Source organism: Telluria sp. ZT3P26, from assembly GCF_059686035.1.
In genome coordinates this window covers 283256-338543 of sequence record NZ_JCASII010000002.1, presented here as the reverse complement: position 1 = coordinate 338543, position 55288 = coordinate 283256, and the positions used below count along the sequence as shown (strand labels likewise).

62 protein-coding genes and 1 tRNA gene (2 of these 63 cut by a window edge) are annotated in these 55288 nt (G+C 63.3%); 22 read left to right on the top strand and 41 right to left on the bottom strand.

Going from position 1 to position 55288, the window contains the following annotated elements; genetic code table 11:
• From AC56LN_RS09385 to AC56LN_RS09355, 7 genes are all read right to left on the bottom strand, one after another.
• A protein-coding gene (locus AC56LN_RS09385) for an oxidoreductase (protein ID WP_499571180.1) crosses the window boundary here: on the bottom strand, window positions 1-790 show its beginning. It extends 1250 nt beyond the left edge of the window; only the first 790 of its 2040 coding nucleotides appear in the window; its start codon is at window positions 788-790; the stop codon falls past the left edge of the window.
• A gap of 56 nt (window positions 791-846) precedes the next feature.
• Entirely contained in the window at window positions 847-1302 is a 456-nt protein-coding gene (locus AC56LN_RS09380) for a hypothetical protein (protein WP_482896787.1), read from the bottom strand.
• 25 nt (window positions 1303-1327) lie between these two features.
• Window positions 1328-1789 carry a DUF2721 domain-containing protein gene (locus tag AC56LN_RS09375; protein ID WP_367611086.1) on the bottom strand — a complete coding sequence of 154 codons (462 nt, stop codon included), beginning with the start codon at window positions 1787-1789 and terminating at the stop codon, window positions 1328-1330.
• Window positions 1790-1844: 55 nt separating this feature from the next.
• Entirely contained in the window at window positions 1845-2801 is a 957-nt protein-coding gene (pip, locus tag AC56LN_RS09370) for a prolyl aminopeptidase (RefSeq protein WP_499571177.1), read from the bottom strand.
• A 75-nt stretch (window positions 2802-2876) separates the two neighbouring features.
• Window positions 2877-3809, bottom strand: a complete 933-nt coding sequence (locus AC56LN_RS09365; protein ID WP_499571175.1) for a hypothetical protein — start codon at window positions 3807-3809, stop codon at window positions 2877-2879.
• A 70-nt stretch (window positions 3810-3879) separates the two neighbouring features.
• Window positions 3880-4620 carry an acetoacetyl-CoA reductase gene (gene phbB, locus AC56LN_RS09360; RefSeq protein ID WP_258836962.1) on the bottom strand — a complete coding sequence of 247 codons (741 nt, stop codon included), beginning with the start codon at window positions 4618-4620 and terminating at the stop codon, window positions 3880-3882.
• A gap of 101 nt (window positions 4621-4721) precedes the next feature.
• Window positions 4722-5900 carry an acetyl-CoA C-acetyltransferase gene (locus AC56LN_RS09355; RefSeq protein WP_499571173.1) on the bottom strand — a complete coding sequence of 393 codons (1179 nt, stop codon included), beginning with the start codon at window positions 5898-5900 and terminating at the stop codon, window positions 4722-4724.
• A gap of 363 nt (window positions 5901-6263) precedes the next feature.
• Between AC56LN_RS09355 and minC the strand changes: the two genes are divergently transcribed.
• Genes minC through minE form a run of 3 tightly spaced genes read left to right on the top strand, consistent with a single transcriptional unit; the run spans window position 6264 to window position 8182 of the window.
• Window positions 6264-7076, top strand: a complete 813-nt coding sequence (gene minC / locus AC56LN_RS09350) for a septum site-determining protein MinC (protein ID WP_499571171.1) — start codon at window positions 6264-6266, stop codon at window positions 7074-7076.
• A 37-nt stretch (window positions 7077-7113) separates the two neighbouring features.
• Window positions 7114-7929, top strand: a complete 816-nt coding sequence (minD, locus tag AC56LN_RS09345; protein ID WP_343025743.1) for a septum site-determining protein MinD — start codon at window positions 7114-7116, stop codon at window positions 7927-7929.
• A gap of 1 nt (window position 7930) precedes the next feature.
• On the top strand, window positions 7931-8182 hold the full coding sequence (gene minE / locus AC56LN_RS09340; RefSeq protein WP_183554769.1) for a cell division topological specificity factor MinE: 252 nt from the start codon (window positions 7931-7933) through the stop codon (window positions 8180-8182).
• Window positions 8183-8259: 77 nt separating this feature from the next.
• On the opposite strand, the gene AC56LN_RS09335 is transcribed toward minE, so the two are convergent.
• Entirely contained in the window at window positions 8260-8844 is a 585-nt protein-coding gene (locus tag AC56LN_RS09335) for a hypothetical protein (RefSeq protein ID WP_499571169.1), read from the bottom strand.
• A gap of 209 nt (window positions 8845-9053) precedes the next feature.
• Between AC56LN_RS09335 and AC56LN_RS09330 the strand changes: the two genes are divergently transcribed.
• From AC56LN_RS09330 to AC56LN_RS09290, 9 genes are all read left to right on the top strand, one after another.
• Window positions 9054-9743 (top strand): response regulator transcription factor, encoded by a 690-nt coding sequence (locus AC56LN_RS09330; RefSeq protein ID WP_499571168.1) that lies wholly within the window; start codon window positions 9054-9056, stop codon window positions 9741-9743.
• A gap of 70 nt (window positions 9744-9813) precedes the next feature.
• Entirely contained in the window at window positions 9814-11088 is a 1275-nt protein-coding gene (hemA, locus tag AC56LN_RS09325) for a glutamyl-tRNA reductase (RefSeq protein ID WP_499500282.1), read from the top strand.
• A 110-nt stretch (window positions 11089-11198) separates the two neighbouring features.
• The gene (prfA, locus tag AC56LN_RS09320; RefSeq protein ID WP_482896780.1) at window positions 11199-12275 is read left to right on the top strand and encodes a peptide chain release factor 1; all 1077 of its coding nucleotides are present in this window, start codon (window positions 11199-11201) and stop codon (window positions 12273-12275) included.
• A gap of 269 nt (window positions 12276-12544) precedes the next feature.
• Entirely contained in the window at window positions 12545-13030 is a 486-nt protein-coding gene (locus tag AC56LN_RS09315) for a disulfide bond formation protein B (RefSeq protein WP_332531806.1), read from the top strand.
• Window positions 13027-13848 (top strand): peptide chain release factor N(5)-glutamine methyltransferase, encoded by an 822-nt coding sequence (prmC, locus tag AC56LN_RS09310; protein WP_499571165.1) that lies wholly within the window; start codon window positions 13027-13029, stop codon window positions 13846-13848. The genes AC56LN_RS09315 and prmC overlap by 4 nt, the downstream gene beginning before the upstream one ends.
• 58 nt (window positions 13849-13906) lie before the next feature.
• Window positions 13907-15925: a DUF885 domain-containing protein gene (locus AC56LN_RS09305; RefSeq protein WP_499571163.1), complete on the top strand. Its 2019-nt coding sequence runs from the start codon at window positions 13907-13909 to the stop codon at window positions 15923-15925.
• 78 nt (window positions 15926-16003) lie between these two features.
• On the top strand, window positions 16004-17599 hold the full coding sequence (gene gshA, locus AC56LN_RS09300) for a glutamate--cysteine ligase (RefSeq protein WP_499571162.1): 1596 nt from the start codon (window positions 16004-16006) through the stop codon (window positions 17597-17599).
• Window positions 17600-17642: 43 nt separating this feature from the next.
• Window positions 17643-18689 carry a histone deacetylase family protein gene (locus tag AC56LN_RS09295; RefSeq protein WP_499571160.1) on the top strand — a complete coding sequence of 349 codons (1047 nt, stop codon included), beginning with the start codon at window positions 17643-17645 and terminating at the stop codon, window positions 18687-18689.
• Window positions 18690-18729: 40 nt separating this feature from the next.
• Window positions 18730-19197 (top strand): GNAT family N-acetyltransferase, encoded by a 468-nt coding sequence (locus AC56LN_RS09290; protein WP_499571158.1) that lies wholly within the window; start codon window positions 18730-18732, stop codon window positions 19195-19197.
• Between the two features lie 13 nt (window positions 19198-19210).
• On the opposite strand, the gene AC56LN_RS09285 is transcribed toward AC56LN_RS09290, so the two are convergent.
• The 3 genes from AC56LN_RS09285 to AC56LN_RS09275 form a co-directional block, all read right to left on the bottom strand.
• Window positions 19211-19414 (bottom strand): hypothetical protein, encoded by a 204-nt coding sequence (locus tag AC56LN_RS09285; RefSeq protein WP_499571156.1) that lies wholly within the window; start codon window positions 19412-19414, stop codon window positions 19211-19213.
• 157 nt (window positions 19415-19571) lie between these two features.
• On the bottom strand, window positions 19572-20003 hold the full coding sequence (locus AC56LN_RS09280) for an FKBP-type peptidyl-prolyl cis-trans isomerase (RefSeq protein WP_499571154.1): 432 nt from the start codon (window positions 20001-20003) through the stop codon (window positions 19572-19574).
• 138 nt (window positions 20004-20141) lie between these two features.
• Window positions 20142-22019, bottom strand: coding sequence for a potassium transporter Kup (locus AC56LN_RS09275; protein ID WP_499571153.1), 1878 nt, complete (start codon window positions 22017-22019; stop codon window positions 20142-20144).
• A gap of 167 nt (window positions 22020-22186) precedes the next feature.
• On the opposite strand from AC56LN_RS09275, the gene rarD reads away from it, so the two are divergent.
• Together rarD and ettA are read left to right on the top strand one after the other, a co-directional pair.
• Window positions 22187-23068 carry an EamA family transporter RarD gene (gene rarD, locus AC56LN_RS09270; protein ID WP_499571151.1) on the top strand — a complete coding sequence of 294 codons (882 nt, stop codon included), beginning with the start codon at window positions 22187-22189 and terminating at the stop codon, window positions 23066-23068.
• Window positions 23069-23151: 83 nt separating this feature from the next.
• The gene (gene ettA / locus AC56LN_RS09265) at window positions 23152-24819 is read left to right on the top strand and encodes an energy-dependent translational throttle protein EttA (protein ID WP_499571149.1); all 1668 of its coding nucleotides are present in this window, start codon (window positions 23152-23154) and stop codon (window positions 24817-24819) included.
• 146 nt (window positions 24820-24965) lie between these two features.
• On the opposite strand, the gene AC56LN_RS09260 is transcribed toward ettA, so the two are convergent.
• The 9 genes from AC56LN_RS09260 to AC56LN_RS09220 form a co-directional block, all read right to left on the bottom strand.
• Window positions 24966-25538 (bottom strand): porin family protein, encoded by a 573-nt coding sequence (locus AC56LN_RS09260; RefSeq protein WP_499571147.1) that lies wholly within the window; start codon window positions 25536-25538, stop codon window positions 24966-24968.
• Between the two features lie 177 nt (window positions 25539-25715).
• Complete coding sequence (locus AC56LN_RS09255; protein WP_499571145.1) at window positions 25716-26246, bottom strand: alpha-ketoglutarate-dependent dioxygenase AlkB family protein; 531 nt, start codon at window positions 26244-26246, stop codon at window positions 25716-25718.
• A gap of 123 nt (window positions 26247-26369) precedes the next feature.
• Window positions 26370-26732: a hypothetical protein gene (locus tag AC56LN_RS09250; protein WP_499571143.1), complete on the bottom strand. Its 363-nt coding sequence runs from the start codon at window positions 26730-26732 to the stop codon at window positions 26370-26372.
• 122 nt (window positions 26733-26854) lie between these two features.
• Window positions 26855-27232: an MAPEG family protein gene (locus AC56LN_RS09245; protein ID WP_482896765.1), complete on the bottom strand. Its 378-nt coding sequence runs from the start codon at window positions 27230-27232 to the stop codon at window positions 26855-26857.
• A 41-nt stretch (window positions 27233-27273) separates the two neighbouring features.
• Window positions 27274-28104, bottom strand: coding sequence for a Rossmann-like and DUF2520 domain-containing protein (locus AC56LN_RS09240; protein ID WP_499571141.1), 831 nt, complete (start codon window positions 28102-28104; stop codon window positions 27274-27276).
• A 1-nt stretch (window position 28105) separates the two neighbouring features.
• Window positions 28106-28684, bottom strand: a complete 579-nt coding sequence (locus AC56LN_RS09235; RefSeq protein ID WP_499571140.1) for a DUF924 family protein — start codon at window positions 28682-28684, stop codon at window positions 28106-28108.
• Between the two features lie 45 nt (window positions 28685-28729).
• Window positions 28730-29470, bottom strand: a complete 741-nt coding sequence (locus tag AC56LN_RS09230) for an MgtC/SapB family protein (protein ID WP_499571138.1) — start codon at window positions 29468-29470, stop codon at window positions 28730-28732.
• A gap of 32 nt (window positions 29471-29502) precedes the next feature.
• The gene (locus tag AC56LN_RS09225) at window positions 29503-29769 is read right to left on the bottom strand and encodes a hypothetical protein (RefSeq protein ID WP_183554813.1); all 267 of its coding nucleotides are present in this window, start codon (window positions 29767-29769) and stop codon (window positions 29503-29505) included.
• A 1-nt stretch (window position 29770) separates the two neighbouring features.
• Entirely contained in the window at window positions 29771-31624 is a 1854-nt protein-coding gene (locus AC56LN_RS09220; RefSeq protein ID WP_499571136.1) for an aminopeptidase P family protein, read from the bottom strand.
• 144 nt (window positions 31625-31768) lie between these two features.
• Here AC56LN_RS09220 and AC56LN_RS09215 point away from each other — a divergent pair, with 144 nt between their 5' ends.
• Window positions 31769-32365: a hypoxanthine-guanine phosphoribosyltransferase gene (locus AC56LN_RS09215; RefSeq protein WP_499571134.1), complete on the top strand. Its 597-nt coding sequence runs from the start codon at window positions 31769-31771 to the stop codon at window positions 32363-32365.
• A gap of 167 nt (window positions 32366-32532) precedes the next feature.
• On the opposite strand, the gene AC56LN_RS09210 is transcribed toward AC56LN_RS09215, so the two are convergent.
• The gene (locus AC56LN_RS09210; RefSeq protein WP_499571132.1) at window positions 32533-33486 is read right to left on the bottom strand and encodes an NAD(P)H-dependent flavin oxidoreductase; all 954 of its coding nucleotides are present in this window, start codon (window positions 33484-33486) and stop codon (window positions 32533-32535) included.
• Window positions 33487-33574: 88 nt separating this feature from the next.
• On the bottom strand, window positions 33575-33769 hold the full coding sequence (locus tag AC56LN_RS09205; protein WP_499571130.1) for a DUF1289 domain-containing protein: 195 nt from the start codon (window positions 33767-33769) through the stop codon (window positions 33575-33577).
• A gap of 110 nt (window positions 33770-33879) precedes the next feature.
• Here AC56LN_RS09205 and AC56LN_RS09200 point away from each other — a divergent pair, with 110 nt between their 5' ends.
• Both AC56LN_RS09200 and AC56LN_RS09195 read left to right on the top strand, forming a co-directional pair.
• A complete protein-coding gene (locus AC56LN_RS09200; protein WP_499571128.1) occupies window positions 33880-34359 on the top strand; it encodes a hypothetical protein in 480 nt (159 codons plus the stop codon).
• A gap of 145 nt (window positions 34360-34504) precedes the next feature.
• Window positions 34505-35584 (top strand): extracellular catalytic domain type 1 short-chain-length polyhydroxyalkanoate depolymerase, encoded by a 1080-nt coding sequence (locus AC56LN_RS09195; RefSeq protein ID WP_499571126.1) that lies wholly within the window; start codon window positions 34505-34507, stop codon window positions 35582-35584.
• Between the two features lie 4 nt (window positions 35585-35588).
• Here AC56LN_RS09195 and AC56LN_RS09190 read toward each other — a convergent pair whose 3' ends face one another.
• Window positions 35589-35780, bottom strand: a complete 192-nt coding sequence (locus tag AC56LN_RS09190; protein ID WP_499571124.1) for a cysteine-rich CWC family protein — start codon at window positions 35778-35780, stop codon at window positions 35589-35591.
• Between the two features lie 170 nt (window positions 35781-35950).
• On the opposite strand from AC56LN_RS09190, the gene argB reads away from it, so the two are divergent.
• The 5 genes from argB (at window position 35951) to AC56LN_RS09165 (ending at window position 40203) form a co-directional block, all read left to right on the top strand.
• Window positions 35951-36880, top strand: a complete 930-nt coding sequence (argB, locus tag AC56LN_RS09185; RefSeq protein ID WP_183554827.1) for an acetylglutamate kinase — start codon at window positions 35951-35953, stop codon at window positions 36878-36880.
• Between the two features lie 42 nt (window positions 36881-36922).
• Window positions 36923-36997: transfer RNA gene (locus AC56LN_RS09180), tRNA-Thr, on the top strand.
• Between the two features lie 39 nt (window positions 36998-37036).
• The gene (locus tag AC56LN_RS09175) at window positions 37037-37765 is read left to right on the top strand and encodes a pyrimidine 5'-nucleotidase (RefSeq protein ID WP_482896759.1); all 729 of its coding nucleotides are present in this window, start codon (window positions 37037-37039) and stop codon (window positions 37763-37765) included.
• Window positions 37766-37788: 23 nt separating this feature from the next.
• Complete coding sequence (slmA, locus tag AC56LN_RS09170; RefSeq protein WP_499571122.1) at window positions 37789-38367, top strand: nucleoid occlusion factor SlmA; 579 nt, start codon at window positions 37789-37791, stop codon at window positions 38365-38367.
• Between the two features lie 9 nt (window positions 38368-38376).
• Window positions 38377-40203, top strand: coding sequence for a chorismate-binding protein (locus AC56LN_RS09165; protein ID WP_499571120.1), 1827 nt, complete (start codon window positions 38377-38379; stop codon window positions 40201-40203).
• Here AC56LN_RS09165 and AC56LN_RS09160 read toward each other — a convergent pair.
• The 18 genes from AC56LN_RS09160 to AC56LN_RS09075 form a co-directional block, all read right to left on the bottom strand.
• Window positions 40191-40802 (bottom strand): OmpW/AlkL family protein, encoded by a 612-nt coding sequence (locus tag AC56LN_RS09160; protein ID WP_499571118.1) that lies wholly within the window; start codon window positions 40800-40802, stop codon window positions 40191-40193. The two genes, AC56LN_RS09165 and AC56LN_RS09160, sit on opposite strands and share 13 nt — an antisense overlap.
• Before the next feature lie 105 nt (window positions 40803-40907).
• Window positions 40908-41501: a glutathione peroxidase gene (locus AC56LN_RS09155; protein WP_499571116.1), complete on the bottom strand. Its 594-nt coding sequence runs from the start codon at window positions 41499-41501 to the stop codon at window positions 40908-40910.
• 67 nt (window positions 41502-41568) lie between these two features.
• On the bottom strand, window positions 41569-41997 hold the full coding sequence (locus AC56LN_RS09150) for a CoA-binding protein (protein ID WP_499571114.1): 429 nt from the start codon (window positions 41995-41997) through the stop codon (window positions 41569-41571).
• 244 nt (window positions 41998-42241) lie between these two features.
• A complete protein-coding gene (locus AC56LN_RS09145; protein ID WP_183554845.1) occupies window positions 42242-42664 on the bottom strand; it encodes a F0F1 ATP synthase subunit epsilon in 423 nt (140 codons plus the stop codon).
• Between the two features lie 27 nt (window positions 42665-42691).
• Window positions 42692-44098: a F0F1 ATP synthase subunit beta gene (gene atpD / locus AC56LN_RS09140; protein WP_183554847.1), complete on the bottom strand. Its 1407-nt coding sequence runs from the start codon at window positions 44096-44098 to the stop codon at window positions 42692-42694.
• Window positions 44099-44201: 103 nt separating this feature from the next.
• Complete coding sequence (atpG, locus tag AC56LN_RS09135) at window positions 44202-45077, bottom strand: F0F1 ATP synthase subunit gamma (protein ID WP_183554849.1); 876 nt, start codon at window positions 45075-45077, stop codon at window positions 44202-44204.
• A gap of 56 nt (window positions 45078-45133) precedes the next feature.
• On the bottom strand, window positions 45134-46675 hold the full coding sequence (atpA, locus tag AC56LN_RS09130) for a F0F1 ATP synthase subunit alpha (RefSeq protein ID WP_183554851.1): 1542 nt from the start codon (window positions 46673-46675) through the stop codon (window positions 45134-45136).
• A gap of 68 nt (window positions 46676-46743) precedes the next feature.
• A complete protein-coding gene (locus AC56LN_RS09125; protein ID WP_343025778.1) occupies window positions 46744-47277 on the bottom strand; it encodes a F0F1 ATP synthase subunit delta in 534 nt (177 codons plus the stop codon).
• 2 nt (window positions 47278-47279) lie between these two features.
• Window positions 47280-47750 (bottom strand): F0F1 ATP synthase subunit B, encoded by a 471-nt coding sequence (locus tag AC56LN_RS09120; RefSeq protein ID WP_482896753.1) that lies wholly within the window; start codon window positions 47748-47750, stop codon window positions 47280-47282.
• Between the two features lie 76 nt (window positions 47751-47826).
• Entirely contained in the window at window positions 47827-48072 is a 246-nt protein-coding gene (atpE, locus tag AC56LN_RS09115; protein WP_183554857.1) for a F0F1 ATP synthase subunit C, read from the bottom strand.
• Between the two features lie 87 nt (window positions 48073-48159).
• Window positions 48160-48996, bottom strand: coding sequence for a F0F1 ATP synthase subunit A (atpB, locus tag AC56LN_RS09110; RefSeq protein ID WP_499571111.1), 837 nt, complete (start codon window positions 48994-48996; stop codon window positions 48160-48162).
• Between the two features lies 1 nt (window position 48997).
• Window positions 48998-49333 (bottom strand): ATP synthase subunit I, encoded by a 336-nt coding sequence (locus tag AC56LN_RS09105; RefSeq protein WP_343025780.1) that lies wholly within the window; start codon window positions 49331-49333, stop codon window positions 48998-49000.
• A 262-nt stretch (window positions 49334-49595) separates the two neighbouring features.
• Window positions 49596-50474, bottom strand: coding sequence for a ParB/RepB/Spo0J family partition protein (locus AC56LN_RS09100; protein WP_482896752.1), 879 nt, complete (start codon window positions 50472-50474; stop codon window positions 49596-49598).
• Between the two features lie 23 nt (window positions 50475-50497).
• On the bottom strand, window positions 50498-51268 hold the full coding sequence (locus AC56LN_RS09095; protein WP_482896751.1) for a ParA family protein: 771 nt from the start codon (window positions 51266-51268) through the stop codon (window positions 50498-50500).
• 165 nt (window positions 51269-51433) lie between these two features.
• A complete protein-coding gene (gene rsmG / locus AC56LN_RS09090; protein ID WP_499571108.1) occupies window positions 51434-52084 on the bottom strand; it encodes a 16S rRNA (guanine(527)-N(7))-methyltransferase RsmG in 651 nt (216 codons plus the stop codon).
• Window positions 52081-54012, bottom strand: a complete 1932-nt coding sequence (mnmG, locus tag AC56LN_RS09085) for a tRNA uridine-5-carboxymethylaminomethyl(34) synthesis enzyme MnmG (RefSeq protein ID WP_499571106.1) — start codon at window positions 54010-54012, stop codon at window positions 52081-52083. Before mnmG ends, rsmG begins: the two co-directional genes overlap by 4 nt.
• A gap of 200 nt (window positions 54013-54212) precedes the next feature.
• Complete coding sequence (locus AC56LN_RS09080) at window positions 54213-54983, bottom strand: sulfite exporter TauE/SafE family protein (RefSeq protein WP_482896748.1); 771 nt, start codon at window positions 54981-54983, stop codon at window positions 54213-54215.
• A gap of 77 nt (window positions 54984-55060) precedes the next feature.
• On the bottom strand, window positions 55061-55288 hold the 3' portion of the coding sequence (locus tag AC56LN_RS09075) for an alpha/beta fold hydrolase (RefSeq protein WP_499571601.1). It continues 558 nt past the right edge of the window; only the last 228 of its 786 coding nucleotides appear in the window; the start codon falls outside the window, past its right edge; the stop codon is at window positions 55061-55063.

Sequence of the window (55288 nt, the reverse complement as noted above, 5' to 3'; positions counted from 1 at the left end):
TGGTCGGGATGCGCGCCTCGTGCCAGCCGTAGCCGGTATTCAAAATTGTCACGCCGGCAGCCTCCAGGGCTTTCGCCACCAGCACCACCTCGTCCCACGTGTTGCCGCCTTCGACCAGGTCGAGCACCGAGTGGCGGTACATCAGAATGAAGTCCGGCCCGACCGCCGCGCGGATACGGCGCACGATCTCGATCGCCAGCCGCATGCGGTGTTCGATCGGCCCGCCCCACCCGTCCGTGCGGCGGTTGGCACGCGCGCACAGGAACTGGTTGAGCAGATAGCCTTCGCTGCCCATGATTTCCACGCCGTCGTAGCCGGCCTTCTGTGCGAGCCTGGCGCAGCGCACGTAGGCGGCAATCGTCGATTCGATGCCGGACTCGGAAAGCGCCTTGGGCTTGAAGCGCGAGATCGGAGACTTCAGGTTCGACGCCGACACGACGAACGGCTGGTAGCCGTAGCGCCCCGCGTGCAGGATCTGCAGCACGATCTTGCCGCCTTCTTCGTGCACGGCGCGCGTGACGCGCCGGTGGTTCGGCACGTCGCCAAGAAAATTGAGCGTGCCGCCGAACGGCAGCAGCCAGCCCTGGCGGTTCGGCGAAATGCCGCCCGTAACGATCAGGCCGACGCCGCCGCGCGCGCGTTCGCGGTAGAACGCGGCGAGCTTGCCGTAGTTGTAGAAGCGGTCTTCGAGCCCGGTGTGCATCGAGCCCATGATCACGCGGTTTTTCAGCGTGGTGAAACCCAGGTCGAGGGGCGCGAGCAGGTGCGCGTAGGCAGAAGAGATAGTCATCGCGGCATTACACCGCGATTTTGTCGAGCCGTGCGTCTAAACACGGCTGGCGTGGCTTACGCGAGGTGGCTGTCGCGGTCGCGCAGCTCGGCGAAGCTCTCGATGCTGCCGATCTTGACGACGATCGGGTTCAGGCTCGCGCCCGGCGACATCGAGCGCCATGCGAATTGCCATTCCTTTTCGCGCGCCTGGCCCGCGCTCTTGGTAAACGCGGCGCCCAGCGGCGAACGGCTGCCGTATTCGATGGCGCCATCGATGCCGGCCCAGTTGGGCAGCATGCGCTGCACGGCGCGGTGCAGGCGCTCGCCGAATTCTTCGCTATTGTGGATCACCAGGCACGTGTCACTCGGCGTGATGATGTCGAACAGCGCCTTGTCCCAGGCGGTGGAAAACGACAGGTTCAGGAAGCCGCCGCTGGGCTCGAGGCGAAACTGGCCGAGGCGCAGCGAATTTTCAAGTTCGGTGCGCAGTGCGTAGCGGTGCAGGGTCGGTGGGCGTTGGTAGTCGTGCATAAGATTCTTTCTGGCCGCATCCGCCTTACGGCAGTGGTGGCGGCGGTTGCTGCATCATGATTTGCTGGTGCTGCATGCGCATGAAACGCGACGAGATGAAAATCTCGCGCAAGAAATACACGAAGCTGCTGATCAGGGCCAGCATCGCCAGCACGAAGCTCGCGGCGATGTACTGGTCGAGCGGGATGCCGGTGGTGTCGCCCGCGAACAGCATCGCGATGACGACGCACACCAGCAGGCCGCAAGCGGTGCTGGAGGCAATCGCGAAGTTGATCAGGTGCGAACGCTGGTACAGCAGTTCGAGCTCGCTGGAAAACTCGGTGTTCGGGCTGACCTTGAGCCGGTCTTCGAGCACGCGCGTGCGGTCGATGATGCGCGCCAGCCGGTTGGTCAGCACGGTCAGTTTGGTGGCCACGCCGGTGAGCAGAAATACGGGTGCGATGGCCAGCTGGATGACATGGCCGATATCGCTGATCTGGATATTCATGAGAACGCGTTGGTCTTGTTGTGGTGTGTGTCGGGCGTAGTTTAACAGCCGCCGCTCATTCGAAGCGCCGGTGGCGCTTGAACTGTTCGGTGGCCGTGACCAGGGCGCGCGCGATGCCCGTTTCAAGCGCGCCGTGGCCGGCGTCGGGAATCATCTGCAAGGTCGAACCGGGCCAGGCCTGGTGCAGGCGCCAGGCCGACAGCGGCGGGCAGATCACGTCGTAGCGGCCCTGCACGATCACGGCCGGCAGATGCGCGATGCGGCCCACGTCGCGCACCAGCTGGTCTTCGTCCAGGAACGCGCCATTGACCATGTAGTGCGCTTCAAGGCGGCCCACGCCCAGGTCGAGCGTGTCGCTGGCCGCTTCTTCAGGCTGCGGCAGCAGGAAGACACGGCGGCCTTCAAAGCGGCTCCAGGCACGCGCGGCCGGCCAGAACACATCGGGGTCGTGGCACAGCAGGCGGCGCGCGTAGGCGCCCAGCAGGTCAGCGCGTTCTTCAAGCGGGATCGGTGCGACGAATTCGTCGTACAGCTCGGGATAGAACCAGCGCATGTCGTTGATGAACCAGTCGACTTCGGCGCGTGTGCACAGGAAGATCCCGCGCAGCACGAAACCCAGGCAGCGCTCCGGATGCGCCTGCCCGTAGGCCAGCGCCAGCGTCGAGCCCCACGAACCGCCGAACACGAGCCACTGCTTGATGCCGAACAGCGCGCGCAGGCGTTCGATGTCGTCGATCAGCAGCTGCGTGGTGTTGTTGCGCCACTCGCCCAGTGGCGTCGATTTGCCGGCGCCACGCTGGTCGAACAGGATCACGCGGTAGGCGGCGGGATCGAAGAAGCGGCGGTGCTGCGGCGACAGCCCGGCGCCCGGGCCGCCGTGCAGGAACAGCACCGGGATGCCATCGGGATTGCCGACTTCTTCCCAGTAGATCGTGTGCAGTTCGTCGACCGCCAGTGCCCCGGTGCGAAGCGGCTGGATCGGCGGGAACAGCGACGGCGGCGTGACTGACATGGGGGCTCTGACGGGCAGTGAATCGGAAAATCGATTGTAACGTACGGGCATGCGATGCAGAAGCAGACGGCGTGGTCACGCCGCCTGGCCCAGCACCCAGCCTTCCCATTGCTGCACCTGTGCGTCAAGCGGCGGGCCTTCGGCGCGGTGGCCGTCGACCACGTCGAGCATGCCGCACAGGCCGATCAGTGCATCGAACTGGTCTTCGCCGCTGGCGTGCGCGCCGAAGCCGTCGCGGATCAAGGCTTCAAGGCCCGGGGCCTGCGCATGCCCCCGCCGCGCCAGCCAGTCGAGCAACGGGGGGGCGACGGAGGCGCGCCCGGCCTGGCTGCGCTTGCTCCACACGGGCCGGCGACCGATGCCGAGCCGGTGGTAGGTGTCGCCCGGATAGGTTTCGGCCATGATCGTGCGCGCGCCACTGAGCAAGTCGTGCAGCGGCCCGTCGAACGGCCACAGCGCGATGCGCGCACCCTGCGGCTGCAACACCTCGCGCCAGCCGGCCAGCGCCGCCTTGCCGACCTGGTTGCCGCCCAGTGTCCAGAACAGGCTGCACGCGGCGGGTCGCTGACCGGTCTTGTGCTCGCAGGCACGCAGCAGGTCGGCCGCGCTGTCGTGGCCCAGGCCCGTCAGCAAGTGCTCGCGCAACCGGCCACCGGGCCGGGCCGGATAGAACGGGCGGTGGATGCCGATGTCGGCGCGGTCATCGCAAACGTCGAACCAGCGCTCCCAGGCGCCGCTGCCGACGCTGGCCAGCAGCTCGGCAAAATTCGCCAATCCGGTTGCCGCGCCGTACGCCACCGGCACACCGATCGGAAAATCCACGCCCACCAGCACCGGGCCGGGCGCCTTTGAACGCGCCGCCAGCTGATCGAGGAACGTGTCGGTCGCGCCAACCGGCTCGGGCAGGCCGATCTGCCAGCCAGTGCGATCGGCATCGCGCAGCGCCACCGCCATCCAGCGCTTGCCGGGATGAATGCTCCAGTCGCAGTGCGCAATCACGCGTGGCAATGATCGATTCAGGTGGCCCCCAAAAGAAAAAAGCCGTGTCGCCACGGCTTTATAACGCTATCCAGCGTGATCAAGACATGTGCTGGCCGCCATTGATCGCGATATTCGCGCCCGTGACGAACGCCGCTTCATCCGACGACAGATACGCCACCAGGCCGGCGACTTCTTCTGGCTTGCCCAGGCGGCCCATCGGGATTTGCGGGATGATTTTGGTTTCCAGCACTTCGCTCGGGATGTCCATCACCATCTTGGTGCCGATATAGCCTGGCGAAATGGTGTTGACGGTGACGCCCTTGCGCGCGACTTCAAGCGCCAGTGCCTTGGTGAAGCCGTGCATGCCGGCCTTGGCCGCCGAGTAGTTGGTCTGGCCGAACGCGCCCTTCTGGCCGTTGACCGACGAGATGTTGATGATCCGGCCCCAGCCCCGCTCGACCATGCCATCGCAGACCGGCTTGGTCATGTTGAAAACGGAGTCGAGATTGGTCTTGATGACCGCGTCCCAGTTGACCTTGTCCATTTTCTTGAACGTCATGTCGCGCGTGATGCCGGCGTTATTGACCAGCACATCGACCGGGCCGACGTCGGCAATCACCTGGCGCACGCATTCCTGCGCTGCATCGTAGTCGGAAACGTCGCAGGCATAGGCCTTGAAATCGAAACCCTGCTCGCGCATGGCGCCGAGCCAGCCCTCGACCTTCGTATTGCCTGGCGAAAAAGTGGTGACGACCTGGTATCCCAGGGCCGCCAGCTTGATGCACACCGCTTCGCCCAGGCCGCCCATGCCGCCGGTTACTAACGCTACTCTAGCCATTGTCTTCTCCAGTTTTATTGTTGGTTGCTACGTCGAAACCGGTGACGGTACCGGCGCCCGTCCTGGCCGCCCCGCACGTCACCGCGTTGGAAACTGAAGCGTCAGTCGCGCTCGATCGCCAGCGCCACGCCCATGCCGCCGCCGATGCACAGACTGGCGAGGCCCTTCTTGGCGTCACGACGGATCATTTCGTGCAGCAACGTGACCAGCACGCGGGCACCGGAGGCGCCGATCGGGTGGCCCAGCGCAATGGCGCCGCCATTGACGTTGATCTTGGACGTGTCCCAGCCCATTTCCTTGTTCACGGCAACGGCCTGGGCAGCAAAGGCTTCGTTGATTTCCATGAGGTCGAGGTCTTCGTGGGTCCAGCCGGCTTTTTTCAGGCACAGCTTCGAGGCCGACACCGGGCCCATGCCCATGACCGCCGGGTCCAGCCCGGACGACGAGTAGGCCTTGATGCGTGCCAGCGGGGTCAAGCCCAGTTCGCGGGCTTTCGACGCGCTCATCATGATCACGGCAGCGGCGCCGTCGTTCAGGCCCGACGCATTACCGGCGGTGACGCTGCCTTCTTTATTGAAGGCGGGCCGCAGGCTGGCCAGTGCTTCGATGGTGCTGCCCTGCTTCGGATATTCGTCGGTGTCGAAGACCGTGGTGCCTTTTTTGGAGACGATCTCGATCGGGATGATCTCGTCCTTGAAGCGGCCTTCTTTTTGTGCTGCCTCGGCCTTGAGCTGCGACTGCAGCGCGAATTCATCCTGCTCGGCGCGAGAAATCTCGTACTTGCGGGCGACGTTTTCCGCCGTCACGCCCATGTGGTAGCCGTTGAAGGCATCCCACAGGCCGTCATTGATCATGGTGTCGACCAGCTTGGCGTCGCCCATGCGGAAGCCGTCGCGCGAACCGGACAGCACGTGCGGCGAGGCGCTCATGTTTTCTTGCCCGCCGGCGATGACGATGTCGGCGTCGCCGCAGCGGATCGCCTGGGTGGCCAGGTGGGTGGCCTTGAGGCCGCTGCCGCAGACCTTGTTGATGGTGTAGCCGGGCACCATTTCGGGCAGGCCGGCCTTGATCAGGGCCTGGCGCGCCGGATTCTGGCCGACGCCGGCGGTGAGCACCTGCCCCATGATGACTTCGCTGACAGCGGCCGGATCGATGCCGGTCTTGTCCAGCAGGTGCTTGATGACTTGTGCGCCGAGTTCGGCGGCAGGGATCTTGGCGAGCGTGCCGCCGAATTTACCAACAGCGGTGCGGCCAGCGGCCACGATGACGACGTCTTCCATTTCATTCTCCGTTCAACCGGCCTGGGCCGGCATTATTCAGGACTTCCCTGGGACGGGGCACAGCGTTATCGGATGCGGTGCCCATGCGCATGGGAATGGTGAAGCCCCGACCAACCGGACTGCCAAAAAAACCAGCAGCGGGATCGGGGGTTGAGGAACCCATGCTGATCTTTAAGCACTGGCAATCTTAGCAGTTTATTCATCGAAAACAAGGTCGCAAGCACCGGGGTTTGATGTAGAACAGAACTTTAATTCCCAATACAGGGCACGTTCAATTGCCACTAGGAATGATGCGTGCGCTTCTGTCCTTTTCTACAATTTTCACAGTAGAATGCACAAGCGCAATGCCAACCACTCTGTTTTATGCCCAAGACCACGCTTCCCATCGAGATCAAGATTTCCACGGTCGTCGCCATTTCGACGATCCTGCACTCGGCAGACCTCGAGGCCATCGATTCCGCCCTGGCCTCGATGACGGGCGGCGTGTCGGACTTTTTCGAGGACGAGTTTGCGGTGATCGACGTGAGCGCCTTCACCTCGAGCGCCTGGACAATCGACTGGGCCGCCATCGTGGCACTGCTCAAGAAATATCGTCTCAACGCCGTGGCCGTACGCGGCGCCAGCCCGTTGATGATCGATGCGATCCGGGCCCAGGGCCTGGCGCTGGACGATGGCTCGGGCGGCGTGCACGCCGGCGGCCACGCCACGCCGCCCCCGCTCGTCGTGCATGCGGCCGCCGCGCCGGCACCTGAGGCGGCACCCGCACCAGCCGCGCCCGTTCCTGAACCGGTCCCGGCCCCGGCGGCGAGCCAGCCGGGCACGCCCGCGCTGGTGCCGATGGTGATCGACACCCCGGTGCGCGCCGGCCAGCGCATTTATGCGCGCGGCACTGACCTGATCGTTACTGCCGTGGTCAACAATGGCGCCGAACTGATCGCCGATGGCAGCATCCATGTGTATGCGCCACTCAATGGCCGCGCGCTGGCCGGCGCCTCAGGCAATGCCGATGCGCGGATCTTCGCGCTGTCGATGCAGCCCGAGCTGGTCTCGATCGCCGGCGTCTACCGCACGTTCGACGAAGGCTTCCCGACCGACCTGGCGCGTCAGCCGACGCAGATCCGGCTTGTCGGCGACCGGATCGATATCCAGTCCCTCGCGGCGCCGTCGCGTGCCTGATCTTTCGAATTGAACAGATACTGTAAAGGATTTATTTGTGGCACGAATTATTGTTGTGACGTCCGGCAAGGGCGGTGTTGGCAAGACGACCTCGAGCGCCAGCTTCGCCTCCGGGCTGGCCCTGCGTGGCCACAAGACCGCGGTCATCGACTTCGACGTCGGCCTGCGCAATCTCGACCTGATCATGGGTTGCGAACGCCGTGTGGTGTATGACCTGATCAACGTCGTCAACGGCGAAGCGACCCTGAACCAGGCGCTGATCAAGGACAAGCACTGCGACAACCTGTTCATCCTGCCGGCATCGCAGACGCGCGACAAGGACGCCCTGTCCGAAGAAGGCGTCGAGCGCGTGATCAACGACCTCGTCAAGATGGAATTCGAATTCATCATCTGCGATTCGCCGGCCGGTATCGAGCACGGCGCGCTGATGGCGCTGACCTTCGCCGACGAAGCGATCGTCGTGACGAACCCGGAAGTCTCGTCGGTGCGCGACTCGGACCGCATCCTGGGCATCCTGCAGGCCAAATCGCGCCGCGCCCAGAGCGGCTCGGAGCCGGTCAAGGAACACCTCCTGATCACCCGCTATTCGCCAAAGCGCGTCGACGCCGACGAAATGCTGTCCTACCAGGATGTGCAGGAAATCCTGCGCATTCCGCTGATCGGCATCATTCCGGAATCCGAATCCGTGCTGCACGCATCGAACCAGGGCAACCCGGCGATCCACTTCAAAGGAACCGACGTGGCCGAAGCCTATGAAGACGTGGTCGCACGCTTCCTGGGCGAAGAACGCCCGCTGCGCTTTACCAGCTATGAAAAGCCGGGACTGTTCCAGCGCATCTTCGGAGCCAAGTGAGATGGCACTGCTATCCTTTCTCTTCCCCGAAAAAAAGAAGAGCGCGACAGCTGCCAAGGAACGCCTGCAGATCATCATCGCGCGCGAACGCACCAACCGTGCCGGTCCGGACTTCCTGCCGGCCCTGCACCAGGAGCTGATCGCGGTGATCTCGAAGTACGTCAAGGTCAATCCGGACGACATCAAGGTGTCGCTCGACCGCCAGGGCAACCTGGAAGTGCTGGATGTGAACGTGGTGCTGCCGGATAATTAAACGTGCGCCCCCGTGATCGACAAAGCCCGCTTCGTGCGGGCTTTGTTTTGGGTGGTTGTTGACGCGTCCGGCCAGCCTTACATCACCAGCAGCGGCGCCTTAGCCGTGCCGCTGGTCGCGCCCACCGCATCGTCGTCCTCGGCCACATTGTGGTCGATGCCAGCGTTTTCCAGCTCGCGCGCCACGGCCACGCAGGCTTCAACGTGCTGCGTACCCATCCGCTTGAACAGCGTGTAGCCAATCGCGGCCGATGCGATCTGGCCGGCGATCGGCACCATTTTCGCACTCGACTTGACAGCCACCCGGCCCGCCACGCGCTGGAACAGGCGCAGCACCACGCCACGCGTAACCAGCTTGCCGACCAGCATGCCGCCGACCGACGCCGCCGCTTTATAAGCGATGATGCGCAGGCGCGGATTCAGGCGCTCGATCTGCTTCTGGGTCAGGCCGAATTCGGCGTTGACTTCATCGACCAGGGCCGCAAAACCGGTAATATCGGCCAAAAGGTCCAGACCTGGGATCGGTACCGCTGCCACTGCAGCCGACATAGCGGCGCGTTTCTTGACCAGAGCGAGACAACGCAGGCGCGTGGCCTCGACTTCCGGGCCACTGACGGGCACGCGGTCTTCAGGAACAGTCACATCTTTGCGTCGAAACAACATAGTCGCATCCTTTTCGTTAGTTGAATTTCATCTGAAATCCAGTGTACGCCTATGGCGAACATGGAACCGTGGTCCCTTTAACACAACAGTTGCAACAATACGCGAAAAAACGATATTTACTCTTAGCACTATTTTGTAAAAGTCTGATATATTCGTTTTTAACTTTGTAGGAGTCTTCCTACAGTGCAAACTTTCACATTCGTCCTATCATGAAGATCGCTGTTCTGGAGCAAGACCGCCCGCAGGCCGACCTGATTTGCCAAGTGCTCAGTGCTTCCGGTCATAACTGTCAATCGTTCGACAGCGCCCGCGACCTGCTCGCGCAACTGCGCAAGGACAGCGCCGACATGCTGGTCATGGATTGGAACGTGCCCGACATGGATGGCGCCGAAGTGCTGCGCCGTGCCAAGGAAAAGCTGGCCTCGCATGCACCGACGATGTTCTTGGTGGGCAATAACGCGGAAGACGACATCATCGCCGGCGTCAATGCCGGCGCCGACGACTACCTGATCAAGCCACTGCGCCGCGGCGAACTGGTCTCGCGCGTATCGGCCCTGCTGCGCCGCGCCTACCCATCGCAAAACAGTGCCGAGCAGCTGCAGTTCGGCCCGTACACCTTCGAGACCCGCCCGGGCCGCCTGCTCAGGGATGGCGCCGTCATCGACGTCACGCAGAAGGAATTTTCGCTGGCGCTGCTGTTCTTCCGGAATATCGGTCGTCCCCTGTCGCGCGCCTACATCCACGAATCGGTCTGGGTGCGCGACAACGACGTGCCGTCGCGCACGATGGACACGCACGTGTCGCGGGTGCGCAATAAACTGCATCTGCGCCCCGAAAACGGGTTCCGCCTGGTGCCCGTCTACAGTTACGGTTACCGCCTGGAAAAACTGGGCGCCTGACCCCGCGCCTGAAGCCCTTCCGGCATGAGGGTATAATGACCGCAGTCATTCACCCTCTACCCGCCCCAGAATGCAACTCCTCGCCGTTGGCCTGAACCACACGACCGCACCGGTCTCGCTGCGCGAGCAGCTGGCGCTCGCCCCCGACCAGATCGGCACGGCGGTGCAGTCGGCGCGCGGCTGGTTCGCGCGCAATGGTTCCACGGGCAACGAAGAAGCGGCGATCCTGTCGACCTGCAACCGCAGCGAACTGTATGCGGCCACCAGCCTGCCCGACCCGCTCGACGCGTCGGCGCAATTCCTGGCCCATTACCACGCGCTGAACTACGCCGAGCTGCGTCCCCACCTCTATCTGCTGCCGCAGGACGACGCCGTGCGCCACGCGTTTCGCGTCGCCTCGGGGCTTGATTCGATGGTGCTGGGCGAGCCGCAGATCCTGGGCCAGATGAAGGATGCCGTGCGCACCGCCGACGAAGCGGGCGGCCTGGGCACCTATCTGCACCAGATGTTCCAGCGCACCTTCGCCGTGGCCAAGGAAGTGCGTTCGAGTACTGAGATCGGCGCCCACAGCGTGTCGATGGCCGCCGCCGCCGTGCGCCTGGCGCACCGGATCTTCGACCGCATCGCCGACCAGCACGTGCTGTTCATCGGGGCCGGCGAAATGATCGAACTGTGCGCCGCGCACTTCTCGGCGCAGAACCCGAAATCGGTCACCATCGCCAACCGCAGCATGGAGCGCGGCGCGCTGCTCGCCAGCCGCTACAACGGCCGCGCGGTCGGCCTGGCCGAGCTGCCCGACTGCCTGCACGGGTTCGACATCGTGATCTCGTGCACCGCCTCGACGCTGCCGCTGATCGGCCTGGGCATGGTCGAGCGGGCCGTCAAGGCACGCCGTCATCGCCCGATGTTCATGGTCGATCTGGCCGTGCCGCGCGATATCGAACCCGAAGTCGCGCGCCTGGACGACGTGTTCCTGTACACGGTCGACGACCTGGCGCAGGTCGTACAAACTGGCATGGAAAGCCGCCAGGCCGCCGTGCGCCAGGCCGAAGCCATCATCGAGACGCGCGTCGAATCGTTCATGCACTGGGTGGGCGACCGCGCCGTGGTGCCGGTGATCCGCGACCTGCACGAGTCGAGCGAGGTGCTGCGCCTGGCCGAACTCGAACGTGCGCGGCGCATGCTGGCACGCGGCGACGATGCCGACGCCGTGCTCGAAGCCTTGTCCCGCGGCCTGACCGCCAAGTTCCTGCACGGCCCGCAACAGGCTTTGCACCATGCCCAGGGCGACGAACGCGCGCGCCTGGCCAGCCTGCTGCCGCAGCTGTTTCGCGGTCGCCGTTAGCGCACCTGTTCTGCGGCGGCCTGCCCGCCCGCGCCGTGCCTGGCGCCTCTCTGCTGTAACCCGGCTGCAATCCGCGGCCTGCCCGATTCCTCATATCCCTGATACCGCCCATGAAACCTTCCATGCTCTCCAAGCTGGACCAACTTGCCAACCGCCTGGTCGAGCTTGATGAACTGCTGATGACCGAAGGCGTCACCGCCAATATGGACAGCTACCGCAAGATGACGCGCGAGCACGCCGAGCTCTCGCCGCTGGTGGCCGTGTACCGCCAGTACGAAAGCGCGCTGGCCAATACCGCCGAAGCGCAGGAACTGCTGCAGGACCCGGAAATGAAGGACTTCGCACAGGAAGAAATCGAAGCGGCCAAGGTGCGCATGGCCGAACTCGAACAGGAGCTGCAAAAGATGCTGCTGCCGAAGGACGCCAACGACGAGCGCAATATTTTTCTTGAGATCCGCGCCGGCACCGGCGGCGACGAATCGGCGCTGTTCGCGGGCGACCTGCTGCGCATGTACACGCGTTTTGCCGAGCGCAATCGCTGGCAGGTGGAGATGGTGTCCGAATCGACCTCGGACCTGGGCGGCTACCGCGAGGTGATCGTGCGCATCGTCGGCAACGGCGCCTATTCGAAGCTGAAATTCGAGTCGGGTGGCCACCGCGTGCAGCGCGTGCCGGCCACCGAAACGCAGGGCCGCATCCACACGTCGGCCTGCACGGTGGCGGTGATGCCCGAGGCCGACGAAGTCGAAGACATCGACATCAACCCGGCCGACCTGCGCATCGATACCTATCGCGCGTCGGGCGCCGGCGGGCAGCACATCAACAAGACCGATTCGGCCGTGCGCATCACCCACCTGCCGACCGGCCTGGTGGTGGAATGCCAGGACGACCGTAGCCAGCACAAGAACAAGGCGCAGGCGATGAAGGTGCTGGCCGCGCGCCTGAAGGACGCCCAGCTGCGCGAGCAGCAATCGAAGGAAGCGGCCACGCGCAAGAGCCTGATCGGTTCGGGCGACCGCAGCGAACGCATTCGCACCTACAACTTCCCGCAAGGGCGGCTGACCGACCACCGCATCAACCTGACGCTGTACAAGCTCGATTTCATCATGGATGGCGACCTGAGCGACCTGACCAATGCGCTGGCGTCGGAGCATCAGGCCGAGCAACTGGCGGCGCTGGGCGACTAAGGCCGCTTTAAGTTGCCAGATTGAAAATGGCTGGCGGCGGTCCATCAGGTTTATGAGAAAATGGCCGCTACCGTGCCCACGCCATTCCATGGTCAGCCCCGGCACGTCGTTCCCGCGAAGGCGGGAACCCAAGTCGGTTAAGCCGCCACTGGGAACATACGCAGTGGCCAGGCACGCATACTAGGGTTCCCGCCTGCACGGGAACGACGTTCATCCGCTGACGGATTAATGGCAGCAACCGTGCTCCCACGCCGAGAAAACCACCCATCATGCAACCTACCAACCGCCAGGCCCTGTTCATCATCTCCTTCATCAGCTTTGCGCTGGTGGGCTTTGCGCTGTATCTGCAGCACAGCCTGGAAATGCGGCCATGCCCGCTGTGCGTGATCCAGCGGTATTTCTTCCTGGGCATCGGCCTGGCGGCTCTTGTCGGCGCGTTCAGCGGCAAGATCAGCGGCAGCGTCGTGGTTGGACTGGTGGCTGCCGTCGGTGGCCTGATCACGGTCGGCAAGCACCTGTACGTGATCGCCAACCCCGGTTTCTCGTGCGGCATCGATCCGATGGAAACCATGCTCAACAAGATCCCGACAGCCGAATACCTGCCGTGGCTGTTCCGCGCCGATGGCCTGTGCGAAGGCGCGACCGACAAGGTGCTGGGCCTGGCGATCCCGCAATGGTCGGCCGTCTGGTTCGTGATCCTCACCGTGCTGCTGGGCTGGGTGCTGATGCGCCAGCTGCGCCGCACCAACGCATGATCGAGGCTGGCGTCACCCTGGCCCAGGCGCGCCTGGCGCTGCCACTCGATGCGCTGGAAAATCGCATCCTGCTGTGCCATGCACTGAGCCTGCCGCGCGTGGCGCTGATCACGCAGTCCGAACGCGTCCTGAGCAGCGCCGAAGCCACGCTGCTCAATGGCCTCGTCGAACGCCGCCTGGCCGGCGAACCGATCGCCTACATCGTCGGTGAACGCGAATTCTTCGGGCTGCCGTTCAAGGTCACGCCGGCCGTTCTGATTCCGCGGCCCGATACCGAACTGCTGGTCGAACTCGCCCTCGAGCGCCTGGCGCCGCAGCAGCGCCTGCTCGACATGGGCACCGGCAGTGGTGCCATTGCAGTGGCCGCCGCCCACACCCGGCCCGACCTGGCCGTTACCGCCCTCGACGTCAGCGACGAGGCCCTTGCCATCGCGCGCATGAACGCCGCTGCCAACGGCGCGCGCGTGCACTTCGTGCGCAGTGACTGGTTCGCCGGATTGGGTGATGCGCGTTTCGACCTGATCGCCTCGAATCCCCCGTACATCGTGGCCGGCGACGCGCACCTGAGCGAAGGCGATCTGCGCTTCGAACCGGTGGACGCGCTGACCGACCACGCCGACGGCCTGTCCGACCTGCGCCAGATTGTCGACGGTGCCGGCGCGCACCTGACGGCCGGCGGCTGGCTCCTGCTCGAACATGGCTACGACCAGGCCGACGCGGTGCGCGCGCTGCTGACCGCGCGCGGGTACGGCGACGTGCAGAGCTGGCGCGACCTGGCCGGCATCGAACGCGTCAGCGGTGGCCGGCGCGGCGCGTAAGGCGCGCCCGCCCGCAGATGGACTTGTTAAAATGACCAGTCCCGTCAACGGAGCCCGCATGCGCATCCTGTTTGCCTCACTTGCTTTGCTCGTGCCGCCTGTCTGCGCTGCTGCGGCCGCGCCCGCTGTTCCTCCCATCCCTGTTCCCGTGGTGATGCCGCCGGCCAGCACAACCGAGACACCGGCAACGCAGGCCGCCCAGCTGTTCGAGCGCGACTGGCAATGGCAACTGCGCCGCGCGCCCGAACGCGCCACGGCCTTGGGCGAGCACCGCTACAACGCATATCTCACCGACACCTCGCTGGCTGCGCGCGCGCAGGCGATCGAGCACGAGCGCGCCATGCTGGCCGCGGCGCGCGCGATCGACCGCACTGCACTGTCGGGCCAGGACCAGTTGTCCCTCGACCTGTTCAGCGCCGACAAGCAGCGCGTGCTGGCCGGCGCTGCCTTGATGCCGTTCGATCCGCAACCGATCACCGCGTACGACGGCCTGCACGTGCAACTGCCGCGTCTCGTGGCGCAGATGCCGTTCATGAGCGAGGCCGATTACCAGACCTACCTGGCGCGCCTGCAAACGCTGCCGGCCCACGTCGATGGGCTGATCGAGCAGCTGCGCGCAGGCAGGCAGGCCGGCTGGACCACGCCGAAGGCGGCGCTGGCGCCGGTACCGGACGCGTTGCGCGTGCTGCGCGAAGGCCTGCAGGATGGCCCGCTGGGCGCGCCGTTCAAGCGGATCCCCGCATCGATTGCACCCGAAACGCGCGACGCTTTGCGCGCCGCCGGCGCGGCCGCGCTGGCCAATACCGTCGCGCCCAGCCTGCGCACGCTCGAAACGTTCCTGCGCGAAGACTATCTGCCGGGCGCGCGCGCGACGATTGGCGCCAGCCAGCAAGCCGGCGGCGCCGACTGGTATGCCCAGCTGGTACGCACGAGCACCAGCACGACGCTCACGCCGGCCCAGGTGCATGCGCTGGGTGTGCAGGAAGTCGGGCGCCTGCGCGCTGCGATCGAGGCCGTGATTCCGCGCACCGGTTTTCGCGGCGGCTTTGCAGAATTCATCGTGTTCGCGCGGAGTGACCGGCGCCTGTACTTCACCGATCCGAACGCCCTGCTGGACCGCTACCGGCGCACGCTGGCACTGGCCCAGGCACGCCTTGGCCGCGTGGTCACGAGCGTGCCGGCGGCCGGCATCGTCGTCAAGCCGATGGGCCCAGGCAGCAGCGGTCAGCCAGCCGCCTATTACGAAGCCGGCAGCGCGCAGCGCAGCGCCGCGCTGGTGGTCGACAATGTGCGGCTGGACGCGCGGCCGATGTGGCAGGTCGACACCATCACGCTGCACGAAGCGGTGCCCGGCCACCATCTGCAGGTGGCGCGCGCGCAGGAACTGGCGTTGCCGGCATTTCGCCGTTACGGCTGGTACGACGCGTTCGGCGAAGGCTGGGCGACCTACGCCGAAGGCCTGGGGCCGGAGCTCGGCCTGTTCAAGGACCCGTTCTCGCTGTTCGGGCACCTGAACGAAGAGATGTTCCGCGCCGCGCGGCTGGTGGTCGATACCGGCATCCACACGCTGGGCTGGTCGCGCCAGCAGGCGATTGATTTCCTGGCCGCGAACACGGCCAATCCACCGGCGGACAACGAGGCCGAGGTCGATCGCTACATCGCCCGCCCGGCGCAGGCACTGAGCTACAAGATCGGCCAGTTGCGCATCCTGGCGCTGCGCAACAAGGCACGCGCGGCGCTGGGCGCGCGGTTCGACGCGCGGCGTTTCCACGACGCGGTGCTGGGCAACGGCGCGCTGCCCTTGAGGGAACTGGAACGCCAGGTCGACCGCTGGATCGCTGCGCCGGACACGCCAGTGTCGGCACCGATGCTGGAAACAGCGCCGGACGACACGTTCAATGCCGAATTCGAATCGGTTGTCCCGGTGCTTGAACCGGTGTTCGAATTCGACTTCACGTTCGATGGCGAAGTCCCGCCAGGGCTCGAACCCAGCCCGGCGCCTGATTTCGTGCCGCCCGCCAGACCGGCCGCGCCGCCCGCCGTCCCGTCGTACCGGGCACCGCCCTGGCGCGAATGAGGAGCGCCCGAACGTGGAGTCCGATTTTCGGTTAATCTCTGCACCAACCGAAACAGGCAGTATAAGAAAGGAAACACCGTGTCGAACCAATTCAACCGCCGTCTGGCCCTGCTGGGCGACGACGAACACCGCGCCTTGCTGGGCCAGGGCCTGCGCGGCATCGAGCGCGAAACACTGCGCGTGGATGCCGCCGGCAAGCTCGCGCGCACCCCGCATCCCCCTGCCCTCGGTTCGGCACTGACGCACCCCAGCATCACCACCGACTACGCCGAGGCGCTGATGGAATTCATCACCCCGGTCGAGCACGATATCTCGCTGGCTCTGCACCGCCTTGATGCGATCCATCGCCAGGCCTACAGCAAGCTGGGCGACGAAATGCTGTGGGGCGTGTCGATGCCGGGCGAATTGCCGCCCGAAGAAGAGATCGAGATCGCCTACTACGGCACCTCGAATATCGGCCAGCTCAAGCACGTGTACCGGCGCGGCCTGGCGCTGCGCTATGGCAAGGCGATGCAGTGCATCGCGGGCATTCACTACAACTACTCGCTGCCGGAAAAGCTGTGGCAGGTGTTTGCCCAGGACGAAGGCATCGTCGAAGAGCGCCGTCACGCGCTGCGCGATTTCCAGTCCGAGAGCTATATCGCGATGGTGCGCAACTTCCGCCGCTATTCGTGGCTGCTGATGTACCTGTTCGGCGCCACGCCGGCGCTCACCACGAGCTTCCTGCGCGGCCGTCCGCACGCGCTCGAGACGCTGTCCGATGACACGCTGTACCTGCCGTACGCGACCAGCCTGCGCATGAGCGACCTCGGTTACCAGAACGATGCGCAGTCGGGCCTGCGCCCGCACGAGAACAGCCTGGAAAGCTACGTCACCAGCCTGATGGACGCGGTCAATCGCCCGTATCCGCCGTACCAGGAACTGGGCACCAAGAAGGATGGCGAGTGGATCCAGCTGTCGACCAACGTGCTGCAGATCGAGAACGAGTACTACTCGACCATCCGCCCCAAGCGCGTGATCCGCACCGGCGAGCGTCCGGTGCAGGCCCTGTGCAACCGCGGCGTGCAGTACATCGAAGTGCGCTGCATGGACGTCGATCCGTACGAGCCGGTCGGGATCTCGCTCGAGACGGGCCGTTTCCTGGACGCGTTCCTGCTGTTCTGCGCGCTCGAGGAAAGCCCGCTGATCAGCGAGCATGACAGCGCCATGCACGCCCGTAATTTCGCGCGCACGGTCAAGGAAGGCCGCCGGCCGGGTCTGACGCTCACGCGCGACGGCCTCGAAGTACCACTCACCACCTGGGCGCTCGAGCTGATCGAGCGCATCCGGCCCGTGGCGGCGCTGCTCGACGACGGTCACAACGAAGGCGACGTGCACGCTGCGTCGCTGGGCCGCCAGAAAGCCAAGATCGAGGATCCGGCGCTGACGCCATCGGCACGCGTGCTGGACGAAATCCGCGCGCTGGGTTCGGCGGCGGCGTTCGGTCTGCAGCAAAGCACGCTGCACGCGGCGACGTTCCGCGACAGCCCGCTGATGCCGGCCGAAGAGGCGCTGTTCGACGAGATGGCCGCGGTTTCGATCGCCGACCAGATGATCATCGAGCAAACCGATACCGGCAGCTTCGACGCCTTCGTTGCGGCGTACAACAGCAGTACGCTGTGCTGCGATAACTGAGGCTGCAGCCCCCGCCTCACCTGCCTGAACGCACGAGGACCACTTGCTCACGTTTTATAACGAACACCATGCCCAGCATGACGGTCGCGCCGACACCGGGTGCGGTGAGCTGGCGCCGTGTTCGGACAAACCCGGGCGGGTGGCGATGGTGCTGGCGGAGTGCGAGCGGCGCGGCCTGGGCGCCATCGTCACGCCGCACGGCGTGCCCCTGATGACGCTCGAGCGCGTGCACAGCCCGCGCTACCTGCACTTCCTGCGCACCGCCTGGAGCGAGTGGCTCGCACTCGATCCGGCCAACGCCGGCAAGGATGCGCTTCCAGCCGTGTGGCCGGTGCGCACGCTGCGCAGCGACATCGAACCCGGGAACTTCTGCGCCCGCCTTGGCCTGTACTCGATGGACTGCGGCACGCCGCTGACCGCCGGCACCTGGGTTGCGGCCAAGACCGGCGCCGACTGCGCCGTCAATGCGGCCCACGCATTGCAGCGCGGCGAGCGCGGCACCTTTGCGCTGACGCGCCCGCCCGGCCACCACGCCGGCAGCGATTTCTTCGGCGGTACGTGCTTTCTGAATAATGCGGCGCTGGCCGCCCAGCATCTGCTGGACGACGGGCGCGACCGCGTCGCCATCCTCGACCTCGACTACCACCACGGCAACGGCACCCAGAGCATCTTCTATGGCCGCAGCGACGTGCTGTTCATCTCGATCCACGCCGATCCGCGTGTCGCGTACCCGTTCTACCTGGGCCACGCCGACGAAACCGGCAGCGGCGCAGGTGTCGGCTACACGATGAACCTGCCGCTCGCACCGGGCAGCAGCAGCGCCACCTGGTTTGCGGCGCTGGAAACCGCGTGCGTGAAGATCGCGATGACGCGCCCGCAGGCGCTCGTGGTCTCGCTGGGCGTCGATACCTTCGCGCATGGCGACGACCCGCGCTTCAACCTGCAGGGCGGCGACTTCCTGCGCATCGGCGAGCGCATCGCGCATCTGGGTTTACCGACCGTGTTCATTTTCGAAGGCGGCGCCATGAGCCCGGAGCTGGGCATCCATACCGTCAACGTGCTCGAAGGCTTCGAGACCGCGGCCGACTAGCGCGCTTCCGCCCCATTTTTTCATCCAACCGTATCTGCCCATGACCTCCCCGAGCACCATCGACTGGCAATTCTCCCGCTTCGCCGACCTGACCCCGTTCGACCTGTATGACGTGCTGGCCGCGCGCCAGAACGTCTTCATCCTGGAGCAGACCTGCCTGTACCCGGACATCGACGGCTACGACCTCGAGGCGCACCACCTGCTCGGCTGGCGCGACGTCGACGGCAAGCGCCAGCTGGCCGCCTACCTGCGCGTGCTGGCGCCGGGCGCGAAGTACGACGAGATGTCCATCGGCCGCGTCATCACCACGCCGGCCGCACGCGGCAGCGGCGCCGGCCGCGCGCTGCTCGACCAGGGCATCGCGCATGCCGAAGCGCTGCACCCGGGCCACCGCATCCGCATCGGCGCCCAGCAATACCTGGAGCGCTTCTACGCGAGCTTCGGCTTCGAGACGGTGTCGGCGCCGTACGACGAAGACGGCATCATGCACATCGACATGCTGCGCTGACGCCACACGCCAGTCAGGATGCCGCCAGACGGCCGGCGCCGAGCAGGATGACGGCGCCGGCCAGCAGCAGCCAGGCGGGGGGTTCATGCTCCGCCATCGGCCTGGAGGTGGCAACGACACAGGCGGGCGCCACCAGGGCCGGTGCGGGCATGGCAGCGCCGGGCAAGGTCAGGACAAGAAACGGCAAGGCGCCGAGGATCGGCAGGAAAGGCGGCATGGCGGGCTCGCGACCACAAAGTCCCGAGCATCGCCGATGGCCAGGCGTGGCCCCGTGCGCCGGATCAGCCGTGCGCGCCGCATCGGGCCTGGACGCCACACAGACGACGACCCGGGCCCGGCCAGTCGACAAACCACGCGTTCAACACATGCGTGGCTTACTCGACCTTGTTGAGCGTCACTTCAAACACGAGGCCCGCATTCGGCGGAATCGGTCCGCGGCCGGTAGAGCCGTAGGCCAGTGCCGATGGAATCAGGATCGTGCGCTTGCCGCCCACCTTCATGCCGGTTATGCCCTGGTCGAAGCCGGTGATCGTGTCGCGGCTGCCCACGGTGAACGCAAATTCGTTGGATTCCTGGCGCGTCCCCTTGAAATCGGTCGCCGTCGAGTTGTACAACCACAGCGTATAGGCAACGGTGACGCGCTTGCCGGTGACGGCTTCGGCGCCGGTGCCGACGACGTTGTCGGTCCTGGTCAGCGCAGCAGGGCTGCTCACGGTCGGCTGGGAAGGCGAATCATCGCTGCCGCCGCCACAGGCGCTCAGGGCGAGCATGGCGACAAAGGCGGCGATCAGGGGGAACTTCATCATGGGACATCCTTGACTGAAAAAGGGAGACGAAACAGGTACGAGCAATTGGGTATGACCAACGCTCGTACCTTATCGAATCAGTCACATGAAACTGTACGGACTTTGTCTAAGAATTGTAGTCAAGCAAATTCCTGAACATCAAATCTCGATCTGCGTACCCAGCTCGATCACGCGGTTGGTCCGGATCTGGTAATAGTCGGCCGCGCTGCGGGCGTTGCGCGACATTGCCACGTACAGGTGCTCGCGCCATGGCGCCATGCCGCCGCCCGGCGCCGAGATCACGGTCTGGCGCGCGATGAAGAACGACGTTTCCATCATTTCGAATTCCAGGCCCAGTGCGGTGCAACGCTGCAGGATGTCCGGAATATCGGCCTCGTCCTTGAAGCCGTAATGGATATTGAGCTGGTAGCAGTTATGGCCCAGGTCATTGATGACGATCTGTTCTTCTGCCGGCACCCATGGCTCTTCGCGCATGTGCACCGTCAGGAACACGACGCGCTCATGCAGCACCTTGTTGTGCGACAGGTTGTGCAGCATCGCATGGGGCACGCCATCGCTCTCGCCGCGCAGGAAGATGGCTGTGCCCGGCACGCGCGTCGGCGGCGCCACGAACAGCGACTCCATGAACGCTTCCAGCGGGATCGCGTGCTTTTGCAGGTTTGCGAATACCAGCTCGCGGCCCCGTTTCCAGGTCAGCATCAGGGTCAGCAGCACAGCGCCCATCAGCAGCGGGAACCAGCCGCCGTGGAACAGCTTGGTCGTCGTGGCGGCGAACAGCATGATGTCGATCGTCAGGAAGAAGCCCGTCGCCAGCAAGCACATCCACAGCGGCAAGTGCCAGCGGTAGCGCGTGACGAAGAACGTCAGGATCGTCGTGGCCATCATCGTAGCGGTGACCGCAATGCCGTAGGCGCCGGCCAGTTCGTCGGATGAGCCGAAGCCGATCACGGCGATCAGCACCACCACCAGTTGCAGCCAGTTGACTGCCGGGATATAGATCTGGCCGATCTCGCTTTCGGACGTGTGCATGATGCGCATGCGCGGCAGCAGGCCCAGCGCAATGGCTTGCTTGGTCATCGAATAGGTGCCCGAGATTGTTGCCTGCGAGGCGATCACGGCCGCCATCGTCGACAGGATCACCAGCGGAATCACGCTCCACGCGCCGAGCTGGTAATAGAACGGGTTTTCCACCGCAGCCGGCTGCATGATCAACAGGCCGCCCTGGCCAAGATAATTCAGGGTCAGCGCCGGATACGCGATCAGGAACCAGGCCCAGCGGATCGGCTTGGCGCCGAAGTGGCCCATGTCGGCATACAGCGCCTCGGCGCCGGTGATGGCCAGCACCACTGCGCCCAGCGCGATGAACGCGAGCATCTTATTTGCCAGCATGAAGTGCAGCGCATGCCACGGATTGAGCGCGTTCAGGATCACCGGGGCTTCGATGATATTGAAGATGCCCATCGCGGCCAGCACCAGGAACCAGACCGCCATCACGGGGCCGAAGAAGCGGCCGATGCCGGCCGTGCCATGGCGCTGCACGCTGTACAGCGCCACGAGCACCACCACCGCCAGCGGCACGACGTATTGCGACATGCCCGGTGCCGCGACCTCGATCCCCTCGATGGCGCCGAGCACGGAAATCGCTGGCGTGATCACGCTGTCGCCATAGAACATCGTGGCGCCGATGACGCCGATGGCCAGCAGCGGGAAACTCCATTTGGACGTACGCGGGATCGAACTGGTGGCCAGCGCCATCAGGGCCATGATGCCGCCCTCGCCGCGATTGTGCGCGCGCAGCACCAGGATCACGTACTTGAGCGAGACGATGATGGTCAGCGCCCAGAAAATCAGCGAAATGATGCCGAGGATATTCGGCGTATTGAGCGGCAGGCCATGGTCCTCGTCGAACACCGCGCGCAGCGTGTACAGCGGGCTCGTGCCGATGTCGCCATAGACGATGCCCACCGCCGCCAGGGTCAGGGCGGCCAGGCTGCTTTTCTTGTTATCTGAGGTCAAGAGTCACCATCGCTGTTGTAGTGGTGCGGCGCACCATAAAATGAAGTGGTTGGAATTACAAGAAGATTCGGTTGTGCATCATACACCTGTGTAAAACAGGGGGCGCACCAGCAGCGTGCTTCTTATTCAGTGATAATGTCCGCCCTGCAACCTCGCCCCTCCTCCCCATGCGTTCCGGCATCATTTACGCGGCCCTGGCCTTCTTCTGCTGGGGCCTGTTCCCCATTTATTTCCACGCTTTGGGCGAGGTGCCGCCGTTGCAGATCCTGGCACACCGCATGCTGTGGTCGCTGGCCTTCCTGCTGATCCTGCTGCTGCTGCGGCGCGACTGGAAGTGGCTGCAGGTGGTGCGCCAGCCGCGCGTGTTCTTCAGCTTCGTGCTATCGGCCCTGCTGCTCAGCGCCAATTGGCTCGTGTATATCTGGTCGGTGATGAACCACCATGTGATCGAGGCCAGCCTCGGCTACTTCATCAATCCCCTGGTCAATATCGTGCTGGGTTACCTGATCCTGAAGGAACGCATGCGCCCGCTGCAGTGGGCCGCCATTGGCGTGGCGGCGCTGGGCGTGGCCTGGCTGACCTGGCAGGCCGGCACGGTGCCGTGGATCGCGCTGTTCCTGGCGCTGTCGTTCGGCGGCTATGGCCTGCTGCGCAAGACAGCCGCGCTGGGACCGCTCGAGGGATTGTCGTTCGAGACCATCGTGCTGTTTCCGCTGGCCGCCGGCTACGTGATCTGGCTGACGGTGCAGGGCCAGAACGTGTTCATCAATACGGCGTCGGACAGCACGCGCTGGCTGCTGATCATGGCCGGCCCGCTCACGGCGATTCCGCTGCTGCTGTTTGCCACGGGTGCGCGCAAGATTCCACTGTCGATCCTGGGCCTGCTGCAATACCTGTCGCCGACGCTGCAATTTTTGCTCGGGGTGTGGCTGTTCAAGGAGGCATTCAGTGCCGATCGCCTGGTTGGCTTCGTGCTGATCTGGAGCGCGCTGGCACTGTTCGCCGGGGAAGGATTGCTGCGCCGGCAGCCCGCTGCCGCCAAGGCCTGAGCAGGCAGATTTGCCAAGAAATCCTGTGTCGGGTGCGGGTTCTGTCGTATCCTGTGCACCTCGAACAACACCAGAGTACAAGCATGGCCAATTACGTCTATACCATGAACCGCGTGGGCAAAATCGTCCCACCGAAACGCCAGATTCTGAAGGACATTTCCCTGTCCTTCTTCCCAGGTGCCAAGATCGGCGTGCTGGGCCTGAACGGCTCGGGCAAATCGACCCTGCTGAAAATCATGGCCGGCATCGACACCGACATCCAGGGCGAAGCCCGTCCGATGCCGGGCCTGAACATCGGCTACCTGCCGCAGGAACCGCAGCTCGACCCTGAAAAAACCGTGCGCCAGGAAGTGGAATCGGGCCTGGGCGAAGCGTTCGAGGCGCAAGCCAAGCTCGAAGCCGTCTACACGGCCTACGCCGAAGAAGACGCCGATTTCGACGCGCTGGCCAAGGAGCAGGAACGCCTGGAAGCGATCATCTCGTCGTCCGATGGCGGCAACCTGAACCTGCAACTGGAAATGGCCGCCGACGCGCTGCGCCTGCCGCCGTGGGATGCGAAGATCGGCGTGCTGTCGGGCGGTGAAAAGCGCCGCGTGGCCCTGTGCAAGCTGCTGCTGTCGAAACCCGACATGCTGCTGCTCGACGAACCGACCAACCACCTGGACGCTGAATCGGTCGAGTGGCTCGAGCAATTCCTGCTGCGCTTCCCGGGCACCGTGGTCGGCATCACCCACGATCGCTATTTCCTGGACAACGCCGCCGAATGGATCCTGGAACTGGACCGCGGCAGCGGCATTCCATGGAAGGGCAATTACTCGTCGTGGCTGGACCAGAAACAGGCACGCCTGAAGCAGGAAGAATCGACGGAATCGGCCCGCCAGAAAGCACTGGCGAAAGAACTCGAATGGTCGCGCCAGAATCCGAAGGCACGCCAGGCCAAGTCGAAAGCCCGCCTCGCGCGCTTCAATGAACTGTCCGAGTACGAATACCAGCAGCGCAACGAGACGCAGGAGATCTTCATTCCCGTGGCGGAGCGCCTCGGCAATGAAGTCATCGAATTCAAGAACGTCTCGAAAGCCTTTGGCGACCGCCTCTTGATCGACAACCTGTCGTTCACCGTGCCGCCAGGCGCGATCGTCGGCATCATCGGCCCGAACGGCGCCGGTAAGTCGACGCTGTTCAAGATGATCACCGGCAAAGAGCAGCCGGATAGCGGCGAAGTCAAGATCGGCCAGACCGCGCGCGTGTCCATCGTCGACCAGCATCGCGACGAACTGGCCAATGCCAAGACCGTGTTCGAAGACGTCTCGGGCGGCGCCGACATGCTCAGCGTCGGCCGTTTCGAAATGCCGTCGCGTGCGTACCTGGGCCGCTTCAACTTCAAGGGTTCGGATCAGCAAAAGATCGTCGGCAACCTGTCTGGTGGTGAGCGTGGCCGGCTGCACCTGGCCAAGACGCTGCTGCAAGGCGGCAACGTCCTACTGCTCGATGAACCGTCGAACGATCTGGACGTCGAAACGCTGCGCGCGCTGGAAGATGCTCTGCTCGAGTTCGCCGGTAGCGTGATGGTCATTTCCCACGATCGCTGGTTCCTGGATCGCATCGCGACCCACATCCTGGCCTTCGAAGGCGATTCCCAAGTGACCTTCTTTGACGGTAACTATCAGGAATACGAAGCCGACAAGAAGAAGCGTCTGGGTGAAGAAGGTGCCAAGCCGAAGCGGATTCGTTACAAGCCGCTGACGACCTGATCACCTATAGCATGTAGGGTGGACGGGTCTCCCGTCCACGCGTTCAACGATCCTTGATCATTCACTAAAATCACGTTGATTTGAACGCGATGTCAACACCCATAAAAAAAGGCCCCGAAGGGCCTTTTTTTCAACCTGCGTTCTGCTTAGAACGAGTATTTCGCGCCGATGGTCAGTGCGTTTGGACGCACGCCGAAGTCACGGGTGCCGCCGAAACGCTCGTATTCAGCGATCACAGCCACGTCCTGGTTGATGTTGTACTGAACACCCAGGGCGCCGTAGGCGTTGTTGTCGCTGTCGCGACGGCTCAGCGACGAGTTGATTGCCGACAGTTCGTTCACGTCATGCGACACGCCCAGCTTGGCGTAACCGACAACCTTTTCGGTCAGCGGCGAGCTGAACTTGGCTGCGACGTAGCTCGAACGACCATCGATCTGGCCGCTGGCGTTGTTGGCGCCCAGGCTGTAGTAGATGTCAGCGCTGCGGTAGTCGGTGTGACCGACTTCCACTGCCCAGTTCGGGGTGAACTCGTAGCCGCCGAACAGCTTGGCCGACGCCTTGATGGTGTCGATGTCAGCGCGGGTTGCGCCTGGAACACGCGACTCATAGTCGGTAGCGACTGCACCGGCGCCGACGTAGGCGCGCGGGGTGAATTCTTGGGCCTGGACAGCCGACACAGCGGCGGTGGTGGCGAGCAGGGCGACGATCAGCTTTTTCATCTCTAATTCCTCTTTTTGTTCATCTAGTTCGTGATTCACAATGAATCGCGATAGGGTCAAGATAACACTGTGGAAAGATTACGTCCGTCGCGATTCCGTAAGAACTGTAAGCAAGTGTAACTAAATGACCCATCAGTAAGTAATATTTGCCACCCTATAAGCGGTATTACTGAGAAATTAGACGATTTTCCTGAAAGTTAGATTAATTCTTCCTTGTAACGATTTTGTCATCTTGTTGATCCCATGCAACCAATATTGTTGCGCATCGCCCGCCATCAACAGCAGGCTGCCATCAGTCAACGGCACCCGCACCGTCTGTCTGGTGTGCTTGTGTTTCAATATGAAGGTGCGCGCTTCGCCAAAACTGAGTGACGCGATGGCAGGTCGCGTGCCCAGTTCGGGCTCGTCATCGCTGTGCAAGCCCATGCTGTCACGCTCGTTGCGGTAATAGTTCAGCAGGACGCTGTTGAATGCATGCCCGGTCGCAGCCTCGACGGCATCGCGCAGGGTCAAGAGCAACGGGGTGAAGGGTGTGGGCTGCAGGCGCAGGCCGGAATAGGCATAGGCTTTCTCGCCATACCAGGCACTGAGCCGGGGTTGCAGATGCCGCTTGCCATAGATGACCACGGTTTCTTCGCGCCAGTCGGTCTCGGCCAGCAGGCGCGCGAAGACATCGGCATTGGACCATGGCAGCGGCAACTGGGCCATCCAGCCCAGTTCACCATCGTCAAGCGGCAGCGGGAGCAGGCCCGCTTGCGGTGCAAATAAATCCATCGAGAATCATCACGCCAGGCATGGTGAAGGCCACCATGGCGCCCATTCTCGCATGGCTTATGCGTAGGCTTCAGCCAGGCTCATGACGCGTGGCTCGATCTTGATGCCGACATTCCCGAACAGGGCATCAAGCGACGCCAGGTTGGCGCTGCACTCGTCCGATTTCCAGCCCTTGAACAGGTCGGTGCCATCTTTCTGGAAATGCAGCTCCAGCACCTTGCCCTTGTCGCGGTGAACATAGTTCTGCTGGTGGACATTCTGGAAGCCCAGCTCGGCCAGGCCCGCCAGCACGGTGTGCGGCGGATTGTCCGGATCGGTGGCCAGGAATACACCGAAGGTCTTGCCCGGGGGCTTGGCCGCGACGTCGACTTCGTAAATCCCAGGCGCCTTGGTGGCGTTCGTACTTTTCAAAAACAGCATCACGGTGCTCCTGGCGCGCTAGTGACCCGCGAGATAGTTCGCGGATCGCTTTTCAGTTAATCAGTCTGCCAGCATATTTCCATATGGGAACTTTGTCGATCGAAGTTTTCGCTTTGTCCGATTTATCGCATGACCAGGCCAAAAACTGTGGCGCCAATCAACGCGGCGCTGGCCAGCATGCTCACGATGAAGCCGATTTCGCGCTTGGCCGGATCGCGGTAATAGCCCAGCGCATACAGGATCCGTCCCACGCACCACAGCAAGCCCCCGGCAGCAGCCCAGGTGTCACCGAGGAATATGGCGCACAGCCACAAGGGCACGAGCACCAGTGGCAGCAATTCCAGCGTATTCATCTGGACGCGATGGGCGCGCAGGAAACCTTCGGGACCGTCCATTGACGGGGCCGGTACCTTGAACTGGATACGGGCGCGTGCAGCATTGCCCCAGGTCCAGAAATAGACACCAAGAACGGCGAGCGTGGTCCAGGCGGTGAGAATCATGGTATGTCCCTTGCGATGCGTATCGTGAATCGTTGTGGTGATCAGGTAGTACCGTGCTTGCGCCGCGCCAGGTCGGTCGTCAGCGGGACCAGCGCGCCGTACAGGCGGCCCGTCGCCTCGTCCCAGTCCAGCAAGGCCTGCTCTTGCCGCGCCACGGTGGCCAGGTCGCCACGCGCGACAGGGCCGCTGAGCGCTGCGGCCGGGCCGAGGCGAAACACATTGGCCAGCGTCTCGGCGGCCAGCGGTTGCGCCAGTTCGCGCGCCACGGCTTCGGGAATGCCGGCGGCCTGGTAGGCGCGCAGCGCCGCGTCGAGCACGGTGGTCAGGTAGTTCGACGCGAACACGGCGGCCGCGTGGTAGACCGTCTTGGCCGCGCCATCGATCGGCACGAGGCGCGCGCCGATGGCCTCGAACGCGGGGCCCAGCAGCGCCAGCGCCGCCGCGTCGCCCTCGACGCCGCAAAAGGTGCCGGCAAATGCGCGCGCCACCTGCTGCGGGTCGGCGAAGCTGCGGATCGGGTGCACGCTGGCCACCAGCGCGCCGCCTGCATGCGCCGCCTGCAGCGCAGCCGACGCTTTCGCGCCGCTGCAGTGGAACACCACGGCGCCAGTCAGGTCGTGCGCCTGCGCCAGCTGCGCGGCCACCGGTTCGATCTGATCGTCATTCACTGCCAGCAGCCAGGCTTGCGCCGGGCGCAGCTGCGCGACATCGGCGCAGGCGTGGCCGGCGCCGATGAATGCCACTGCCGCCTGCGCGCTGGCAGGCGAACGGGTCAGCACATCCTGCAGCGTGAACGCACCGCTGGCGGCGAACAGGCGGCCCAGCACGCGGCCCATATGGCCTGCGCCGACCAGGTTCAGCGTCGGCGTCATGTCAGAAGCCGGCGCCGGGCTGGCTCAGGTAGTCGAGTTCTTCGGGTGTCGAGGCACGGCCCAAAATCGGATTGCGGTGCGGGAAGCGGCCAAAGCGCGCGATCACGCCGCGGTGGCGGTGCGCATAGTCGAGCACCTCGCCGAAACCCTCATGGTCGGCAGCCAGCGCGGTGAACTGGTCGACCGCGAGCTGCTGCATGGCGGCGTCTTCGGCGTGCTCGAACGGCATGTAGATGAACTGGCGCTCGATCGGTGCAAGCGCCATGTGTTCGCCGGCGTCGACCATCTGGCGCGCCGCGCTCAGCGCCAGCACATCGCCGGCGAACGATTCCGGCGCGCCGCGGTACACGTTGCGCGTGAACTGGTCGAGCACCAGGATACGCGCCAGCACGCCGCGTGCGCCCTGCTCGTCCCACTCGCGCAGGCCGCCCGCAATCGCGTGCGTGATCGTCGTGCCGAAGCGTTCGCGGATGACCGCGTCGAACGCGGGGTCCTTGCGGTACCACTCGGCGCGCGCCTTGCCGTGGTCAGGATGGGAAGCTGGCAGGAACCAGAAATCGAGAACTTCTTGTGCGTCCATGAATAAACCCCGTTGGTATTGTTATGGTGATGCAGTCAATATTGATCAGTTGCGTGCGTGGGACAGCTGGAACGCCTCGATGCCCTCGGTGGCACCCAGCTCGCGCGCCAGTTCCGACAACGGCGCGCCGGTTTTGCGTGACAGCGCCAGCGCCACGAAGCGCCACTCCTGGCGCCCGTCGTCGCTGCTGATGGTGAGCGAACTGCCGGCGATTTCATAGCCGCGCGACAGCGCCAGTTCGCGGATTGCCGCTTCGCGCGGCAGAAACTCGGGCCGGAAGCGCATCCGCACCGCCACCGCGTGGCGCGACGGCAGTAGCGTTTCCAGGCGGTTCAGGTAAATCATGATCATCGACGCCAGAAACGCCAGCCCCATCGCGGCCAGATAGAACCCGATGCCGACCAGGATGCCGATGACCGACGAGGTCCAGATCGATGCAGCCGTCGTCAGGCCGCTGATGTTGAAGCCTTCGCGCATGATGACGCCGGCGCCGAGAAAGCCGATGCCGGTCACCACGCCCTGGATGATCCGGGTCGGATCGCCGGTCGCCATGCCCGCATGGCCGCCGTACCAGAACTCCGGGTAACCGGCCAGGATCGTCAGTGCCGCCGACGCCATGCACACCAGGCCATAGGTGCGCATGCCGGCCGCGCGCCCGTGGTAGGCGCGCTCGTAGCCGACCAGAAGCCCGAGCAGCAAGGCCCCGGCCAGGTGCAGCAGGATCAGGCCATTGGTGAACAATTCCCGGCCGGACCAGTAGGCCGAGAGCAGGTCGCGTTCCGTCATGCGCGTGTCAGCGTGTCAGTGAGCGGGCGCGCTCAGGCCGGCGGCTTCTTGCGCACCAGCTGCTTTTCGAACGCGATGTCGTTCTTGCTCATGCGCGGCTGCTCCTGCGGCCCCAGGCCCTTGACGAAGGTGACGAAGTCGTCGAGCTCCATCGGTGCGCACAGCGGCGGGCTGCCGGGCGCTTCGGACAAATAAAAATGGCCATCGCCGGTGCGCGCCATCGAGTACAGCGGATTGCCGGTGCGCTGCTTGAGACGGTCGACCGCGCTGCTGGCGCGCGTGGAACGGGAACTTGCCATGTCAGATCGCCTCCGTGCGCAGCATGAGCCACTCGAATGCGGCGCCTTCGACGTGGGGCGTCAGGCGTGCACGAACGGTGGCATGGTAGTCGTTGAGCCAGACAATTTCGTCCGGCCGCAGCAGCGAACGATCGAGGCAGCGGGTGTCGATCGGGCACAGTGTCAGCGTCTCGAAGGCCAGGTATTCGCCGAATTCGGTCTTGTTGGCGGCCACGTTGAGCACCAGGTTTTCGATGCGGATGCCCCAACGGCCCGGGCGATAGATGCCCGGCTCGATCGACGTGATCATGCCCGGCTCCATCGCGGTGTGCGGGTCCGGCGGCACGGCCGGCGAAATCGTCTGCGGGCCTTCGTGCACGTTCAGGAAGTAGCCGACGCCGTGGCCGGTGCCGTGGCCGTAGTCGATGCCGGCAGCCCAGATCGGGGCGCGCGCGATCGCATCGAGCAGCGGTGCGCGGGTGCCGCGCGGGAAGTGGGCGCTCGACAGCGCGATCAGGCCTTTCAGCACCAGCGTGTAGTCGCGCCGTTGGTCGGCGCTCGGCGTGCCGACCGGGATCACGCGCGTGATGTCGGTGGTGCCGCCCAGGTACTGGCCGCCCGAGTCGATCAGCAGCAGGCCGTCGCCTTCGATCGTGGCGCAGGTGGCGGCTTCAGCGCGGTAATGCATGATCGCGCCATTGCTGTTGAAACCGGCGATAGTCGAGAAACTCGCGCTGACGAAGTTCGGGCGGCGCGCGCGGGCGGCGGTGATGCGCGTGTCGATGTCGACTTCGTTGATTGCACTGCGCTGTCGATCCGCCAGCAGCGGCTCGAGCGCGGCGAAGAACTCGCACAGCGCGGCGCCATCCTGCTCCATCGTGGCGCGCACGTTGACGGCCTCGCTATCGAGCTTGCGCGACTTGGCGAACGTGGTCGGGTTGATCGCCTCGACCACGTTTACGCCGCTGGCCACGCTCGCGCGCATGCCGGCCGTGACGCGGCGCGGATCGAGCAGCAGCGTCGCGCCTTCTGGCAGCGCTTCAAGCGCATGCACGGCGTTCTCGTACGGCGCCAGGTGCACGTCGTCCGCTTCCAGGCGCGCCCGCACCTCAGCCGGCACCTTGCCGTCGCCGACGAACAGCGTGGCGTCGCCACGGCCGATCAGCGCGTGGGCCAGGAACACGGGATTGAAGCTGACGTCGGCGCCGCGCAGGTTGAACAGGTAGGCGATGTCGTCGAGCGTCGAGAGGAAGTGAAAACCGGCACCATGCGCTTCCATCGCGGCGCGCGTGGCGTGCAGCTTGTCGGCGCGGGTGGCAGTGGCAAACGGCGGCAGGTGCTCGAATACGGCGTCGGCCGGCAGCGCCGGACGCTCGCTCCAGACATCGTCCAGCAGGTCGAGATCGGTGCGCAGCACGACGCCCCTGGCCTGCAGCGCGTCGGCCAGCAGGCGTGCGCCGGCCAGGCCCAGCACGCGCGCATCGACGGCAGCAGTCTGGCCGGCGGTCAGGTTGGCAGCGAGCCAGTCGACGTGCAACTGGCTGGCTGCGCCCGGGATCTTCATCAGCGCGATGTCGGTGCCGGCCAGTTCGGTTTCGGCCTGCGTGAAGTAGCGGCCATCGGTCCAGACGCCGGCAAATTTCGCGGTGGCGATGAAGGTGCCGACCGAGCCCGTGAAGCCGGACAGCCATTCGCGGCCCTTCCAGTGACCGGGCAGGTATTCCGACAGGTGCGGGTCGCTCGACGGCACGATGACGGCGTCGATGCCGTAGCGCGCCATGGCAGCGCGCAGTTGCGCGAGGCGGTCGGCGCGGACACGCCGGGAATCGAGGGAAGCGTCAGGGGAAGAGCGGGCTTGTTCGGTGGCTGCGGACATGGGCGGGTGCGTCGATTTGTTTTCCAAGCTGCGTATGATACGCCCCATTTGGCGTGGCCGACATACGCGGGGCACCCCAACCGGAACACCCTCCAGCCCGGGGATCACGCATAATGGCGCGGCATCCACCAGACATAGAGACCCATGCTCGATTTCCATCATGAGCGCGCCCGCGCGCTGTTGGCGAACGCCACGCAGATCGTCACCCCGACTGAAGTCCAGGCCGCTGTCACCAGCGTCGCCGACCAGCTCAATGCGCGCTTTGCCGCGCCGGGCGCCACCGAGTTCCCGCTCGTGCTGGGCGTGATGGGCGGTGCGGTCGTGTTCACCGGCACCCTGCTGCCGCAACTGGCCTTCCCGCTCGACTTCGACTACATCCATGTCAGCCGTTACGGCGACGACGACCGTGGCGGCGAACTGGTGTGGAAAGTGATCCCGCGCCAGAACGTCGCGGGCCGCACGATTTTGCTGGTCGACGACATCCTCGACGAAGGCGAGACGCTGGCCCACGTCAAGCAGCGCCTGCTGGACATGGGCGCGGCCGAAGTGATGGTCGTGGTATTTGCCGACAAGGACCTGGGCCGCGCCAAGCCGATCACGGCCGATCTGGTCGGCTTGAGCCTGCCGAACAAGTTCGTCGTCGGCTTCGGGATGGACGTGTATGGCTACTGGCGCAACCTGCCGGGCCTGTGGACGATCCGGCCCGAGGATTTGAAACAGCCCGAGGCGCCGGCAGTCTGAGCCGGGCGATGCCGGTGTCGATGCTGTAGGGTGGAAGGCTGCGCCTTCCACGCGTTCAACCAACGGCGTCCCTCCGCTACGACAAGCTTCTGCACCAATAGGGTTTGAACGCGTGGACGGGATACCCGTCCACCCTACGCCCGAGGTGGTCGTACGCCACCATCTATTTACAACGCGAGACGCGCGCGCGCCGCCATGTACTCGGCGCTCAGGCGCGCGACCATGTCGGCCACTGTCGGCACGTCGTCCATCAGGCCTACGCCCTGCCCCGCGCCCCAGATGTCGCGCCAGGCCTTGGCGCTGCCCGAACTAAAGCTCATCTTGCTCTTGTCCGATTCGGGCAGGTTGTCCGGGTCCAGCCCGGCCGCGACGATCGATTTTTTCAGGTAATTGCCGTGCACGCCCGTAAACAGGTTCGTGTAGACCACGTCGGCCGCCGTCGATTCGACGATCGCATCGCGGTAGTCGTCGCTGACGTTCGATTCCTTCGTCGCCAGCCAGCGCGAACCGATGTAGGCAAAGTCGGCGCCCATCGCCTGCGCGGCCAGGATCGCGTCGCCGGTGGCAATCGAGCCCGACAGCGCGATCGGTCCCTTGAACATCTTGCGGATTTCGCCCACCAGCGCGAATGGCGACAGCGCGCCCGCATGGCCGCCGGCGCCAGCGGCCACCAGGATCAGGCCATCGACGCCCGCTTCCAGCGCTTTTTCGGCATGGCGGATCGAGACGATATCGTGCAGCACGATGCCGCCGTACGAATGCACGGCGTCCATCATCTCGCGCGGCGGCGCGCGCAGCGACGAAATGATGATCGGTATCTGGTGCCTGACGCAGACTTCGACGTCATGCGCCAGGCGGTCGTTCGACTGGTGGACGATCTGGTTGACGGCGATCGGGCCGACCTTCTTGCCCGGATTGGCCGCCGCGTAGTCGGCCAGCTCGCGCTGCAGGTCGGTCAGCCAGACGTCGAGCATCTCGGCCGGCCGGGCATTGAGTGCCGGGAACGAGCCGACGATGCCGGCCTTGCACTGGGCTGCCACCAGCGCGGGTCCGCTGGCAATGAACATCGGCGAAGCGATGACAGGAAGGGACAGGTCTTGCAGCGCGGCGGGCATCGTCATGGAAGCTCTCGGTGGTGGATGGAGGATGGGCTTGATTATAGCCTTGAGAAAAGTACGACCGTGCTAGATTCCTGCCTCTAAACGATCGTTACTGCCAGTCGATCTCGCCCTCGCGGCGCCGGATCTCGGCCCAGATCGCACGCTTGGCGTCGTCCGTGGCCGTGCCCCAGGCGACGATTTCATCGATCGTGCGCAGGCACCCCTGGCACAGTCCCGTCTCGGGGACCATCTGGCAGATATTGATACAGGGCGACGGTACGGGGGTGTGCAGTTCGGGAGCCATCGTTCGCAGTGGTGGAAAATAAAGTGGCATTATCGCGCGGCTGGCAGCGCCGCGCCGCCTGTTGCTTGCATTTACTATACTGGGGTAACGCTACTTTGCACGAGGTCCCCATGACATTGCGCCATGTTTTCCTGGCTGGCCTGTTGGGCCTGTCCACGGCCGCCTCCGGCCAGATGCTGTCGCCGGACGGCTACGGCAAGATTCAGTTCGGCCAGCGGCTCGACGCCGTCGAGCGCCAGCTGGGCCAGCGCGCCGCGCCCCGTCCGGCCGACCCGGCCTGCTCGATGGTGGCGTTCAAGCGGTATCCGCAGGTGCGCTTCATGGTCGAAAACGGCGTGATCACGCGTGCGGATGCCAAGCGAATCGTGCGCAACAGCGCCGGCATCACGGCGCGCATGTCGGTCAAGGATGCGCAGCGCCACCGCCCGGCATTGCAGGTCGGACCGCACAAGTATGACGAGAACGGCCAGTACCTGACGCTCGCACAGGGCAAGGACAAGGCGCTGATTTTCGAAGCGAGCAAGGGCAAGCTGCAGCGCATGCGCGCGGGCATCAAACCGGCGGTGGAGTACGTGGAAACCTGCGGATGAGCACGTGTTCGTTGCCGATGTGATCACGAAGATCAATGTTCCGTATCTAAGATAACAGCATATATCCGGGCCGTTCGGCAACGTCGGCAAGGTTCGTGTAAGCTCATGGCCTGAAATTGGTGCAGTGCACAAAAAAAGGAATGCCATGAAACTCAACCGACTCATGCTCGCGCAGATGCGCAGCGCTACCCGAACGCTATGGCGCTCGGGTCCGGTGACCCCTGGCGCAGCAGTGCGGCAAGCGATGAGCAACGTCAACGCGTTGCACCGGGTTGCCCGACAACAGATGCGGGACTTCACGATGACGGCGACGCTACCGGAATCCGCGTCGGAATCCGCCCCAAACATTGCTCCTGCCGCTGCGCCCGCAACAACGGCTAACGCGCCGCTGACCGGCACCTTCATCGCCGGCAGCCACAAGAACGACGCCGGCACCCGCGACTACAAGCTTTATGTTCCGGCCAGCTACACGGGCGCTCCCGCACCGCTGGTGGTGATGCTGCACGGCTGCACGCAGGACCCGGACGACTTCGCCGCCGGCACCGGCATGAACGTGCTGGCCGAAGAGGTCGGCTGCCTGGTGCTGTACCCGGCGCAAAGCAAAAGCGCCAACCCGTCACGCTGCTGGAACTGGTTCAACGCCGTCGACCAGCGCCGCGATGAAGGCGAACCATCGCTCATCGCCGGCATGACGCAGGCGATCATGGCCACCTACAGCGTCGATGCCAGCCAGGTGTATGTGGCCGGTCTGTCCGCTGGTGGCGCGATGGCCACCATCATGGGCACGCTGTATCCCGACCTGTACGCCGCCGTCGGCGTGCATTCGGGTTTACCGTTCGCGTCGGCGAACGATCTGTCGTCAGCCCTGGCGGCGATGAAAGGCGACTTCCGGCGCAGCCAGCTCGAGAACCAGCCGCTGCCGGTCATCGTGTTCCATGGCGACCGCGATACGACGGTGCATCCGGCCAATGGCGAAGAAGTGGTGGCGCAAGGCGCACGCCACCTGCCGCAGCCGGGCACGACCGAACCGGGCAACGTACCGGACGGCCATGCCTACACGCGCACGCTGTACCCGGCCACCGATGGCACCGTGCAGGCCGAGCACTGGCTGGTGCATGGCGCCGGCCACGCATGGTCCGGCGGGCAGGCGCACGGCAGCTACACCGACGGCAAGGGGCCTGACGCCAGCCGCGAAATGATGCGCTTCTTCCGTACCCAGCGCTGAGGCGTCAGGGCGGCGTGGCAGATGGTGGCTGGTCCTGCGCGGCAATGTAGGCGCGCAGACAGGCCGGACACCAGCAGCCCACGGCTTCCTGCGGCACCGCCACCGCCGGCGGCAATGCCGTACACCAGCACGGCGCGCTGTCACCATCGGCCATCGCGCAGCTGAACAAAGCGCCGCAGCGTGTGCAACTATTCATGGTCTGAACAGCCTTGAAGATGAATGACGAACGGCGGGAATGGCATGGCAGGAGTAGAGTGGTGGGTACTGCTATAAAATACAACGAAACGCCGCCCACTCCCCACAAGGTTTACGCTGTTTTTATGGCATTTGGCTGTAAAATCTCGCGACAATTATTTCGGACTCTCCATGAACGCTCAAGTGACCAGCCTGACCACCGACGACCAACCTAACGACCTCGCGGGCGTCTCCCCGGCGATCAAGGCGCAGATCCTGGCCGAAGCGCTTCCGTACATCCGTAATTTCCACGGCAAGACCATCGTCATCAAATACGGCGGCAACGCCATGACCGACGAGCGCCTGAAGCACGGCTTCGCACGCGACGTCATCCTGCTCAAGCTGGTCGGCATGAACCCGGTCGTGGTGCACGGTGGCGGCCCGCAGATCGACAATGCGCTGAAAAAAATCGGCAAGCAAGGCACGTTCGTGCAGGGCATGCGCATCACCGACGAAGAAACCATGGAAGTGGTGGAGTGGGTGCTGGGCGGCGAAGTCCAGCAGGACATCGTCATGCTGATCAACCACTACGGTGGCCAGGCCGTGGGCCTGACCGGCAAAGATGGCGGCCTGATCCGCGCGCGCCGTATGGCAATGCCTGACAAGGAAAAACCGGGCGAGTTCCTCGACATCGGCTTTGTTGGCGAGATCGACGCCATCAACCCGGCTGTCGTCAAGGCGCTGCAGGACGACGCGTTCATCCCGATCATTTCGCCGATCGGCTTCGGCCAGGACGGCCAGGCCTACAACATCAATGCCGACGTCGTCGCCGGCAAGATCGCCGAAATCCTGAAGGCTGAAAAGCTGATCATGATGACCAACATCGCCGGCGTACAAGATAAATCGGGTAACCTGGTCACCGACCTGTCGGCGCGCGAAATCGACGAGATGTTCGCCGACGGCACGATCTCGGGCGGCATGCTGCCCAAGATTTCATCGGCCCTCGACGCTGCCAAATCGGGCGTGAACACCGTTCACATCATCGACGGCCGCATCGAGCACTCATTGCTGCTCGAAGTCTTGACCGAACAGGCTTTTGGCACTATGATCCGGTCTCATTAAATTTTTTGTGGCGGAAACAATCGCCACAGAAAAACCAGTACCGCCCTTTTAGCTCAGTGGTAGAGCACTCCCTTGGTAAGGGAGAGGCCACGTGTTCAATCCACGTAAAGGGCACCATCGCTTCACCTCCCCTCTGCTTTACCAACGCCTCGCACCGTGGCCACTTCCCTACCCCGCGCACCTGTCTGGTTATTTGACCTCGACAACACCCTGCACGACGCTTCGCACGCCATTTTCCCGGCGATCAGCGCCAACATGAACACCTATATCGCGCGCGTACTGAGCCAGAACGGCGAGACCGCCACGCAAGCGATGATCGATGCCGCGCGCGTCGGGTACTGGAAGCGCTATGGCGCCACCCTGCTCGGCATGATGCGCCATCACCAGGTGTGCCCGACCGACTTCCTGCGCCAAACTCACGACATCGGGCCGCTGGCCGAGCTGCTGCGCTTCGAGCGCGGCCTGGGCCGCCTGCTGCGCCGCCTGCCCGGTCGCAAGATCCTGCTGACCAATGCGCCCAACTCGTACTCGACCGAGATCGTGCGCCGCCTCAAGCTGCACAACCATTTCTCGCACCACGTGGCGATCGAGCACATGCACGTGCACCGCCAGTTGCGGCCCAAGCCATCCAAGCTGATGCTGCGGCGCCTCTTGCGCAAGCATGGCGTGGCCGCGCAGCGCTGCATCCTGGTCGAAGACACGCTGGCCAATCTGCGCACCGCGCGCCAGCTGGGCCTGCGTACCGTCTGGGTCACACAATACCTGCGCATGGCCGATCCGATCGGCACCGCCCCGCTGCCGAGGACATTGAAATGCCCCGGTTACGTCAATGTCAAAGTAAAATCCGTGCGGCAACTTCCTGCGCGGCTGTCGAGGCTGCGTTAATCGATCAACCACCTAGGGATCCCATGGCAAGCACGAAGCCCGGCCAGCGCAAGCTGCAAATCCTTCAGGCCCTGGCCGCGATGCTCGAGCAGCCCAAGGGCGAGAAAATCACCACTGCCGCCCTGGCCGCGCGCCTGGGCGTCTCCGAAGCGGCGCTGTACCGCCACTTTGCCAGCAAGGCGCAGATGTACGAGGGCTTGATCGAGTTCATCGAGAGCTCAGTATTCGGCGTCATCAACCAGATCACGGAACACGAAGAAGGCGGCCTGGATCAGACGCGCGCGATCGTGCAGATGCTGCTGGGCTTTGCGGCGAACAATCCGGGCATGACGCGCGTGCTGATCGGCGACGCGCTGGTCAACGAAGACGAGCGCCTGCAGCACCGCATGAATGCGTTTTACGACAAGGTCGAGCTGGCGTTCAAGGGGGCCTTGCGCGTGGCCGTCACGCAGGGCCATGGCCAGGAAGCCGACGTCGCCGGCCGCGCGAGCCTGTTGATGAATTACGTCACGGGCCGCTGGCACCGCTTTGCCAAGAGCGGCTTCAAGGCCAATCCCGTGGACGGCACGGCGCTGCACCTGTCGTTGCTGCTGGCAGCGTAAAATCCGGGGATGGATACTGGTGAAGTCTTTGCCCTGCTCGACGATGCGCGCGCCACGCACGAAGCGCGTTCGCGGCTCTACAGCGGCCATGCCGGCACGCTGACCTGTGATGATGCCAGCGGCTGGCCGCCGCTGCTGGCGGCCCTGCAGGCCGCGTTGCAGCAGGGCTTGTACGCGGTGCCGCTGCTGACGTACGAACTGGGCGCGCACCTGCAGAACCTGCCGGCGCGCCCGGTGGACGGACCGCTGGCGCAGGTGCTGCTGTTTTCGCACTGCGACCATCTGACCGGCGAGCAGGTCGCATCGTGGCTCGCCACACGCAGCGCAGGCCAGGACCAGATTGCCGGCGTGGCCGGCATCACGGCCAATGTCGACGAAACCCAATTTGTCGACGCCATCGGCCGCATTCGCGCACTGATCGAAGCGGGCGACACCTACCAGGTCAACTACACCTATCGCTTGCGCTTCGACGCCTTCGGCCCGCTCGTCGCCCTGTATGCGCGCCTGCGCGCGCGTCAGCCGGTGCCGTATGGCGCGCTGGTGGCGCTGCCGGATGGCCGCGCGCTGCTGTCGTTCTCGCCCGAGCTGTTCGTGCGCCACGAGGCCGGTATGCTGCAGGCGCGGCCGATGAAGGGCACGGCGCGCGCCAGCGGCAACGCCGACATCGATGCCGCGCGCGCGCGCGACCTGGCGCAGGACACCAAGAACCGCGCCGAAAACCTGATGATCGTCGACCTGCTGCGCAATGACCTGGGCCGCGTGGCGGTCACCGGCAGCGTGCAGACGCCCGTGCTGTTCGACGTGCAGCGCTACGGTGCCGTGCTGCAGATGACGTCCACGGTGCAGGCGCGCCTGAAGCCCGATGCGGCGCTGGTGGATATCTTTGACGCGCTGTACCCGTGCGGCTCGATCACGGGCGCACCCAAGCGCCGCGCGATGGAGATCATCCACGACCTCGAACCGGCTGCGCGCGGCGTCTACACCGGCGCAATCGGCTGGTTCGATCCGGCACCAGCCGGCCACGCGTTCGGCGACTTCTGCCTGTCAGTGCCGATCCGCACGCTGGCACTCGCAGCGCCACAAGATGGCGTGCGGCGCGGCGAACTGGGTGTGGGCGCCGGCATCGTCCACGACAGCGAAGCGCATGACGAATTCGCCGAGTGCCAGTTGAAAGCAGGCTTTTTGACCGGGCTGGCCAACGATGTCACGCTCTTCGAAACGCTGCGCGCGTCACGCGAGCACGGCTGCCGGCATGTCGAGCAGCACCTCGAGCGCCTGCGTGCATCGTGCCGCTATTTCGGTGTTCCATTCGACCGGGGTGCGGCGCAGGCGGCCCTGGACGCCGCCTGCCTGGCGCTGCCGACCGACGAGGTGTACCGCATGCGCCTGGCCATCGATGCGATGGGCGCGCTGACGATCACGTCAGGCGTGCTGGCGCCGTTGCAGGAGCCGGTGATGGTGCTGCTGGCCGATGAGCCGACGGCCAGCAGCGATGTCTTCCTGCGTCACAAGACAAGCCGGCGCAGCCGCTACGATGCGGCCTGGCAGGCGGCTGAAGCGCGTGGCGCGTTCGATGCGCTGTTCTTCAACGAGCGCGGTGAATTGACGGAAGGTGGGCGCAGCAATGTGTTCGTGCGCGTGGGTGACACCTGGATCACGCCGCCGCTGACCTGTGGCGTGCTGCCTGGCATCATGCGGGGCGTGCTGCTGGCAGCGCCCGCATGGCATGCGCGCGAAGGCGTGATCACGCGCGCGATGCTTGACGCAGCCGACGACATCGTCGTCTGCAACGCGCTGCGCGGGCCGCTGCGCGCGGTGCTGCTTCAGAACCGGTAACCGACACCCAGGCCGAACAGCATCGGATCGACTTTCAGGTGGCTGATATTGGCGCCGCCGACGATCACGTCGCTGCGGATATTGACGCGCTTGATGTCCGCGTTGAGCGACCAGTGCTCGTCCAGGCGGAAATCAACGCCAGCCTGCAGCGACAGGCCTACGCTGTCGTTCTCCAGGTCAGCCGCGCCATTGAGCAGCTTGACGCTCGAGATGCGCGTGTAATTCACGCCCACGCCCACGTACGGATTGAAGGTGGCGCCCGGTGCGAAGTGGTATTGCGCGCTCAGCGTTGGCGGCAGGTGCTTGAAGCTGCCGATCTTTGTGCCGGCCAGCGTCACATCGTGCTTTTGCGGATAGGTCAGGATCAGTTCTGCCGCGAAGTTCGGCGTGAAGAAGTAGCTGATGTCCAGCTCGGGAATGGTCTTGTTGCTGACCCTGATCGTGTCCGCCGCGCCCACACCGCCAACCGGGCTCGATTTGTTGTCCGGCTCAATCTGGACGGCGCGTGCACGCACCAGCCATGGCGATTCCTGGGCCAGCGCCTGTGCAGACGCCACGGCAATCAGGGCCACTACTACGGATTTCAGCATCGTTGTCATTTGTTCTTACCTTTCGTTTTTAAATTACTGCTACGAAAGTAAGCTTATTGATGTGGACCCAAAAAAACGTTGATCCACATCAAAATGACCATGCTGTCAGTAAGGTTACAGGGCTTTTTCGATCATACCGACCAGTTGCGGGTCTTCCGGCGTGACCTTGCTCGGGAAATACTCGAGCACCTTGCCGTCGCGCCCGATCAGATACTTGGTGAAGTTCCACTTCGGTTCCTTGCCCGTTGCCTTGATCAGCTGCGCGTGCAGCGGGTTCGCGTCCGGCCCCTTGACCGAGGTCTTGGCAAACATCGGGAACTTCACGCCATAGGTGTTGTAGCAGAGGTCCGCGATTTCTTTCGCGTTGCCCGGCTCCTGCTGGCCAAAATCGTTCGACGGGAAGCCCAGGATCACCAGGCCGCGACTGCCGTACTTGGCGTAGATCTTTTCCAGGCCTTCGTACTGCTTGGTAAAGCCGCAGTAGCTGGCCGTGTTGACCACCAGGACCACCTTGCCACTGTACTGGCAGAGGTCTTGCGGCGCTTCGTCCTGCAGGCGCTTGAAGCTGTGCTTGAGCACTGCCGGGCAGGCGGCCGGATTCTTGCTCAGTACCGGCGCTGGGGCAGCAGGTGCGGCCTGTGCACTCGCAGGCGGGATGACGCTGACAGCAGCGGTGGCGGCGAGCAGCAGGGCAATGGTCTTGATCATGGCGTGGTATTGACGAGGTGGAAGTAGCGACGATTGTAGCGCGAGGCGCAGGACCCCGCGCCGCTTTTCACGCGCCTGCCTGCAGGCTGCGGTGCTCGATCTTGATGCAGTGGTTCATCACCACGTCCAGGCCGGCGGCGCGCGCCAGATCAGCGGCAACCTGGTTCTCGATCTCGAGCTGCATCCACAGGCACCCTGCCCCCACGGCGATCGCATCGCGCGCGATCGGGCCGATGTCTTCCGACTTGCGGAAGCAATCGACGATGTCAATGCGCTGGCCGTTCTCTGCAAGCGAAGCGGCAGCGTCCTGCAGCGTGGCGAACACGGGCTCGCCGAGGATCGTCTCACCGGCATAGCTCGGATTCACTGGCAGGATGCGGTAGCCATGCTGCTGCAGGTAGGCGCCCACTTCGTGGCTGGCGCGGTCCGGCTTGTTCGACAGGCCGACGATGGCGATGGTGGTGCTTTCTTCGAGGATCTGGGCGATGGTGCGCATGGTGGCAGGCGGGTCGTTGGGATGTGATCAGCTTAGCAGGTTTGCCTTATTTACCCTGGCACCGCCGCCAGCCGTAGGGTGGACGGCTGTGCCGTCCACGCGTTCAAACCAACCCACGCCGTGGTGTACCGAGGCTGGTTGAACGCGTGGGCGGGAAACCCGCCCACCCTACGAACTTCAGGCGTACCAATGAAAAAAAGGCAGCCCGCAGGCTGCCTTTCTTGTTGCCAAGCTTGTACTAAGCTCAACGGCCTTTCGAACGCAGACGCTGGATCGCCGCCAACTGCGCAATTGCCGCGGCCATTTCGGCCTGGGCTTTTGCGTAGTCGATCTTCGACTCCTGATTCAGCATCAGGTCTTCAGCCTGCTTCTTCGCGGACGTTGCCTTCGCTTCGTCCAGGTCGGCGCCGCGGATTGCGGTGTCGGCCAGCACGGTCACGCCGTTCGGCTGCACTTCGAGGATACCGCCGGCGACGAAGACGAACTCTTCACCACCGCCGGCAACCTGGATGCGCACTGCGCCCGGGCGGATGCGCGTGATCAACGGGGTGTGCTTCGGGTAGATACCCAGCTCACCCGCTTCACCCGGCAACGCGACGAATTCGGCCTGGCCGGAGAAGATCTGCTCTTCGGCCGAGACGACGTCGACTTGAAATGTGTTTGCCATGTGTGTCTTTCAGTGGAAGAAAGCGACTTAACCAGCAGCCAGTTTCTTGGCTTTCTCGATAGCTTCCTCGATCGTGCCGACCATGTAGAACGCTTGCTCCGGCAGGTGATCTAGTTCGCCCGATGCGATCATCTTGAAGCCCTTGATCGTGTCTTTCAGCGAAACGTACTTGCCCGGCGCGCCGGTGAACACTTCAGCGACGTGGAATGGCTGCGACAGGAAACGCTGCATCTTACGAGCGCGTGCCACGACCAGTTTGTCTTCCGGTGCCAGCTCGTCCATGCCCAGAATCGCGATGATGTCACGCAGTTCCTTGTAGCGCTGCAGGGTGTTCTGCACGGCGCGCGCGGTGGCGTAGTGCTCTTCACCGACGACGAGCGGGTCCAGCTGGCGCGAGGTCGAATCGAGCGGGTCGACTGCAGGGTAGATACCCAGCGAGGCGATGTCACGCGACAGAACGACGGTCGAATCCAGGTGAGCAAAGGTGGTTGCCGGCGATGGGTCGGTCAAGTCATCCGCAGGGACGTAGACGGCCTGGATCGACGTGATCGAACCGGTCTTGGTCGAGGTGATGCGCTCTTGCAGACGGCCCATCTCTTCGGCCAGCGTAGGCTGGTAGCCCACTGCCGATGGCATACGACCCAGCAGTGCCGACACTTCGGTACCGGCCAGGGTGTAACGGTAGATGTTGTCGACGAAGAACAGAACGTCCTTGCCTTCATCACGGAACGCTTCCGCCATGGTCAGACCGGTCAGCGCGACGCGCAGACGGTTGCCTGGTGGTTCGTTCATCTGACCGTAGACCATTGCCACTTTCGAGTTGGCAGGGTTTTCCAGGTCGACGACTTTGGCATCGGCCATCTCGTGGTAGAAGTCGTTACCTTCACGGGTACGCTCACCCACGCCGGCGAACACGGACAGACCCGAGTGTGCCTTGGCGATGTTGTTGATCAGTTCCATCATGTTGACGGTCTTGCCGACGCCGGCGCCGCCGAACAGGCCGACTTTACCGCCTTTGGCAAACGGGCAGACCAGGTCGATGACCTTGATGCCGGTTTCCAGCAGGTCGGTCGATGGCGACAGTTCGTCGTAGGCTGGCGCGTCACGGTGGATCGACGCCATGCGCTCGTGGCTGACCGGACCGCATTCGTCGATCGGGTTGCCCAGCACGTCCATGATACGGCCCAGGGTCGGGGTGCCGACCGGGACCATGATTGGCTTGCCGGTGTTCTGGATCATCATGCCACGGCGCATGCCGTCCGAGCTGCCCAGAGCAATGGTACGGACCACGCCGTCGCCCAGCTGTTGCTGGACTTCCAGGGTCAGATCCGAGCCTTCCATTTTCAGTGCGTCGTACACTTTCGGCATGGCATTACGTGGGAATTCCACGTCAACCACTGCGCCGATACACTGAACGATTTTGCCATCAGCCATGTTCGTTCCTTCAGATATTTAGTTAAATTCTTTTTTGCTTTGATCGGTCGGGGACAGCGTAACGGGCCAGGCCCGCTTGACGCCATCCCCACGGGCGGCGCTGTTAAACAGCTGCGGCGCCCGACACGATCTCGGAGAGTTCTTTGGTAATCGCCGCCTGGCGGGTCTTGTTGTAGACCAGCTTGAGGTCGCTGATGACACTACCGGCGTTATCGCTCGCGGCCTTCATTGCGACCATGCGTGCCGATTGCTCGGACGCCAGGTTTTCTGCCACTGCCTGGTAGACCAGCGCTTCCACGTAACGCACCAGCAGTTCGTCGATGACGACCTGTGCTTCCGGTTCGTAGATGTAGTCCCAGCTGGTGGCGCCTGCATCGGCTTTCAGCGAATTGGCTGACAGCGGAAGCAGTTGCTCGACCACGGTTTCCTGTTTCATCGTGTTGATGAACTTGGTGTAGCACAGGTAGACAGCATCGAGCTTGCCTTCCTGGTACGCGTCCAGCATCACTTTGACCGGTCCAATCAGCTTGTCCAGTTGCGGTGCATCGCCCAGCTGCGTGGCTTGCGACACCAGCTTCATGCCGACACGGTTCAGGAAGCTCAGGCCCTTGTTGCCAATGGCAACTGCCTCGACGCGGTTGCCCGCCTGTTCCTGTTCGCGCGCCTTGACGGTTACCTGGCGCAGGATGTTGGTGTTCATGCCGCCGCACAGACCCTTGTCGGTCGTGACGACGATGAAACCAACTGCCTTTGCCTGCACGTCCTTGGCTTGCGCCATGAATGCGTGCGTGTACTCCGGGTTTGCAGTGGCCAGATTGGCGGTGATGTTACGAACCTTGTCACTGTAGGGACGGGCGGCGCGCATACGTTCCTGCGCCTTGCGCATTTTCGATGCGGCGACCATTTCCATCGCCTTGGTGATCTTCTTCGTATTCTCTACGCTCTTGATCTTGCCACGAATCTCTTTGCCTGCTGCCATGAGTCCTTACTCCTTCCAGGCACCGGCATCGCCATCAGGCGACGCCGGCCCACAGATTAATATGCGCCGGATTTCTTGAAATCAGCAACGGCCGCGGCCAGTGCTGCTTCGCCGTCTTTGTCCAGTTGCTTGGTTTCGTCGATCTTCGCCAGCAGCGCTGCATGGCCCGACTTCAGGAAGGCGTGCAGGCCGTGCTCGAATGGCAGCACTTTCTTGACTTCGATATCGTCCAGGTAGCCCTTGTTGACGGCGAACAGCGATGCGGCCATCAGCGAGGTCGACAGTGGCGAGAACTGTGGCTGCTTGAGCAGTTCGGTCACGCGCGCACCGCGGTCCAGCTGCTTGCGGGTCGATTCGTCCAGGTCCGATGCGAACTGCGCGAACGCAGCCAGTTCACGGTACTGGGCCAGGTCGGTACGGATACCGCCGGACAGGTTCTTGATGACTTTGGTCTGGGCAGCACCACCGACGCGCGACACCGAGATACCGGCGTTAATCGCAGGACGGACACCGGCGTTGAACAGCGACGTTTCCAGGAAGATCTGGCCGTCAGTAATCGAGATCACGTTGGTCGGCACGAATGCCGAGACGTCGCCAGCTTGCGTTTCGATGATCGGCAGTGCGGTCAGCGAACCGGTCTTGCCGGTCACGGCGCCGTTGGTGAACTTCGACACGTAGTCGGCGTTCACGCGTGCTGCGCGCTCGAGCAGGCGGCTGTGGAGGTAGAACACGTCGCCAGGATACGCTTCGCGGCCTGGTGGACGGCGCAGCAGCAGCGAGATCTGGCGGTAGGCAACTGCCTGCTTCGACAGATCGTCGTACACGATCAGTGCGTCTTCGCCGCGGTCGCGGAAGTATTCGCCCATCGCGCAGCCCGAGTAGGCCGAGATGTATTGCATGGCGGCCGATTCCGACGCCGATGCAGCAACAACGATGGTGTACTCCATCGCGCCGTGCGTTTCCAGCGAGCGCACGATGTTCTTGATGGTCGATGCTTTCTGACCGATCGCGACGTACACGCAGGTCACGCCCTGACCTTTTTGGTTGATGATCGCGTCGACTGCAACAGCCGATTTACCGGTCTGGCGGTCACCAATGATCAGCTCACGCTGGCCACGGCCGATCGGCACCATGGCGTCGATCGATTTGATACCGGTCTGCATTGGCTGCGAGACCGATTCACGCGCGATAACGCCTGGCGCAATCTTTTCGATTGGCGAGGTCAGCTTGGCGTTGACAGGACCCTTGCCGTCGATCGGCTGGCCCAGTGCATTGACCACGCGGCCGCACAGTTCAGGACCGATCGGCACTTCCAGAATACGGCCGGTGGTCTTGACGATGTCGCCTTCCGAGATGTGCTCGTAAGCACCCAGGATGACCGAGCCGACCGAGTCGCGCTCGAGGTTCATGGCCAGGCCAAAGGTGTTGCCTGGGAATTCCAGCATCTCGCCCTGCATCACGTCCGACAGACCATGGATGCGGCAGATACCGTCGGCGACCGAGATCACCGTGCCTTGATTGCGAACGTCAGCCGAACTTTCGAGGCCCTGGATCCGGCTCTTGATCAGTTCGCTGATTTCAGATGGGTTAAGTTGCATGCTTGCTAACTCCAATTATAGTTTCTTGATGCGTAGGGCAAGGGCGAGTCGCCGGCGGTGCGATGTCGTTAGTTGGCCAGCGCAACGTGCATCCGTTGCAGCTTGGCGCGAACCGAGGTATCGAGCACTTCGTCACCGACGACCACGCGCACACCACCGATCAGCGAAGGATCCACTGTTACCGTTGGGTTGAGCTTGCGGCCAAATTTCTTTTCCAGCGTGGCGACCAGCTGCGCCAGCTGGTCGGCCGAGATCTCGAACGCGCTATGGATCATCGCATCGGCAGCGCCCTCGTTCGCGTTTTTCAGGAGCGCAAACTGGGTGCTGATCTCGGGCAGCAGGTTGATGCGGCCATTCTCGGCCAGCATCGCGATAAAGTTCTTCGCTTCAGCATTCAGCGGCGACTTGACCAGGGACGCAATCGTGTCCGCCAGTTGTGCGTGCGTGACGATCGGGTTGCTGGCGAAGGTCTGCACGTCGGCACTGGCGCCAATCTGGCCCAGTTCCGACGCGATGGCCGAGTACGCGTTCATGTCGCCGGTTTGGGCGACACGGAACAGCGCTTCGGCGTAGGGGCGGGCGACGGTTGCGAGTTCTGCCATGATCAGAGCTCGGTCGACAGTTGCGACAGCAGGTCAGCGTGGGCCGCTGCGTTCACTTCACGCTTCAGGATCTGCTCGGCGCCGGCAACCGCGAGGGCGGCAACCTGGCCACGCAGTGCTTCGCGTGCGCTGTTGACTTGCTGCTCGGCGTCAGCCTTGGCGGCGGCAACGATACGCGCGCCTTCGTCAGCGGCGGTACGCTTGGCTTCTTCGATGATCGCAGCAGCGCGCTTTTCAGCGTCGTTGATGCGCTTCTGGACTTCGTCACGGGCGCCAGCCAGTTCGGTCTGGACACGCTTTTCAGCAGCAGCCAGATCGGCCTTGCCACGGTCTGCAGCAGCCAGGCCACTTGCAATCTTCGCGGCGCGCTCATCGAGCGCCTTCATCAGTGGCGGCCACACGAATTTCATCGTGAACATCGCCAGGATAAAGAAGACCACGAACTGGACAAACAACGTTGAGTTGATGTTCACGGTTTTTTCCTTCTTACAGAAACACGGATGCCGAACCAGAACTGGTTCGGCCCTTCAAGACAGCGAGAAGCGCGTCTTAGACTGGAACGAACGGGTTAGCGAACGCGAACAGCATGGCGATACCAACACCGATCAGGAACGCAGCGTCGATCAGACCAGCCAGCAGGAACATCTTGGTCTGCAGGGTGTTCATCAGTTCTGGCTGACGTGCGCTGGCTTCCAGGTACTTACCGCCCATGATTGCGATACCGATACAAGCACCGATAGCGCCCAGGCCGATGATCAAACCGCAAGCCAGTGCAACAAAAGAAAGGTCAGTCATGTGTAACTCCAAAAGTTAAATTGAAAACTAGATTAAAAACTACAACTTCTTTACAACCACTATCTGTTTCGATGCTTGCGGCGCCGATCAGTGGCCTTCGTGAGCCTGACCGAGGTAGACCAGCGTCAGCATCATGAAGATGAATGCCTGCAGGAATACGATCAGGATGTGGAAGATCGCCCAGATGGAACCAGCAATGATGTGGCCAACGACACCGAATGCGGTAGCCGATGCACCCAACAGTGCGATCAAGAGGAACAGCAGCTCACCGGCAAACATGTTGCCGAACAGTCGCATACCGAGCGACACCATTTTTGCTGCGTATTCGATGATATTCAGAAGCAGGTTGAACGGCGCCATCCAGATGCCGAACGGTGCTGCCAGCAGTTCGTGGATCCAGCCGCCGAAGCCCTTGATCTTGATGCCGTAGTAGATCATCAGGACCAGCACGCCCAACGAAATGCCGATGGTGCCGTTGATGTCGGCGGTCGGGACCACGCGGTGATACGGGAACAGGTGCTCGACGCCCAGGGCGGCGAAGGCCGACGAGAACATGTCGACTGGCAGGAAGTCGAGGCAGTTCATCAGGGCGACCCAGACGAACACGGTCAGTGCGGCTGGCGCGATGAAGCTGCGGTCGCCATGCACGATCGACTTGGCCTGGTCATCGACCATTTCAAACAGCATCTCGACGGCAGCCTGGAAACGGCCCGGCACGCCGGCGGTGGCCTTGCGCGCCGCGCTCCACAGGATCAGCGAACCAACGATACCCATTGCGATCGACCAGAACACGGTGTCCAGGTTGATCACGGAAAAGTCGACCGGGCCATTCTGATGGCCAGTCGACAGGTGGCCGAGGTGGTGCCGGATATATTCTGATGCGGTGGGCGCGTGGGCTGCGCCGTCTACGGTTGGAGTCGCCATGTCATTGCCTAAATAATAAGAATATGTAACTTTTCAGCGCCACGATGATTCCGGCGACCAATGCCAGCCAGTTCAGATCGCGGTACAGCCACGCCGTCGCGCCCAGGAGCGCCAGCGTCAATGCAATCTTTATAAATTCCCATATGAAAAATGTCGCAGGGTTCGCCGTGCCACTCGCTGACGAGGCAAACAGGCGCACTGCCATGATTCCGTTGGGCACGACGCAACTCAAACCGCCAAGTACCGCAGAAAACGCCGCAGGCCATCCCCCCAGTAATCCGGCGATGATGCCGACGAGAACTGTTGCAATCAACTGCAGGGAAACGATGCGCAGCATATTTTTATCGGTCTTCGCGCTGGCGCAGTGGACGTGCTACGTGGTGGTAATTACATGAATCGCCGGAATTATAAGTGGTTATACGGATGTGAGTCAAACGATTCCCTACTTATAACTGTGCTGTAAAGATGACGAAAATGTGACACGTTGCAGGTGGATAGGGCATTATTTTCAACAACTTAACGCCAGATGGTGTAGGCAGCGGGTGTCACATTGCAGGGTAGTCCAGTCAGCGGCCACCCTGCCTGCAACCCGCTCGCGCTCAGGCGCGCAGCCGGGCCAGCACGCCGTCGAGGATGTCGAGGTCGGCGAAATCGATGATCATCTGGCCCCTGCCCTTCGGGCCCATCTTGAACACGACCGGCGTTGCCAGCTTGTCCGACAGTTCTTCTTCGAGGCGCACGATGTCGCCCGACTTGTCTTTGGCACGGGCGGCTTGCGCCGGGGCGTTATGCTCATCAAGCGCGCGCGAGACGAGTTTTTCCGTTTCGCGCACCGACAGGCGCTTGGCGATCACCTGGTTGGCCAGCGTGATCTGGTGCGCGCTGTCCACCGCCAGCAAGGCACGGGCGTGACCCATGTCGATGTCGCCGGCCATCAGCATCGTCTGCACCGGCTGCGCGAGGTTGATCAGGCGCAGCAGGTTCGAGACCGCGCTGCGCGAGCGACCGACAGCGCCGGCCGCCTGTTCGTGCGTGAAATTGAAATCCGAAATCAGGCGGTTGATGCCCTGCGCTTCTTCGAGCGGGTTCAGGTCTTCGCGCTGGATGTTCTCGATCAACGCCATCGCAGCCGCTGCCTGGTCGTCGACGTCGCGCACCAGCACCGGGATTTCATCCAGGCCCGCCATCTGCGCCGCGCGGAAGCGCCGTTCGCCGGCAATGATTTCGTACGGCGTCGTGCTGCCCGGTGGTAACGGGCGCACGAGGACCGGTTGCATGATGCCCTGGGTCTTGATCGATGCAGCCAGTTCCGACAGGCTCACTTCGTCCATGCGCGTGCGGGGCTGGTACTTGCCGGCCTGGATCTGCGTCACGGCGAGCACGGACGGCGTGTTCGGCATGGCCGGTGCGGCGTCCAGGTCGCCGCCGAGCAGGGCGTCGAGGCCGCGGCCCAGTCCCTTGAGTTTTTTGGTTGCCATCTCTTTGTCAGCTTTATGATTGATTACATGGTCTTGATGCGCTGGACCATCTCGGCGCCGAAGGCGATGTACGCCTGTGCGCCTTTCGAGGACGGATCGAACGTCACGCCGGGGATGCCGTACGACGGCGCCTCGGCCAGCCGCACATTGCGCGGGATGATCGTCTTGAAGACCTTGTCGCCGAAGTGCTGCTCGAGCTGGCCCGAGACCTGTTGCGACAGCGTCATGCGCGGATCGAACATCACGCGCAGCAGACCGATGATCTTCAGGTCGGTGTTCAGGTTGGCGTGGACCTTCTTGATCGTGTTGACCAGGTCGGACAAGCCTTCGAGTGCATAGTATTCGCACTGCATCGGGATGATCACGCCGTCGGCGGCGCACAGGCCGTTCAGTGTCAGCAGCGACAGCGCGGGCGGACAGTCGACCAGGATGAAGTCGTAGTCATCCGCCACCGCCGCCAGTGCTTCCTTCAGGCGCCGCTCGCGGTTCTCGAGCGCGACCATCTCGACTTCGGCGCCGGCCAGCTCGCGGTTGGCCGGCAGTACATCGAAGCGCCCTGCTTCCGAGCGCACCCGCGCCGTGGCCACATCCGACTCGCCCAGCAGCACCTGGTAGATCGACGCGGCCAGCTCGGCCTTGTTGATGCCCGCGCCCATCGTGGCATTGCCTTGCGGGTCGAGGTCGACCAGCAGCACGCGCTGGTTCAGTTTGGCCAGGCCTGCCGACAGGTTGACGCTGGTGGTGGTCTTGCCTACGCCACCCTTCTGGTTCGCAACGCAAAAAATCTTCGCCATCTTTCCCTTTCCTGGATGCGACTACAAGGCATCATATCGTTCATATCGTAAAACCGTTGCAATGGTTTATATGAGATAAACGATATAAACTGTTTATACGATTAATACAGTTATTACGATTAGTACAGTTGTTACGATTTATATCGTATGTACTTCCGGTATGTTTTATTTGGTGCGCTCGATGAATACCAGATGTCGCTCTGCCTGCAGCCTTGGCACCCACAACGGTTGCAGATCCACCACTTTCCAGTCCTGCGGCAGGCGCTCGCGCTCTTCGCTCGGCGCCACGCCTTTCAGGGCGATGAATTTGCCGCCCTCGGCCAGCAGATGGCCGGACCAGTTGACGAAGTCGGACAGGTCGGCAAATGCGCGTGATGTGATCACGTCGAATTTGTCATCCACAACCAGGTCCTGCACCTTCATCGTGTGCACGCTGACATTGGTCAGCTTCAGTTCTGCCTTCACCTGATTCAGGAACGCGGTTTTCTTGTGCACCGTGTCGATCATCGACACCTTCATGTCTGGCCGCACGATGGCCAGCACGATGCCCGGCAAACCGCCCCCTGCTCCCACGTCCAGCACATTGCAGGCATCGGCAAATGCCGGCACCGCAGCCAGGGAGTCGAGCAGATGGTGCGTGACCATCTGCTGCGGATCGCGCAGCGACGTCAGGTTATAGACGGCGTTCCATTTGTTCATCAGGGCCAGGTAGCCCATCAGCTGGGTCTGCTGTTCGGACGTGACATCCAGCGTCATGTCCTTGATGCCCTGCTCCAGCACGGCCGCCAGTGCATCATGATCGAAGTTGTATTTCATTCGGCCACCTCGGCAACAGTCGTGGCAAAACCTTTGGCGCCGCGCTTTTTCAGCGTCACCAGCAGCAGCGAGATCGCGGCCGGGGTCACGCCGGAAATGCGGGACGCCTGGCCCAGCGTTTCTGGCCGCTGCTTGTCGAGTTTCTGGCGTACTTCGAACGACAGCGCTTCGATATCCAGGTAGTTCAAGTTCTCCGGCAGCTTCATGTTTTCGTAGTGATCGTGACGCTCGACTTCGCGCGCCTGGCGATCGATGTAGCCCGAATACTTCAGTTGAATCTCGACCTGTTCCTTCACGGCGGGATCCTCGACGCCCGGGCCGGCCAGGCTCTGGCCTTCGAGACCGCTCATCGTCATCAGCGTGTCGTAGTTCACGCCCGGTCTGCGCAGCAGATCGGCCAGGTTGTATTCGTGCTCGAGCGGCTGGCCGACAATGCGTTCTGATTCGGCCGCTGCCAGGATGCGCGGATTTACCCACACCGAGCGCAGGCGCTCGAGTTCGCGCGCGACGGATTCGCGCTTGGTCTCGAACGCTTCCCAGCGCGCATCGTCGACCAGGCCGAGGCTGCGGCCGATTTCTGTCAGGCGCATGTCGGCATTGTCTTCGCGCAGCGACAGGCGGTATTCGGCGCGGCTGGTGAACATGCGGTACGGTTCGGCCACGCCCTGCGTCGTGAGGTCATCGACCAGCACGCCGAGGTAGGCTTCCGAGCGACCCGGCGTCCAGGCATCCTTGCCCTGGGTTTGCAGCGCCGCGTTCAGGCCGGCGAGCAGACCTTGCGCTGCCGCTTCTTCGTAGCCGGTGGTGCCGTTGATCTGGCCGGCGAAGAACAGGCCCTTGATCGACTTGGTTTCCAGCGATGCCTTCAGGCCGCGCGGATCGAAGTAATCGTATTCGATCGCATAACCGGGCCGCAGGATGAACGCGTTTTCCATGCCACGCATCGAGCGCACCAGGGCCAGCTGCACGTCGAATGGCAGGCTGGTCGAGATCCCGTTCGGATAGAACTCGTTGGTCGTCAAGCCTTCCGGCTCGAGGAAGATCTGGTGCGATTCCTTGCTGGCGAAGCGGTGGATCTTGTCTTCGATCGACGGGCAGTAGCGCGGGCCGACGCCTTCGATCACGCCGGTGTACATCGGGCTGCGGTCAAGTCCGGCCCGGATGATGTCATGCGTGCGTTCGTTGGTGTGCGTGACCCAGCATGGCACCTGCTTCGGATGCATCGCCACATTCCCCATGTACGAGAAGACCGGCACCGGATCGAGGTCACCCGGCTGCTCGGTCAGCAGCGAAAAGTCGATGCTGCGACCATCGATGCGCGGCGGCGTGCCGGTTTTCAGGCGGCCCTGCGGCAGCTTGAGTTCCTTCAGGCGCGCCGAGAGCGAGGTCGCCGGTGGATCGCCCGCGCGACCGCCGGCATAATTTTGCAAGCCGACGTGGATTTTGCCATCAAGGAAAGTACCCGCCGTCAGCACAACGGCGCGCGCGCGGAAGCTCAGACCCACCTGAGTAACGGCGCCGACGACGCGATCACCCTCGACGATCAGGTCTTCGACTGCCTGCTGGAACAGCCACAGGTTCGGCTGGTTCTCCAGGCGCGAACGGATCGCTGCCTTGTACAGGACGCGGTCAGCTTGCGCGCGGGTTGCGCGTACGGCTGGGCCTTTCGAGGAATTCAGAATCCGGAACTGGATCCCGGCTTCATCCGTTGCGATGGCCATCGCGCCACCGAGGGCGTCGACCTCCTTGACCAGATGTCCTTTTCCGATGCCGCCGATGGACGGATTGCAGGACATGGCGCCAAGGGTTTCAATATTGTGGGTCAGCAGCAGTGTCTTTTGACCGGTGCGTGCAGACGCAAGTGCAGCTTCGGTGCCGGCATGGCCGCCGCCGACGACGATGACGTCGAATTCAGTAGGAAATAGCATGATGGGATGTGAGGCGAGGAGACTAATGCGCGATTATAGATTCTTTTCCGCTGCCAGATTCTTTGACCGCGAGAAAACGACGAATTTTGTTTCACGTGGAACGTTGACGCGTTTTTAGTACGTCGATTGTTTCACGTGGAACGTCCAAAGAAAAAGCCGGCGTCAGCCGGCTTGCATTGTTTCACGTGGAACAATGGGCGCTACCAACCCAGTTTTGTGAACGCATCGTAGGCGGTCTTCACAATCAGCGCGCTGACGACAAACAGGAATACCTTGCGCACAAAGCCGCTGCCATACTTGAGCGCGAGCCGTGTACCTGACAACGAACCCGCAATCTGGCAACCAGCCATCAACAAGCCGAGCTGCCACAAAATGTGGCCGCTGTAGCCGAACCACATGAGCGCGGAAAAATTGCAGGCGACGTTGACAATCTTGGCTGCGGCGGAGGCGCTGAGGAAATCGAATCCAAAAAACCGTACGAACAGGAAGATCAGGAAGCTGCCGGTGCCAGGGCCAAAGAACCCATCGTAAAACCCGATCGCAGCGCCGATGCCGATCGCCCAGTAACGTTCGGCCAGCCCGCTATGCATCGGCGCGTGCACCGAGCCCAGGTCTTTCTTCTTGAACGTGTAGACCGCCACCGCGACCAGGATGATCGGCAATAATGCACGCACGAAATCGGCGGGTACCCGGGTCACGGTCCAGGCGCCAGCGAAGGACAGCACGAATGCGGCGGCAGCGGCCGGCGCGGCCGTACTCCAGGCCACGCGCACGCGACGCGCGTATTCGACCGCAGCCGACCCGGTGCCAAAGATTGCTGCAAACTTGTTGGTGCCGAGAATGGTTGCCGGAACTTCCTTCGGCAACAACGAGAACATGGCAGGAAGCTGGACCAGGCCGCCGCCGCCAACAACGGCATCAACCAGGCCAGCGGCGAACGCAGCGCCGCCAAGCCAGACAACATCAATCATGGAAGAATTCAGGAGGAATGTACGAGACGCAATTTTACGGCATGCGGTATGTACTCACCCGAGAATACGGCTGACACTCAGACAATCGGCGACTTCACGAAATCGAGCAGCAATGCGTTCAGGCGATCCGCGCCAGATAGCTGCAGCCAGTGACCAACCCCATCGATGCGTTCATACCGAAAACCGGCAGGACACTGCTCACGCGAATCAAGCATCTGTTGCTCCCCAAGGGCCGGATCGTGTTCGCTCCAGACACCCATCACCGGCACATTGACTGGCAGCCAGGTTCGCGCCGATGACGGCTT

Coding starts and splice junctions, on each gene's coding strand:
- AC56LN_RS09380 (WP_482896787.1), bottom strand. CDS start 1,302: ATGCACGACTACCAACGCCCACCGACCCTGCACCGCTACGCACTGCGC.
- AC56LN_RS09375 (WP_367611086.1), bottom strand. CDS start 1,789: ATGAATATCCAGATCAGCGATATCGGCCATGTCATCCAGCTGGCCATC.
- pip (WP_499571177.1), bottom strand. CDS start 2,801: ATGTCAGTCACGCCGCCGTCGCTGTTCCCGCCGATCCAGCCGCTTCGC.
- phbB (WP_258836962.1), bottom strand. CDS start 4,620: ATGGCTAGAGTAGCGTTAGTAACCGGCGGCATGGGCGGCCTGGGCGAA.
- AC56LN_RS09355 (WP_499571173.1), bottom strand. CDS start 5,900: ATGGAAGACGTCGTCATCGTGGCCGCTGGCCGCACCGCTGTTGGTAAA.
- minC (WP_499571171.1), top strand. CDS start 6,264: ATGCCCAAGACCACGCTTCCCATCGAGATCAAGATTTCCACGGTCGTC.
- minE (WP_183554769.1), top strand. CDS start 7,931: ATGGCACTGCTATCCTTTCTCTTCCCCGAAAAAAAGAAGAGCGCGACA.
- AC56LN_RS09335 (WP_499571169.1), bottom strand. CDS start 8,844: ATGTTGTTTCGACGCAAAGATGTGACTGTTCCTGAAGACCGCGTGCCC.
- AC56LN_RS09330 (WP_499571168.1), top strand. CDS start 9,054: ATGAAGATCGCTGTTCTGGAGCAAGACCGCCCGCAGGCCGACCTGATT.
- hemA (WP_499500282.1), top strand. CDS start 9,814: ATGCAACTCCTCGCCGTTGGCCTGAACCACACGACCGCACCGGTCTCG.
- prfA (WP_482896780.1), top strand. CDS start 11,199: ATGAAACCTTCCATGCTCTCCAAGCTGGACCAACTTGCCAACCGCCTG.
- AC56LN_RS09315 (WP_332531806.1), top strand. CDS start 12,545: ATGCAACCTACCAACCGCCAGGCCCTGTTCATCATCTCCTTCATCAGC.
- prmC (WP_499571165.1), top strand. CDS start 13,027: ATGATCGAGGCTGGCGTCACCCTGGCCCAGGCGCGCCTGGCGCTGCCA.
- AC56LN_RS09305 (WP_499571163.1), top strand. CDS start 13,907: ATGCGCATCCTGTTTGCCTCACTTGCTTTGCTCGTGCCGCCTGTCTGC.
- AC56LN_RS09290 (WP_499571158.1), top strand. CDS start 18,730: ATGACCTCCCCGAGCACCATCGACTGGCAATTCTCCCGCTTCGCCGAC.
- AC56LN_RS09285 (WP_499571156.1), bottom strand. CDS start 19,414: ATGCCGCCTTTCCTGCCGATCCTCGGCGCCTTGCCGTTTCTTGTCCTG.
- AC56LN_RS09280 (WP_499571154.1), bottom strand. CDS start 20,003: ATGATGAAGTTCCCCCTGATCGCCGCCTTTGTCGCCATGCTCGCCCTG.
- rarD (WP_499571151.1), top strand. CDS start 22,187: ATGCGTTCCGGCATCATTTACGCGGCCCTGGCCTTCTTCTGCTGGGGC.
- ettA (WP_499571149.1), top strand. CDS start 23,152: ATGGCCAATTACGTCTATACCATGAACCGCGTGGGCAAAATCGTCCCA.
- AC56LN_RS09260 (WP_499571147.1), bottom strand. CDS start 25,538: ATGAAAAAGCTGATCGTCGCCCTGCTCGCCACCACCGCCGCTGTGTCG.
- AC56LN_RS09255 (WP_499571145.1), bottom strand. CDS start 26,246: ATGGCCCAGTTGCCGCTGCCATGGTCCAATGCCGATGTCTTCGCGCGC.
- AC56LN_RS09250 (WP_499571143.1), bottom strand. CDS start 26,732: ATGCTGTTTTTGAAAAGTACGAACGCCACCAAGGCGCCTGGGATTTAC.
- AC56LN_RS09245 (WP_482896765.1), bottom strand. CDS start 27,232: ATGATTCTCACCGCCTGGACCACGCTCGCCGTTCTTGGTGTCTATTTC.
- AC56LN_RS09240 (WP_499571141.1), bottom strand. CDS start 28,104: ATGACGCCGACGCTGAACCTGGTCGGCGCAGGCCATATGGGCCGCGTG.
- AC56LN_RS09235 (WP_499571140.1), bottom strand. CDS start 28,684: ATGGACGCACAAGAAGTTCTCGATTTCTGGTTCCTGCCAGCTTCCCAT.
- AC56LN_RS09230 (WP_499571138.1), bottom strand. CDS start 29,470: ATGACGGAACGCGACCTGCTCTCGGCCTACTGGTCCGGCCGGGAATTG.
- AC56LN_RS09225 (WP_183554813.1), bottom strand. CDS start 29,769: ATGGCAAGTTCCCGTTCCACGCGCGCCAGCAGCGCGGTCGACCGTCTC.
- AC56LN_RS09220 (WP_499571136.1), bottom strand. CDS start 31,624: ATGTCCGCAGCCACCGAACAAGCCCGCTCTTCCCCTGACGCTTCCCTC.
- AC56LN_RS09215 (WP_499571134.1), top strand. CDS start 31,769: ATGCTCGATTTCCATCATGAGCGCGCCCGCGCGCTGTTGGCGAACGCC.
- AC56LN_RS09210 (WP_499571132.1), bottom strand. CDS start 33,486: ATGACGATGCCCGCCGCGCTGCAAGACCTGTCCCTTCCTGTCATCGCT.
- AC56LN_RS09205 (WP_499571130.1), bottom strand. CDS start 33,769: ATGGCTCCCGAACTGCACACCCCCGTACCGTCGCCCTGTATCAATATC.
- AC56LN_RS09200 (WP_499571128.1), top strand. CDS start 33,880: ATGACATTGCGCCATGTTTTCCTGGCTGGCCTGTTGGGCCTGTCCACG.
- AC56LN_RS09195 (WP_499571126.1), top strand. CDS start 34,505: ATGAAACTCAACCGACTCATGCTCGCGCAGATGCGCAGCGCTACCCGA.
- AC56LN_RS09190 (WP_499571124.1), bottom strand. CDS start 35,780: ATGAATAGTTGCACACGCTGCGGCGCTTTGTTCAGCTGCGCGATGGCC.
- argB (WP_183554827.1), top strand. CDS start 35,951: ATGAACGCTCAAGTGACCAGCCTGACCACCGACGACCAACCTAACGAC.
- slmA (WP_499571122.1), top strand. CDS start 37,789: ATGGCAAGCACGAAGCCCGGCCAGCGCAAGCTGCAAATCCTTCAGGCC.
- AC56LN_RS09165 (WP_499571120.1), top strand. CDS start 38,377: ATGGATACTGGTGAAGTCTTTGCCCTGCTCGACGATGCGCGCGCCACG.
- AC56LN_RS09160 (WP_499571118.1), bottom strand. CDS start 40,802: ATGACAACGATGCTGAAATCCGTAGTAGTGGCCCTGATTGCCGTGGCG.
- AC56LN_RS09155 (WP_499571116.1), bottom strand. CDS start 41,501: ATGATCAAGACCATTGCCCTGCTGCTCGCCGCCACCGCTGCTGTCAGC.
- AC56LN_RS09150 (WP_499571114.1), bottom strand. CDS start 41,997: ATGCGCACCATCGCCCAGATCCTCGAAGAAAGCACCACCATCGCCATC.
- AC56LN_RS09145 (WP_183554845.1), bottom strand. CDS start 42,664: ATGGCAAACACATTTCAAGTCGACGTCGTCTCGGCCGAAGAGCAGATC.
- atpD (WP_183554847.1), bottom strand. CDS start 44,098: ATGGCTGATGGCAAAATCGTTCAGTGTATCGGCGCAGTGGTTGACGTG.
- atpG (WP_183554849.1), bottom strand. CDS start 45,077: ATGGCAGCAGGCAAAGAGATTCGTGGCAAGATCAAGAGCGTAGAGAAT.
- atpA (WP_183554851.1), bottom strand. CDS start 46,675: ATGCAACTTAACCCATCTGAAATCAGCGAACTGATCAAGAGCCGGATC.
- AC56LN_RS09125 (WP_343025778.1), bottom strand. CDS start 47,277: ATGGCAGAACTCGCAACCGTCGCCCGCCCCTACGCCGAAGCGCTGTTC.
- atpE (WP_183554857.1), bottom strand. CDS start 48,072: ATGACTGACCTTTCTTTTGTTGCACTGGCTTGCGGTTTGATCATCGGC.
- atpB (WP_499571111.1), bottom strand. CDS start 48,996: ATGGCGACTCCAACCGTAGACGGCGCAGCCCACGCGCCCACCGCATCA.
- AC56LN_RS09105 (WP_343025780.1), bottom strand. CDS start 49,333: ATGCTGCGCATCGTTTCCCTGCAGTTGATTGCAACAGTTCTCGTCGGC.
- AC56LN_RS09100 (WP_482896752.1), bottom strand. CDS start 50,474: ATGGCAACCAAAAAACTCAAGGGACTGGGCCGCGGCCTCGACGCCCTG.
- AC56LN_RS09095 (WP_482896751.1), bottom strand. CDS start 51,268: ATGGCGAAGATTTTTTGCGTTGCGAACCAGAAGGGTGGCGTAGGCAAG.
- rsmG (WP_499571108.1), bottom strand. CDS start 52,084: ATGAAATACAACTTCGATCATGATGCACTGGCGGCCGTGCTGGAGCAG.
- mnmG (WP_499571106.1), bottom strand. CDS start 54,012: ATGCTATTTCCTACTGAATTCGACGTCATCGTCGTCGGCGGCGGCCAT.
- AC56LN_RS09080 (WP_482896748.1), bottom strand. CDS start 54,983: ATGATTGATGTTGTCTGGCTTGGCGGCGCTGCGTTCGCCGCTGGCCTG.